This is a genomic window from Lyngbya sp. CCAP 1446/10 (assembly GCF_026130175.1).
In the GTDB taxonomy this organism is placed as follows: domain Bacteria; phylum Cyanobacteriota; class Cyanobacteriia; order Cyanobacteriales; family Microcoleaceae; genus Microcoleus.
The window spans coordinates 1-56,180 of record NZ_JAIGNI010000034.1; the positions used below are offsets into that span (position 1 = coordinate 1).

56 protein-coding genes and 2 pseudogenes (1 of these 58 running past the window's edge) are annotated in these 56,180 nt (G+C 46.1%); 32 read left to right on the top strand and 26 right to left on the bottom strand.

Features of this window, described 5'->3' with window-relative positions; translation table 11 throughout:
• Positions 1 to 121: 121 nt before the first annotated feature.
• Together K4039_RS15495 and K4039_RS15500 are read left to right on the top strand one after the other, a co-directional pair.
• A pseudogene (locus tag K4039_RS15495) lies at positions 122 to 514 on the top strand (ATP-dependent Clp protease ATP-binding subunit ClpX); the annotation flags it as partial.
• A 153-nt stretch (positions 515 to 667) separates the two neighbouring features.
• Entirely contained in the window at positions 668 to 1,426 is a 759-nt protein-coding gene (locus K4039_RS15500; protein WP_265236290.1) for a GNAT family N-acetyltransferase, read from the top strand.
• A gap of 4 nt (positions 1,427 to 1,430) precedes the next feature.
• Here the strand turns inward: K4039_RS15500 and K4039_RS15505 are convergent, their stop codons facing one another.
• Positions 1,431 to 3,482 (bottom strand): DNA polymerase III subunit gamma/tau, encoded by a 2,052-nt coding sequence (locus tag K4039_RS15505; RefSeq protein WP_265236293.1) that lies wholly within the window; start codon positions 3,480 to 3,482, stop codon positions 1,431 to 1,433.
• 12 nt (positions 3,483 to 3,494) lie between these two features.
• On the opposite strand from K4039_RS15505, the gene K4039_RS15510 reads away from it, so the two are divergent.
• Together K4039_RS15510 and K4039_RS15515 are read left to right on the top strand one after the other, a co-directional pair.
• Entirely contained in the window at positions 3,495 to 3,704 is a 210-nt protein-coding gene (locus K4039_RS15510) for a hypothetical protein (protein ID WP_265236295.1), read from the top strand.
• 320 nt (positions 3,705 to 4,024) lie between these two features.
• Positions 4,025 to 4,936: a hypothetical protein gene (locus K4039_RS15515; protein WP_265236297.1), complete on the top strand. Its 912-nt coding sequence runs from the start codon at positions 4,025 to 4,027 to the stop codon at positions 4,934 to 4,936.
• 17 nt (positions 4,937 to 4,953) lie between these two features.
• Here K4039_RS15515 and K4039_RS15520 read toward each other — a convergent pair whose 3' ends face one another.
• The 5 genes from K4039_RS15520 to K4039_RS15540 all read right to left on the bottom strand — a co-directional run bounded on the left by K4039_RS15520 (position 4,954) and on the right by K4039_RS15540 (position 10,463).
• A complete protein-coding gene (locus K4039_RS15520; protein WP_265236299.1) occupies positions 4,954 to 5,676 on the bottom strand; it encodes a DevA family ABC transporter ATP-binding protein in 723 nt (240 codons plus the stop codon).
• Between the two features lie 108 nt (positions 5,677 to 5,784).
• Entirely contained in the window at positions 5,785 to 6,645 is an 861-nt protein-coding gene (locus K4039_RS15525; protein ID WP_265236301.1) for a Uma2 family endonuclease, read from the bottom strand.
• A 106-nt stretch (positions 6,646 to 6,751) separates the two neighbouring features.
• Positions 6,752 to 7,912 carry an ABC transporter permease DevC gene (gene devC, locus K4039_RS15530; protein ID WP_265236303.1) on the bottom strand — a complete coding sequence of 387 codons (1,161 nt, stop codon included), beginning with the start codon at positions 7,910 to 7,912 and terminating at the stop codon, positions 6,752 to 6,754.
• A gap of 97 nt (positions 7,913 to 8,009) precedes the next feature.
• Complete coding sequence (locus K4039_RS15535) at positions 8,010 to 9,653, bottom strand: HlyD family efflux transporter periplasmic adaptor subunit (RefSeq protein WP_265236305.1); 1,644 nt, start codon at positions 9,651 to 9,653, stop codon at positions 8,010 to 8,012.
• Positions 9,654 to 9,725: 72 nt separating this feature from the next.
• Positions 9,726 to 10,463 carry a phycocyanobilin:ferredoxin oxidoreductase gene (locus tag K4039_RS15540; protein WP_265236307.1) on the bottom strand — a complete coding sequence of 246 codons (738 nt, stop codon included), beginning with the start codon at positions 10,461 to 10,463 and terminating at the stop codon, positions 9,726 to 9,728.
• 43 nt (positions 10,464 to 10,506) lie between these two features.
• Here K4039_RS15540 and K4039_RS15545 point away from each other — a divergent pair, with 43 nt between their 5' ends.
• Positions 10,507 to 10,650, top strand: coding sequence for a hypothetical protein (locus K4039_RS15545; RefSeq protein ID WP_265236309.1), 144 nt, complete (start codon positions 10,507 to 10,509; stop codon positions 10,648 to 10,650).
• Between the two features lie 114 nt (positions 10,651 to 10,764).
• On the top strand, positions 10,765 to 10,962 hold the full coding sequence (tatA, locus tag K4039_RS15550; protein ID WP_265236311.1) for a twin-arginine translocase TatA/TatE family subunit: 198 nt from the start codon (positions 10,765 to 10,767) through the stop codon (positions 10,960 to 10,962).
• Between the two features lie 469 nt (positions 10,963 to 11,431).
• Here tatA and K4039_RS15555 read toward each other — a convergent pair whose 3' ends face one another.
• A complete protein-coding gene (locus K4039_RS15555) occupies positions 11,432 to 11,563 on the bottom strand; it encodes a hypothetical protein (RefSeq protein WP_265236313.1) in 132 nt (43 codons plus the stop codon).
• 627 nt (positions 11,564 to 12,190) lie between these two features.
• Between K4039_RS15555 and K4039_RS15560 the strand changes: the two genes are divergently transcribed.
• Positions 12,191 to 12,502 (top strand): DUF6679 family protein, encoded by a 312-nt coding sequence (locus K4039_RS15560; protein WP_265236321.1) that lies wholly within the window; start codon positions 12,191 to 12,193, stop codon positions 12,500 to 12,502.
• Here the strand turns inward: K4039_RS15560 and K4039_RS15565 are convergent.
• From K4039_RS15565 to K4039_RS15575, 3 genes are all read right to left on the bottom strand, one after another.
• Positions 12,494 to 12,769, bottom strand: a complete 276-nt coding sequence (locus K4039_RS15565) for a hypothetical protein (RefSeq protein ID WP_265236323.1) — start codon at positions 12,767 to 12,769, stop codon at positions 12,494 to 12,496. The genes K4039_RS15560 and K4039_RS15565 overlap by 9 nt on opposite strands.
• Positions 12,759 to 14,393 (bottom strand): MBL fold metallo-hydrolase, encoded by a 1,635-nt coding sequence (locus tag K4039_RS15570; RefSeq protein ID WP_265236417.1) that lies wholly within the window; start codon positions 14,391 to 14,393, stop codon positions 12,759 to 12,761. The genes K4039_RS15565 and K4039_RS15570 overlap by 11 nt, the downstream gene beginning before the upstream one ends.
• Positions 14,394 to 15,148: 755 nt before the next feature.
• A complete protein-coding gene (locus K4039_RS15575) occupies positions 15,149 to 15,361 on the bottom strand; it encodes a helix-turn-helix transcriptional regulator (protein WP_236502947.1) in 213 nt (70 codons plus the stop codon).
• Between the two features lie 135 nt (positions 15,362 to 15,496).
• Here K4039_RS15575 and K4039_RS15580 point away from each other — a divergent pair, with 135 nt between their 5' ends.
• Complete coding sequence (locus K4039_RS15580) at positions 15,497 to 15,730, top strand: hypothetical protein (RefSeq protein ID WP_265236331.1); 234 nt, start codon at positions 15,497 to 15,499, stop codon at positions 15,728 to 15,730.
• A gap of 173 nt (positions 15,731 to 15,903) precedes the next feature.
• Here K4039_RS15580 and K4039_RS15585 read toward each other — a convergent pair whose 3' ends face one another.
• Positions 15,904 to 16,251, bottom strand: coding sequence for a DUF5615 family PIN-like protein (locus K4039_RS15585; protein ID WP_265236333.1), 348 nt, complete (start codon positions 16,249 to 16,251; stop codon positions 15,904 to 15,906).
• A complete protein-coding gene (locus K4039_RS15590) occupies positions 16,248 to 16,565 on the bottom strand; it encodes a DUF433 domain-containing protein (RefSeq protein ID WP_265236335.1) in 318 nt (105 codons plus the stop codon). Before K4039_RS15590 ends, K4039_RS15585 begins: the two co-directional genes overlap by 4 nt.
• A 289-nt stretch (positions 16,566 to 16,854) precedes the next feature.
• On the opposite strand from K4039_RS15590, the gene dxs reads away from it, so the two are divergent.
• From dxs to K4039_RS15610, 4 genes are all read left to right on the top strand, one after another.
• Positions 16,855 to 18,762 carry a 1-deoxy-D-xylulose-5-phosphate synthase gene (gene dxs, locus K4039_RS15595; RefSeq protein WP_265236337.1) on the top strand — a complete coding sequence of 636 codons (1,908 nt, stop codon included), beginning with the start codon at positions 16,855 to 16,857 and terminating at the stop codon, positions 18,760 to 18,762.
• 69 nt (positions 18,763 to 18,831) lie between these two features.
• Positions 18,832 to 19,149: a hypothetical protein gene (locus K4039_RS15600; RefSeq protein WP_265236340.1), complete on the top strand. Its 318-nt coding sequence runs from the start codon at positions 18,832 to 18,834 to the stop codon at positions 19,147 to 19,149.
• Entirely contained in the window at positions 19,146 to 19,514 is a 369-nt protein-coding gene (locus K4039_RS15605; RefSeq protein WP_265236342.1) for an aspartyl protease, read from the top strand. The genes K4039_RS15600 and K4039_RS15605 overlap by 4 nt, the downstream gene beginning before the upstream one ends.
• 7 nt (positions 19,515 to 19,521) lie before the next feature.
• Complete coding sequence (locus K4039_RS15610; RefSeq protein ID WP_265236343.1) at positions 19,522 to 20,751, top strand: NAD(P)/FAD-dependent oxidoreductase; 1,230 nt, start codon at positions 19,522 to 19,524, stop codon at positions 20,749 to 20,751.
• A gap of 90 nt (positions 20,752 to 20,841) precedes the next feature.
• Here the strand turns inward: K4039_RS15610 and K4039_RS15615 are convergent, their stop codons facing one another.
• The 7 genes from K4039_RS15615 to K4039_RS15645 all read right to left on the bottom strand — a co-directional run bounded on the left by K4039_RS15615 (position 20,842) and on the right by K4039_RS15645 (position 32,769).
• A complete protein-coding gene (locus K4039_RS15615; protein WP_265236345.1) occupies positions 20,842 to 23,223 on the bottom strand; it encodes a sulfotransferase in 2,382 nt (793 codons plus the stop codon).
• A gap of 173 nt (positions 23,224 to 23,396) precedes the next feature.
• Positions 23,397 to 25,469, bottom strand: a complete 2,073-nt coding sequence (locus K4039_RS15620) for a Wzt carbohydrate-binding domain-containing protein (protein WP_265236347.1) — start codon at positions 25,467 to 25,469, stop codon at positions 23,397 to 23,399.
• Positions 25,470 to 26,261 carry an ABC transporter permease gene (locus K4039_RS15625; RefSeq protein ID WP_265236349.1) on the bottom strand — a complete coding sequence of 264 codons (792 nt, stop codon included), beginning with the start codon at positions 26,259 to 26,261 and terminating at the stop codon, positions 25,470 to 25,472.
• Entirely contained in the window at positions 26,258 to 27,508 is a 1,251-nt protein-coding gene (locus K4039_RS15630) for a glycosyltransferase family 2 protein (protein WP_265236351.1), read from the bottom strand. The genes K4039_RS15625 and K4039_RS15630 overlap by 4 nt, the downstream gene beginning before the upstream one ends.
• A 158-nt stretch (positions 27,509 to 27,666) precedes the next feature.
• Positions 27,667 to 28,923 (bottom strand): glycosyltransferase family 2 protein, encoded by a 1,257-nt coding sequence (locus K4039_RS15635; protein WP_265236354.1) that lies wholly within the window; start codon positions 28,921 to 28,923, stop codon positions 27,667 to 27,669.
• 68 nt (positions 28,924 to 28,991) lie between these two features.
• Complete coding sequence (locus tag K4039_RS15640; protein ID WP_265236356.1) at positions 28,992 to 30,185, bottom strand: glycosyltransferase family 2 protein; 1,194 nt, start codon at positions 30,183 to 30,185, stop codon at positions 28,992 to 28,994.
• A gap of 496 nt (positions 30,186 to 30,681) precedes the next feature.
• Positions 30,682 to 32,769 (bottom strand): thioredoxin domain-containing protein, encoded by a 2,088-nt coding sequence (locus K4039_RS15645; protein WP_265236358.1) that lies wholly within the window; start codon positions 32,767 to 32,769, stop codon positions 30,682 to 30,684.
• Positions 32,770 to 32,896: 127 nt separating this feature from the next.
• Here K4039_RS15645 and K4039_RS15650 point away from each other — a divergent pair, with 127 nt between their 5' ends.
• The 3 genes from K4039_RS15650 to K4039_RS15660 all read left to right on the top strand — a co-directional run bounded on the left by K4039_RS15650 (position 32,897) and on the right by K4039_RS15660 (position 35,879).
• Positions 32,897 to 34,492 (top strand): PQQ-like beta-propeller repeat protein, encoded by a 1,596-nt coding sequence (locus tag K4039_RS15650; protein ID WP_265236360.1) that lies wholly within the window; start codon positions 32,897 to 32,899, stop codon positions 34,490 to 34,492.
• Between the two features lie 201 nt (positions 34,493 to 34,693).
• Positions 34,694 to 35,191 (top strand): 2TM domain-containing protein, encoded by a 498-nt coding sequence (locus tag K4039_RS15655; protein WP_265236362.1) that lies wholly within the window; start codon positions 34,694 to 34,696, stop codon positions 35,189 to 35,191.
• 313 nt (positions 35,192 to 35,504) lie between these two features.
• Positions 35,505 to 35,879 (top strand): hypothetical protein, encoded by a 375-nt coding sequence (locus K4039_RS15660; RefSeq protein ID WP_265236363.1) that lies wholly within the window; start codon positions 35,505 to 35,507, stop codon positions 35,877 to 35,879.
• Positions 35,880 to 35,952: 73 nt separating this feature from the next.
• Here K4039_RS15660 and K4039_RS15665 read toward each other — a convergent pair whose 3' ends face one another.
• On the bottom strand, positions 35,953 to 36,219 hold the full coding sequence (locus tag K4039_RS15665; protein ID WP_265236365.1) for a hypothetical protein: 267 nt from the start codon (positions 36,217 to 36,219) through the stop codon (positions 35,953 to 35,955).
• Positions 36,220 to 36,472: 253 nt separating this feature from the next.
• Between K4039_RS15665 and K4039_RS15670 the strand changes: the two genes are divergently transcribed.
• From K4039_RS15670 to K4039_RS29960, 3 genes and pseudogenes are all read left to right on the top strand, one after another.
• Positions 36,473 to 37,699, top strand: coding sequence for a hypothetical protein (locus K4039_RS15670; RefSeq protein WP_265236367.1), 1,227 nt, complete (start codon positions 36,473 to 36,475; stop codon positions 37,697 to 37,699).
• A 10-nt stretch (positions 37,700 to 37,709) separates the two neighbouring features.
• Positions 37,710 to 37,943 (top strand): hypothetical protein, encoded by a 234-nt coding sequence (locus tag K4039_RS15675; RefSeq protein ID WP_265236368.1) that lies wholly within the window; start codon positions 37,710 to 37,712, stop codon positions 37,941 to 37,943.
• Positions 37,944 to 38,061: 118 nt separating this feature from the next.
• Positions 38,062 to 38,865: pseudogene (locus K4039_RS29960) on the top strand (hypothetical protein); the annotation flags it as partial.
• A gap of 168 nt (positions 38,866 to 39,033) precedes the next feature.
• Here the strand turns inward: K4039_RS29960 and K4039_RS15690 are convergent.
• From K4039_RS15690 to K4039_RS15700, 3 genes are all read right to left on the bottom strand, one after another.
• On the bottom strand, positions 39,034 to 39,369 hold the full coding sequence (locus K4039_RS15690; protein WP_265236372.1) for a ribulose bisphosphate carboxylase small subunit: 336 nt from the start codon (positions 39,367 to 39,369) through the stop codon (positions 39,034 to 39,036).
• A gap of 45 nt (positions 39,370 to 39,414) precedes the next feature.
• Complete coding sequence (locus K4039_RS15695) at positions 39,415 to 39,825, bottom strand: chaperonin family protein RbcX (RefSeq protein WP_265236374.1); 411 nt, start codon at positions 39,823 to 39,825, stop codon at positions 39,415 to 39,417.
• 137 nt (positions 39,826 to 39,962) lie between these two features.
• Positions 39,963 to 41,393, bottom strand: coding sequence for a form I ribulose bisphosphate carboxylase large subunit (locus tag K4039_RS15700; RefSeq protein WP_265236376.1), 1,431 nt, complete (start codon positions 41,391 to 41,393; stop codon positions 39,963 to 39,965).
• 743 nt (positions 41,394 to 42,136) lie between these two features.
• Here K4039_RS15700 and K4039_RS15705 point away from each other — a divergent pair.
• Complete coding sequence (locus K4039_RS15705; RefSeq protein ID WP_265236378.1) at positions 42,137 to 43,894, top strand: serine/threonine-protein kinase; 1,758 nt, start codon at positions 42,137 to 42,139, stop codon at positions 43,892 to 43,894.
• Positions 43,895 to 44,148: 254 nt separating this feature from the next.
• Here the strand turns inward: K4039_RS15705 and K4039_RS29825 are convergent, their stop codons facing one another.
• Entirely contained in the window at positions 44,149 to 45,186 is a 1,038-nt protein-coding gene (locus K4039_RS29825) for a methylated-DNA--[protein]-cysteine S-methyltransferase (protein WP_321161616.1), read from the bottom strand.
• Positions 45,187 to 45,344: 158 nt separating this feature from the next.
• Complete coding sequence (locus K4039_RS15720) at positions 45,345 to 45,890, bottom strand: hypothetical protein (RefSeq protein WP_265236379.1); 546 nt, start codon at positions 45,888 to 45,890, stop codon at positions 45,345 to 45,347.
• A 437-nt stretch (positions 45,891 to 46,327) separates the two neighbouring features.
• On the opposite strand from K4039_RS15720, the gene K4039_RS15725 reads away from it, so the two are divergent.
• A complete protein-coding gene (locus K4039_RS15725; protein WP_265236381.1) occupies positions 46,328 to 46,744 on the top strand; it encodes an aspartyl protease family protein in 417 nt (138 codons plus the stop codon).
• A gap of 181 nt (positions 46,745 to 46,925) precedes the next feature.
• Entirely contained in the window at positions 46,926 to 47,435 is a 510-nt protein-coding gene (locus tag K4039_RS15730; RefSeq protein ID WP_265236383.1) for a GNAT family N-acetyltransferase, read from the top strand.
• A gap of 35 nt (positions 47,436 to 47,470) precedes the next feature.
• Here K4039_RS15730 and K4039_RS15735 read toward each other — a convergent pair whose 3' ends face one another.
• On the bottom strand, positions 47,471 to 49,045 hold the full coding sequence (locus K4039_RS15735) for an adenylate/guanylate cyclase domain-containing protein (RefSeq protein ID WP_265236384.1): 1,575 nt from the start codon (positions 49,043 to 49,045) through the stop codon (positions 47,471 to 47,473).
• 87 nt (positions 49,046 to 49,132) lie between these two features.
• Between K4039_RS15735 and K4039_RS15740 the strand changes: the two genes are divergently transcribed.
• From K4039_RS15740 to K4039_RS15790, 11 genes are all read left to right on the top strand, one after another.
• The gene (locus tag K4039_RS15740; RefSeq protein WP_265236388.1) at positions 49,133 to 49,393 is read left to right on the top strand and encodes a hypothetical protein; all 261 of its coding nucleotides are present in this window, start codon (positions 49,133 to 49,135) and stop codon (positions 49,391 to 49,393) included.
• 32 nt (positions 49,394 to 49,425) lie between these two features.
• Positions 49,426 to 49,614, top strand: coding sequence for a hypothetical protein (locus tag K4039_RS15745; protein ID WP_265236390.1), 189 nt, complete (start codon positions 49,426 to 49,428; stop codon positions 49,612 to 49,614).
• Between the two features lie 132 nt (positions 49,615 to 49,746).
• On the top strand, positions 49,747 to 50,577 hold the full coding sequence (locus tag K4039_RS15750) for an A24 family peptidase (protein WP_265236392.1): 831 nt from the start codon (positions 49,747 to 49,749) through the stop codon (positions 50,575 to 50,577).
• A gap of 63 nt (positions 50,578 to 50,640) precedes the next feature.
• Positions 50,641 to 50,859: a DUF2007 domain-containing protein gene (locus K4039_RS15755; protein WP_265236394.1), complete on the top strand. Its 219-nt coding sequence runs from the start codon at positions 50,641 to 50,643 to the stop codon at positions 50,857 to 50,859.
• A gap of 67 nt (positions 50,860 to 50,926) precedes the next feature.
• Positions 50,927 to 51,133: a hypothetical protein gene (locus K4039_RS15760; RefSeq protein ID WP_265236396.1), complete on the top strand. Its 207-nt coding sequence runs from the start codon at positions 50,927 to 50,929 to the stop codon at positions 51,131 to 51,133.
• 109 nt (positions 51,134 to 51,242) lie between these two features.
• Positions 51,243 to 52,196, top strand: coding sequence for an acetyl-CoA carboxylase, carboxyltransferase subunit beta (accD, locus tag K4039_RS15765; protein WP_265236398.1), 954 nt, complete (start codon positions 51,243 to 51,245; stop codon positions 52,194 to 52,196).
• Between the two features lie 630 nt (positions 52,197 to 52,826).
• Positions 52,827 to 53,018 carry a translation initiation factor IF-2 gene (locus tag K4039_RS15770; protein ID WP_265236399.1) on the top strand — a complete coding sequence of 64 codons (192 nt, stop codon included), beginning with the start codon at positions 52,827 to 52,829 and terminating at the stop codon, positions 53,016 to 53,018.
• Positions 53,019 to 53,170: 152 nt separating this feature from the next.
• On the top strand, positions 53,171 to 53,659 hold the full coding sequence (gene psbV, locus K4039_RS15775; protein WP_265236400.1) for a photosystem II cytochrome c-550: 489 nt from the start codon (positions 53,171 to 53,173) through the stop codon (positions 53,657 to 53,659).
• Between the two features lie 247 nt (positions 53,660 to 53,906).
• Complete coding sequence (psbV2, locus tag K4039_RS15780) at positions 53,907 to 54,407, top strand: photosystem II cytochrome PsbV2 (protein WP_265236401.1); 501 nt, start codon at positions 53,907 to 53,909, stop codon at positions 54,405 to 54,407.
• Positions 54,408 to 54,534: 127 nt separating this feature from the next.
• Positions 54,535 to 54,873, top strand: coding sequence for a cytochrome c6 PetJ (petJ, locus tag K4039_RS15785; RefSeq protein WP_265236402.1), 339 nt, complete (start codon positions 54,535 to 54,537; stop codon positions 54,871 to 54,873).
• 410 nt (positions 54,874 to 55,283) lie between these two features.
• On the top strand, positions 55,284 to 56,180 hold the 5' portion of the coding sequence (locus tag K4039_RS15790; protein WP_265236403.1) for a CHAD domain-containing protein. Its footprint extends 111 nt past the window's final position; the window shows 897 of its 1,008 coding nt (coding positions 1–897); its start codon is at positions 55,284 to 55,286; its stop codon lies off the right edge, out of view.

The following is a 56,180-nucleotide window of genomic DNA, read 5'->3' on the forward strand; positions in this document are numbered from 1 at the left end:
AGAGTTATCAAAAAACCCGTTTCAAAATTTAAATCTAAAAAAGTTAAACACAGAGGTACTGGCATAAAAATGAATCCTCCTGTTTTTGTAATTTTAAATCCTCCCAAGCCTTAAGTAAACCGTATTGAAATATGGGATGATTCCAGAGTTTATCGGGCGGGTGCCGGTGGCTGCGGTTTTAGATCCGCTGGATGAGGCGACGCTGATGGCGATTTTGACTGAGCCGCGCAATGCTTTGGTGAAGCAGTACCAAAAGCTGCTAAAGATGGATAGTGTGCAGTTGGATTTTGAGTCGGATGCAATTCGGGCGATCGCCCAGGAAGCCTACCGCCGCAAAACTGGAGCGCGGGCGCTGCGGGGAATTGTCGAAGAGTTGATGTTGGATGTGATGTACGAGTTGCCGTCGCGCAAGGATGTGACGCGGTGTACGATTACTAAGGAAATGGTCGAGAAGCGATCGACTGCCGAATTGTTAGTCCTTCCGTCTTCGCTACCAAAACCAGAATCTGCCTAAAAGCATCGGTTTTCAGGATAGCAATTTTACCATACAAAATTGTAAAAGTCCTGATCATCAAATTTTCGGACGGGCAAGATGCACATTCCACAAGAAAAAAAGTTTTTGTGCGATGGGAATCCTGCCCGTCTTAATTATTTTTGCCAGAAATCAATGGAATCTCGCATTCAAGCATACCTGCGCTTTGCCGCCAGCCAGCAGCGCGACACCGAGCGCATCGGGCCCTTCCTCGCTACCTTCAGCCCCCACAGCGCCAACCCTTATCTCAACTATGCGATTCCCGAAGACGGTGCCGCACCCTCCCTCGCCGATGTCAACGCGCTAATCGCTGCATACTCTGGGCGTGGGCGACAGCCACGTTTGGAATATTTCACGAAACTAGCGCCCGCTGTCGAAGAAGCCCTGATATCCGCCGGTTTCACCGTTGAGGGACGCTTACCGCTGATGATTTGCACTCCGGGCTCGGAGAAAATGCTTCCCATTCCGCCCGAAATCGAGCTAATTCTGCCAGTTTCCGATGACGAACTTTTGGGTACTGTGGCTGCACAAAATGAGGCTTACGGAGAGGCTGCACCCACCGCTGAAGATGTTGACAGTCTTCGGCAAAGTCTGGCGGCGGGTGGCATTGCGGTACTCGCCCGCGTCGCAGCAACGGGCGAACCTGCTGGCGCTGGAGTCTGCACGCCCCCGAAAAATCAAACGACGGAAATCGCGGGAATTGGTGTGCGCCCTTCTTTTCGGCGGCGGGGTGTCGCAGGGGCTTTGACGGCGCGGTTGTTGCGAGAGGCTTTTGATGCGGGTGTTGAGGTGGCTTTTTTGATGACGCTACAGGAGGAGGAATTTCGAGTTTACACTAGGGCGGGATTGTCGGCGATTGGCGAAATCTTGCACATTTCGCTGCCGCCCCAGTAGAAATTTACCAACCCATAAAATCATCCCCATCAACCTCAGCAGATAACTCAGGAAAATCCGGTTCAGATTCCAATCTAAAAGTTTCCGACTCCCAAATTTCTAAATCATCCGACAAATCGACTACTTGTCCCTCAAACATCTCAGCCCATTGTTTACTCGTATTCGCGACAGATTGAGCATCAGCCCGCACCGCTACAGCTTGAGTATTTAACTTATTCTGAGAGTCTGTAGAAATGTTTGTCTGCCGCAGCGGTTCAGAAACATTTGGTAGCTTGGTGGCGGTATTTTCAGGCGTCCAGGATGTTGTTTGCTCTGTTGCTCCGTTCCCCAAAAAATCATCGGAAATCTCAGAAGCCGCCGAGTTCTGCAAGTGTTGATTCGCATCAATAACAGAAGCAGAATTTCTAGGATTTTCGGCAACAAGTCCGTGAGAATTTGGTAAATCGCGGGAACTATTAATTTCAGCGGGATTTGTCACTCCCACTTTTACTGTGACTTGACGGTTGAAAACTTGCACAAAAGCTTCTTCAAGATTAGCTACTTTGTCTTTAACCATCTTGAGCAACGGCTGGGAACTAATCTTAACATAAGCACTATCATTGCTAAAAATTACTAGCTGTCCGTGTTGGCGGAGTAGCGATTGAGTCCCGTTGGGTCGCACGCGATCAAGTACCTGTTCCCACACTCTATCTAAATCAATTTCGCTACCTGAATTAGTTGGTGAATAATTTGTTGGATTCGTTTCAGCAGTTGGTATAGGTGCGGAAATCGGTGCGGCAGGTGTGCTTTCTGTGCGATCGGCAATAGGTTGCGAAGTTGGATGTTGATTTTGAGGTTTGGCTGCCGGAGGCTGTTCGATATCAGTTGTGGAACTCCCCCCCTTAGCAAGGGGGGGTTGGGGGGGGTGAATTTGGGATTGAGCAATATTTCTACCTGGTTCGGCTGTTGGTTGTGGCTGAGTTCTAATGGCTGAGGGCAATAATCCCAACAGGGTCACTTCCAGCCACAATCGCGGCTGAGTGGTGTTTTTAATTTGCACTTCGTGGGTTTGCAAGTGTTTTTGACCTGCTAAAATTAACTCGGCATCCCAATTGCGGGCAAAATTGCATAGTTTTTCCCAAGTCGCGGCTGTTAAAGCGACTAAATCTGAGCGTTTTGGTGCTGCTTTGGCTATGAGCAAATCTCGGTAAAAGCTGGCGAGACTTTGCAGCACGATTAGCGGTTCCCTGCCACGATCCATTAGGTGACGGGTCATGTCTATTAATGCTGTAGAGTCATCGTTTGCGATCGCTTGCAGCAGTTCCATTAAGTCGTTTTCGGGGACTGCGCCGACTAAATCCCAAACTTTTTCTACTGTTATTTGACCGGGAAATAAGCTGAGTTGGTCTAGCAAGCTTTCGGCGTCTCGCAGTCCTCCTTGAGCAATTTGACCAACCATTTGTATTGCATCGCTGGCAATGTTGATGTTTTCTAATTGGGCAATTTTGTGCAAGTGGGCGGTCATTGAGTCGAGGGGAATCCGGCGGAAGTCGAATTTTTGGCAGCGTGAGATGATGGTTGGTAAGACTCTTTGAGGGTCGGTTGTGGCGAGGACGAATACGACGCGATCTGGTGGTTCTTCTAAGGTTTTTAATAAGGCATTAAATGCCTGGTTGCTGAGCATATGAACTTCGTCGATTACATATACTTTATAGCGACACTGTACGGGGGCAAATTGCGCTCGTTCGATCAAGTCCCGGATGTTGTCTACTCCGGTGTTGCTGGCCGCGTCGATTTCGATGACATCTAGGGTGGAACCTCTGGCAATTTCTTGGCAAACGTTGCATTTGCCGCAGGGTGTTGGGGTGGGAACGCCGGTAGAAATACAGTTGAGGGATTTGGCGAAAATTCTGGCGCTGGAGGTTTTGCCGGTGCCTCTGGGGCCGGTAAATAGATATGCTGGTGCTATGCGCTGTTGCAGGATGGCGCTGGTTAGGGTTTGGGCGATCGCCTCTTGACCGACTAATTCGGCAAATGTCTGAGGGCGGTATTTGTGGTGGAGGGGTTCGTAGGTCACGATCGAATATTGGTGGTATTAGCTGTAATCTTAGCTAAGGACACGTTGTTCGATCGCAAAGAGAGTTCGACTCTCACAGCCAGCCGCCCGGTGGACTGGCAGGGCGGGAGCGATCGAACAGTAGCAATTAGCACCCCAGCGAGAGTCCGCCCCTCGATCGTCCGGGTGATGGGTTGTTCGGAGAGAAGTGTTTTTTGCGATCGATCGCAGAGTTACTATTAGTTTATGTGTATCTACTGTTCTTTTGCCTAGAAACGGAGCTCGCCGAACCAACATTTTTTTGACTTATATTGGTATAATCTATCACAGACAATTCACCATTTCTTTTTGCCAGTGCCAGCGCGGGATTTTCCGATATTTCGGGAACTTGCTTGCAGTTAAAGATCGAGTATTAATTAGAGGGTGCGTCTTCGAGTTGCAGAAATCCAGTTGTATCAAGATGGTGGTGGAATGATGTCAATGTTGGTCGATCGAGTTGCACTGCCAGCTCTACTCTGGAGTCCTGTATAAATATAGCGTCAAAATTTACCCTTTAAAAGCCCATGTCAACCCAAATCATCCTTGTAGAACCAAGGTTGGCAGTAGCCTCTCCCAAACCCAAACAGGCTAAACATTCCGGTTTAGCCTCAGATCAAATCTTGATGGGAGCGTCGGGATTACTGTTGTTATTGCTTGTCGGTTTAGCTGTGTTTAGCAAGCTAAAAATGGACAGTTTGAGCAAGAAACTAAACTTTGAGGAATTCAGAAATCGAGAACTCCAGAAAAAATACAAGATGGCTCTGGAAACTCTGTCAAAGATGGAGAAAAATCCCGACCTCATCCACTCGCGAGACTTTAATTTAGACTACCTGAGAATGCGGATGGCGGAAGAAGTTTTTCACTTTGCCATTGTGAACCAAATTAAAGTAAAAGTCAAAGATAAAATTAGTATTGCCCTGCGTCCGACTCAGAGTAGTGTAGGAGACAAAAGTGGGAATGCGGGCAGTGGCAGACAAGTGGATTCGATGTTTGATATCGAATACGAAACTGGCGATCCGGCAGTAAAAATAGAAAAGCGAGTGCTGTTTCGGATTCAAATTAAGCTGATGAAACTGCCGACTCAGGCAACATCGGCAACAATTAATCAAATTATTGACTGTTTGGAAACTTACCTTAGTCCTTCCGACGATCACGACAGTTGGCAGCCGACAATTCAAGGTCGCATCGTTCACATTGAGTGGGATCAAAAAGCAAAGCCAACGCCGATGTTGGTGCTGGAACAGTCAAATGAAGGGGTGAATGTCACCTTTAGGACTACTAGAGCGGCCGCGGGCAGACCAGGGAATGAAAATGATAGTGCGTTGGCCGCTGTTAAGGGTTCAAAAGTAACGAAAGGTACGACAAAGATGCCCGGTAAAAGTTCATCTAAGAGTTCTACAAAGACAGGGGTGAAGCGCCCTAGTTCCCGCAAATAAGTTGATGTTAATTAACGTTATTTGCCGGAAAGAACGCCGGTTGTGGCGGTTGTGGCTGTGTCTTGTGCGAGGTGGCCGTCTTCCATGTGAATAATGCGATCGGCTATATCTAAAATGCGGTTGTCGTGGGTGACAAGCAAAATGGTACAGTGCTGTAATGTGGCTAAACCTCGCATGATTTCTACCACATCTCGACCTGATTTGCTGTCTAGGGCTGCTGTGGGCTCGTCTGCTAATACCAATTTTGGCTGACTGACTAAAGCGCGGGCGATCGCAACTCTTTGTTTCTGTCCGCCAGAAAGACTGTCGGGGTAATAATCCATTCTGTCACCCAACCCTACAGCTTCCAACATTCCCTCTATTTTATCATTAGTTTCTTGCTCAGAAAGATGGTTGTGCAGTTCCAGAGACATTTGCACATTTTGCCGCGCTGTTAAACATTTCAGCAAATTATGAGCTTGGAAAATATAGCCGATGTCGCGGCGGACTTCTACTAATTTATTTTTCTTAGTTCCGCGCAATTCTTGGTCAAGAATTTTCAAGCTACCTTCTTGGATCGATCGCAAACCTCCAATCAAGGTTAACAATGTGGTTTTGCCAGACCCAGAAGGCCCAGTCATTAGCACAATTTCGCCCGGATCAATTTCGAGATTGATGTCAAATAATGTCTGCTTCTGAAGTTGTCCTTCGCCGAAGGAATGATTGAGATTTTTAATTGAAACAACTGGTTTAGCGTTCATAAATAATTGACGATCGCTCCTTGTTTTGGCATTATTTAGCGAGGAAGAGTCTCGAATGTTCGATCGCTCCCTATTCCTATCCTCAAAAAATGGAGCAACAGCCAAGGCTCAAATGAGATCCGGATCGATGCCCTGCGATCGCAAATAAGCCGCCAATCGCTCTTTTTGTTCTCGTTCGCGATCGGCGCGTTGAGTCTCAGCATCGGCGCGTTGAGTCTCAGCATCGGCGCGTTGAGTCTCGGCTTCAGCCCGCTCTCGTTCCTTTTCGGCGTGGAGGCTCTCCAGTCTAGCTCGCTCACTTCCCGTCAACAACAAATTTCCCTCGCGATCCCACCAGCGCAACCAATGTTGTGTCTGATTTTGATAGCTACCAGACCACACGCCCAACTCTATACCCATCAGGTCGATCGGGTAATGTCCGCGATCGTTCGGTTCCAAGCGGTGATATCTAGTATTTACGCAATTGTAGACTTCTAATTCATTGGTTTGGATCTTGTAAATAGCGTAGTAGGGAATTCTGATAATCCGCTCGTATACCCAAAACTTTCCCGGTTTCTGGTTTCCCCCGGATGGCAAAGCAGATAAAGGAGTATTGTCGAGTTCTTCTGAACCATCACCGCTAGCAAATTCGATCGCAATTAACGGCACCATATACTCGCGCCACAACACGTAGGAACGCCGATATTGCCCGTCTAAGCGGGGAGGCACGTTAGGGACGTAGAACCAGTCAGGTGCTTCGGCTCCGCGTTCGGGAGGCTCGGTTTCGCGCCAGTAGATGCCACAATCTTGCCCGATCGCATACTGTCCGTCGGGATGCAGGTTTTGCAGTGTAATTTCTAGGGAGTCGGTGAGCAGGATGCTCTGAGGATGTTCTTGAAAGTTCTTCACAAACGTGCCGTCAGATTCTGGGAGTTGCGTGTGATCGGGAAAGGCGGGAGGCAACGCTGTGGGGTTGAAGCTTTGGGTCATAGCGCAGAACCGAGGGAGAGTGCGATCGAGATGGATGCTCTCTTAATAGCATAGCGTTATAGCGTTAGAGCCATAATTACTTAGGCAGAACTTATTGATTAATTCCCTAAAAAATATCTGCTGGATCGGCCGCCTGCAACTTCCTAACTGCGATCGCCCCCGACACAGAACACATAACAACTGTCATTACAAACACAGTTACAGCCTTCCCTACAGTCATATACATCGGCAAACTCGTAGCACTTCTCCCTAAATTGTACAGCACTACAGAAATCCCAAATCCAGGCAAATAACCAAGAATTGCCAGAATCAAAGCTTCTTGAAACACCACGATCAAAAAGTAAAAATCCTTATATCCCATCGCCTTCAACGTCGCGTATTCCGGCAAATGATCGGTAACATCAGTATAAAGAATTTGATAAACAATCACTATCCCCACGATAAATCCCATTGCCGCGCCGAGAGTGAAAATAAATCCGATTGCTGTACCTTCTTCCCAATACTTTCTCTCAAAAGCTACAAACTCTTCCTTTGAAGCAATTCGCACATCTGACGGCAAAGTTGCCCTCATTTTTTCGACAACAGCCTTCACATCCGTTCCCGGCTGCAAGTGCACAATACCGATATCAATTAAACCTTTGGTTCTCCGCGTCGCAAAAATCCGCAGAAAGTTCAAATCGCTGGTGACAATATTTCCATCAGCACTGAAAGATGCCCCTAAAGTAAATAAACCATCTACCACAATGCGGCGGTTGTCAACTTCTGTTTCAACAGGTTTTCCCTGGTTGAAATATTCCACTACTGGCCCAAATTCCGGGCGGGAAGCTTGGTCAAATAAAACCACATCGGCAATTTTGATTTTGTCCAAATTATTTTGGATTTCCGGCATATCAAAAACCGGACGAGTCGGGTCAAAACCTATGACCATCAATTGGCGGGTTTTGCCCTCGTTTGGATCGGGATTTTTCCACAATCCAAAGCCTAGATATACCGGACTAATTTCTGTAACGCCGTTAAAACTCAAGGCTTGATACAAGCGACGCTGGGGAAAGCTTTTCATGGCTATTAAAGCCGTAGATTGGGTGCTGGTGAGGAAAATATCCCCTTTTAACTTCGCATGAAAGCTGACGGAACTTTCAAATAGTGCGTCTTTAAATCCAAACTGCATAAACATTAGTAAATCGGCAAAACCAATCCCGGCTAGCGCGATGACTAAGCGCATTTTTTCGCGGGTTAACTGTGCCCAAGCTAGCTGTATTTTTGCCATATCTAATTAAGGAAGAAGGAAGAAGGAAGAAGGAAGAAAAAAGGAGCAAGAAACAAACAAGCAAAAACAAGGGGGTTTGATTTAAAAATACTATTATTTAGATAGCTATTTTGACTTCAACCTGCAAGTTTGTCAGCTCAGAAACTTTTTTGCTCGATTCGGGGTCGAGGCGAATTCTTACTTCGATAACTCTAGCATCGGTGTCGGCGGCGGGATCTGTATTCAGGACATCTTTTTTGCCGATTAGTTTGCCGATTCTAGCGACTGTTCCTTCTAATGTGCCTACAAAAACTGAGCTGGTAACTGTGGCGCGCTGGCCGTTTCGCACTTTGGTGATGTCGGTTTCGTAAACTTCGGCTATGGCGTACATTTGATCGGTACGGCCTAGTTCTACGATGCCGTCTTGAGTATTGATGCGTTCTCCTTGTCGGGTGTTAACTTTGAGGATGGAACCGGATACGGGTGCTTTGACATAGCTTAAGTTTAAGTCTACTTGGGCTTTTTGTTTGGTGGCGATCGCACTTTCGACGGCGGCTTGGGCGGCTTGCACATCTTCGGGACGAATTTCGGCAATTTGGTCTAGATTTGCTTTGGCTTGATTGATTTGTTCTGCGCCGGTTTCTGCTTTTTGCTTGAGCATTGCTTCGGCTTGATTGATTTCTTCTCTGCCCGTTTCTATCTTTTGATTTAAAGTGGCTCTAGCTTGGTTAATTTCCTCCCTGCCTGTTTCTAATTTGCGTTTGAGATTGGCGCGGGATTGATTGATTTCCTGCTTGCCTGTTTCTACTTTTTGTTTGACTGTGGCTTGATTTTCAATTATTTCCTGTCGCAGTGTTTGTACGGTTTTTTCTAATATAGCTTCAGCTTCTTTAACTTTCTGGCGGCCTGTCTCTACTCCTAAGCGTTTGGTATCGTAGGCGGAAGCAGAGATTGCGCCTGTTTCGGAGAGTTCTTTATTACGTTGTTCTTCGGCTTGGGCGTTGGCTAATTCGGCTTTTAGTCGATCGACTGTAGCATTTTGAGAGGTAATTTCGCCACGCACTTGAGCTTCCAGCCTGGCAAGTTTAGCTTGCTGTACCTCTGTCTCTCGTTGCAGTTGTGCCTCAAATTTGGCAAGATTAGCTCGTTCGGCTTCGGTTTCTCGTTGTAGTTGAGCCTCAAATTTAGCGACGTTAGCTTGTGCAGCTTCGATGTCTCTTCGCATTTGAGCTTCTAAGCGGGCAACATTTGCTCCTTCGCCTTCGGTTTCTCTTTGACGTTGAACTTCAGACTTGGCAACTTCGGCTTTCCCGGCGCCGATTTGGCCTGTTTTTGCGCCTGCTTGAATTTTCGCTAATTCTGCTTGTTTGACTTTGACTTCTTTGTCAGCTTGTTGGAGGATTGCTTGGAGTCGATCGCGCGTATCGAGAACTGCTATGATTTGTCCTTGACTGACGCGATCGCCCTCTTCGACTTTCAACAGTTCAATTCTCGCGCCCTCCGACGCCGAAGGGGCAGACAATTTGATCACTTCCCCCTGCGGAGTCAACCTACCCAAAGCTGTGACGCTGTTGCGGGTGGAGGCAGTAGTTGCAGCAGCAGTTGCAGCCGCCGCCTTTAACTCTTCAGCTTTTCTGATTTGAGATACTTGCCAAAAACCGACTCCTGTGGTAAGGAGAGTAGCGGCGATCGCTAAACCGATGATTCCCGGCCCTGGGGGTTTAAAAAATGATTGATCCTTATCCCGTGATTCCTTGCCCATGACAGATGAGGTAGGTGATTTCCTGATTACATTTTTTCACACCCACTATGAAGTAGTGTAAACCGATTTCAGCTATTTAGGGAAATCAAACAGCACCTCAGTCATGTAATTTTCGGCCCAATCTTGACCGAAAGCTTTTTCGAGTACGCGGCGAGTTTTGTCGTTTTGCTGCTGCTGCGTACAGTAGTAAATTTGAGCGTCGAGAATTTTCGATGCTTCGGCGGCAGAAACTGGTTCGCAAGCCACTGCGAGTTTGCAGTGAATTTCCACGTAGGATTCAACTATGTCGATAAATCGGCTTTCTTCTTCCGGTGAATCTGGCCGCACAAACAGGCAAAATTCTGAGAAAATATCGCCCCATTCAGGAATTTGGCGGGGACAAGAAAATTGGTTAACCGGCAGAGTTTCCAGTTGGGTGCGATAGGTTTCCGACAAAGTTCGATCGGGATTAAGGGGAGAAAGGTCTGCGATCGCCGCGCTAACTTGACCTTTGCCTGCTACGATGTCTGTGCCGAACATCGGCAAAGCATAATTCGGTCTCGGAAACATCACGCAGTGCAGGATATCCAGCAGCGGCCCGACTTTAGCGAGTTCGAGGTGTATTTTGCGGAACTGGGGAGTTTGATAGCAGCGGTTTTCTATGATCAGTTTTTCTCCTTCCAAGCGCCCTTCTACGTATCCCAACTCAGCGGGGAGGTGGTAGGGTTCGAGGTCGAGGTACCGACGCCATACTGATTCTATCCGGTCTGCTAATTCGCGGATGAGAGGGTGCTGTTGCTCGCGCAGGGAAGACTGGGATATTTCTAACATTTCTATTTATCGGGCGATCGCTTAATAAAACTTGATTCTACGGTTGCAGGATGCAGTAAAAAAGGTAGATACTTTTAAGGATACCAGCAGAGCGACGTGCGATCGAGCAAGTTTTACAGAAAAATCTGCCCAAGATAGAAAGCCTTGCGACTTGAGTCTAGGTATTCCCAGCGGCACGGGGCAATAAATTGCCCTAAAAACCAGAGTAATAGGTAACATTTGCCGAAACTCTCCGCTAAAATGAATGCACTAGCGGTAATTCGCAGAGAAAAAGCCAAGTAGGTAAGCACGGAGATTTTGTATGTTTGGTCTGGGATTGCCCGAATTGGGCATTGTTGCGGTAGTCGCTATTCTAATTTTTGGGCCCAAAAAAATTCCTGAGTTGGGAAATGCTTTGGGCAAAACGCTGCGGAGTTTCAAGGAAGGGGTCGGTCAAGCTGATGATGAATCTACCCAAAAGGAGAAAGACAAAGAGGAAGAGCCAACTCTAGGAAAGTAATTTGCTGAACTTCCTGTAACAAGAAACAGCAATGCTTTAGTCATAGTATATGTAGAGAATGTTTCATTTGGCAGTGCCCATATTTTTAAATAATAGTGCGTTGGTAATCAGCCAGATAGCCTTCAAAAATACCCAGAGCGGTATCGTATTTCTGGCTAATTTTTGTTTTTGTTGTTTGCCGAAAGTCTCGTCGGTTGTTGGCAATATGCCATGCCCGTGTTTTTTGGCGAGGATTGGATAATTAATATTTTTTGGCGTTTTTTGAGGCTTTTCTTCCCGATTTTAGGTTGCCTAACTGTTTGTTTCGATGGATATACTGCAATTTCCCTAGCTTGATTTTCGCCTTTTTTAGGGAAACTGGCAGTTGTATTTTTTTACCGTCACTCCCGGCAGAGCAACGTGGATAATCCTAAGTCTATGCCCGTAGGTTCTGTAACGGGATGGTACAAAGGGGGGAGTTTTTAGGCTTTTACGGCAAAACTGACGTACCATTTATCTGCCGACCTACTGATTGTAAAGGTTTGAGAACAGCGGCAATCCCGATCGACAAAGCAGCACAGTCTGTTTTGAGGGTGGCTGTTTGAGCGATCGCGGCAGTCAAGTCCGGATGCTCCGATCTATTCTGGCAAATGCCTCCCGCGAGGGATGTCGCAGGCTGCAAAATCTGCAATTCGATAAATGGCGTACAGGAGAGATTTGATGGTAAAATAAAATTTGGTAACTCCCATCGGTGCCACAGTTTCGGAAAACGTCAGGAACCCCATAGCTAAAAGCTAGGGGCTTGAAAGAGCAATCTAACAAGCCATTCTGACCAGACCACCTAGCAATAGGTAGCCGTTATTTGAGTCACGACACCAGGCGAATGCGTAGCTAGTTCCCTGCTCTGTCATTTGCAGTTAAACAGTTCCAAGGTCACTGGAACAGTGCGGCAAGTCTAACAAGCTCTTATAACAGGTCGAAGCTAACATTACCCCAGAAATGGGAGTTCGGAGACAACCATATCTCCACAGAGGGGCAACCATACCCCTCTTTCCAGAAAGGGAATTTTCAAGGCGAGGGTCGTCGCAACCACGTTCCTCCCCATGTCTAAAGCCAGGGGCTTCCCGCTCGTTTTTTGGTGAAACTGGCCAGTCCATAGGGCTGTGCCTTCCGATGTAAAACCCAAAGTACGTTAACTGTAAACAGGCAATCTTTTTTGATTAAATACACTGCGCAGGAGAACTGACAAATGCTACAGCGCAAAATCTATCAACTCTGTTGTGATGGTCGTGAGGTTTCTATTTTTCTTCGAGATCAGCAACGTTGGATAGAGCGCGCTCGTATCCTAGATATTGAAGGGGATCTAGTCACGCTGCGCTACGAAACCGACGAAGAAGACGAAATTAGCTCCTGGGAAGAAATGGTGCGTCTAGAGAGTATTGGAGCTGTTTCCCAGAAGTTGGCTTCGGTGTCGAGAACTAACTGCGAACCCCTAGTTACTGACGATTGTCCCGAAGCCGAGCAAATTCGCAATCACTACCCGGACTCGAATTTAGAATAGTTTTGAGCTAGAGCTTGAGGCAAAAAGAATAGTTGGGGGAAAGGAAAACGACTTTTCTCCCTTTTTTGTGGATGAATTGGGCAAAAAACCCGGTTGAGGGGAAAAATCTACTGGATTGTCACCAATCAAGCTGGTTTTGTATTTAAATTTAAGCTCGATCGCAGGTTTTCCAGTCTGCGCCACCAGAACAGTCCCGGACGCAGAACCCAAATAGCGATGTTTGGGAATCAGGAGTGCGTTTACGCCGGGGAGGATCTCAATCGCCATCTATTTCCTCATCTAAGAAAAGTTCGGACTCCGGTATCGCTTCAAATACCGGACAGTAACCGTCGGGGGTAACTTTAAAGCCAAATAAAGCACTGGACTGGTTCCAACAGCGCTGGCCGCGGTAGTGCTGGCAATTGCCACAGCATTCCAGGTTAGCCTGAACGGCGCTGCCTTGAAACAGCAGTTCCCGCTGGGAGATGCCACGCAGTACGAGTTCTTCGCCTTGCCAGCGTGCTTCTACTAAACCTGTATCGGCAAAATTTGCCCACCGAGGATCGGCTGTAATCGGACTTGGCAAGCTAATTGCTACTTCTGTACCTAATTCGCTGAGTTCTCCTTCATAGTTAGTTTCGGGGATGGCGGGCTGCAAAAACATTTCCCCGATCGGCAATTCGACAACTGTTCCTACCGCCGGAGTGTGCAACTGGTAGCGGTTTCGCAGCTCGTCCAAGTTAGCCAAGTCAGCCAAATATGCAGGGGAACCGTGCACTAAAATTACGTGCTGGGGACGCAAATTGTGGATGAGCTGGGTAGTTCCCGGCCCGTCGCAGTGATCGGCTAGCAAATAAGTTTCAATGAGCCGAACTCCTGATTCGGCCCAATTGCCCAGCCATTCCCTGGTGGGATATCCAGGTTTGTGAGGTGCGAGTAAAATCCAAGGATTTGTGCGATCGGCAACGTACAAACCCAAATCAGCTATTTGGTCAGTAATCACAATACACGGCGTTTTGCCCAATTCGGCTCGCTGTTCGGCAGACAGCCGGCGCACGCGGGGTTTTACCCTTTCGTCCCAAAACAAAGGTTGGTGGAGAGCAAAATTTTGGACGGCGGTGGGAAAATGGGGCAGCAGTTCCAGATAAGCGTCGCAGCCGTCGGCGACAGTGCCGTCCACCCAAATATCCAAGTCGCGGCCGGTAAAGTAGTGGTGGCTGCGGAGTAGCATCAGCAATTCTTGACCTAAACCTAGGGCGGGCGCAGGTAGTAGTACCGAGTACCCGTCGGCGATCGCCCGGTGGATGCGATCGGCTAATTGATTTTCCAGTTGTCGGCGGTGAGGGTGGCGCGCCGTGCCGTAACTGCCTTCCAAAATTAACACGTCCGGCTTCATGCCCCGGAGTTCTCCCAGCGGCAAACCTTCCACCAAACGAGAATTCGACAGAAAAAAGTCGCCGGTGTAAACCAGGGTGTAGGTGCGGTGGGGGGCTTGATAAGTTAGGAGCACAGTCGCCGCTCCCGGCAAATGGCCCGACGGGAACAACTGCACGCTCAGTCCCCGGTGCAGTTCGATCCGCGACTGCCAGGGCAGTGCCTGACAGAAATGGGACTCCGGCTGCTGAGCCTGGGACGGCCAGTTGAGCGGTAGCAGTCGCGCTGTCACTTCGCTGGCGTAAATTGGCAACTGGGGGAAAGCTTGGTGGAGTGCTAGCAAACCTCTGGCGTGGTCGGAGTGGGCGTGGGTACACACCACGAAATCGGCTGGGGGCGATCGATCTAGTGTCGCTGACAGGGGTGCGACATCCTCTATACCGCAGTCGAGTAAAATGCGGTAGGGCCCCATTCGCACTAGCAGACAGACCCCTTCCTCTGCGTGGCCTGCGCCGTAAGGTAAACAATCGAGATCCATCACTGCGGTTAGCTCCCTGTGCAAGCGCGCAACTTGCAGTATCGCAACATCTAAATGTTGGCTGCGACTGCATTCATTCGATCGAGTTGAGTCTTGGACACAAAAACCAGGTTTGATGGACGACAAGACTTTGTTGCCGCCGTCGCTTCGGTAAAAAACCCGATCGCTCAAAATTCTGGTGCGTCTGCCCTGGACTTAAATTTTTCCTATCGGGCTCCGGTTCCCGTCGTGCAAGCAAAGTAACTGCACTTAAAATTTGATGCCCGGAGAGGAAAGCGATTTTCCGAAGGTATTGGCAGAAATGGGCATTCGGCCTTCGGCAAAGTTCATGCTAGTGGTTCTTGCATCAAAAGTTACATTTTATTGCACCTTGTAAGAGCAGCAAACTCGGTCTCATAAGCTGAGTTTTAAACCTTGTTCATAATTTGCGCCTACTAAAAGCTAGTCTTTTTTATGAGAAGATTTTAATTCAGTAGCCCAAAGATGTTGACAAAACCTTACAAATCTTTATCTATAGGGTGTTGAGCGCGGTTTATAGTCCAATAATCCAAACTTGGAGAACCAGACTCATGCTGACGAAGTGCTTTGATCACGAAGATAGCGGCTTTATGAGTTCGATCGGTTTCTTTGTAAAAGTTTGATACATTTTTCTAAGCAAACCTTGTGGCGATCCAGGAGACATATCTTGCAGTGTCGATCCCTTTTCTTGGGCTAACTCTCGAATTTTTAGCCTGACTCGCCCCATTGGTGCGCCCTCAATCTTCCAAAATCTCGACTAAATCTTCCATCGTCACGTCGAAAGCGCGGGCAATTTTGTAGACAGCAGACAAATCGACTGTGTTCAAAGTATCGCGCTGAACGTAGCTTCTGACAGTGTTGTAATTGACTCCGGATCGATCGGCAACTTGCTTTAGCGTCCAACCCTTTTGTTCAGCTAGTTCTCGAATCCGCAGTCTAACGTATCCCATGTTTTAACTTGACATTGATGCGTATGCAACATATAATATCTATGTACATTAAAAACGATCGCCCTCCTAGCCTCGAAAACTTAAGGGCGATCGCTTTTCTAGCCAACCCCGCTTTCGGCGGGGAAACATTACCCTATGATACCAACATCAAGGCCAAAATTAAACACTCATCCCTGGTGCATCGTGCGGCAACTGCCAAATATGCAGCGATTGGTAGTGGCGCGCTTCCATCGGCGTGGCGATGCTGACGGCTATATCCAGATTTTACGGCGGTTGTTGCCAAATACTAAACACGCGATCGTTTTTGATACGACAGGGGCCGAGAAATTGCCAGATGCTCGGACATCTGAGATAGAGCGAATACTTTAACGGATAAGTGCGATCGCCCTTTTGTGCTTGAATTGGTAAGCGATAAATCGTGAAGGGCGATCGGCTTTCTTGTCTTAATGCTAACCGAAAAGGCGATCGATCGACTTAGATTGGTAATTAGTAATAACGACAAAGTATTTAGTTGTGTCACCTGCTAATTTAGCAAAAACTAATTATAAAGGTAAGTATTGAACTTGATTAACTAAATCTTCGGGTTCGTTGGCTTTCCCAATTATTTCTAAGTCCCGGACGCATTCCCCAACGGTTACATATTGTTGATGCGCGTAAATAACTCCACTAAATTTTACTCCCTCTTGCTGGCGACGGTTGGCTATTACTAAAAAATCATCATCTTGGGTAAATATAACGCGATCGAGGTCAGTAGCGCGATCGAGTAAAATAGTGTCAGGCGTGCCAGTTCTGCCATCTTCTTGTACCGTGATAACGTCTATACCGCGCAACTTTAAACCATTTATAATTGCCCGGCGAACGTGTTCATCCATGTAAAGGGCTAGAGTCATTTAATTAGCCCCTGGGTGCGAAGTTTTTTAACCAAAGCAGATTCACCCGCTTCTTGACGTAATTTTTCAACATTCTCAAGTCGTCGCTGTATATCGGCGTCTAGTTCTGCTTTGTTATCCCAGTAGTAAGCTAAGGTAGAATAAATTTGACTCATGCTTAAATATGGGTGTTGAAATTTAATTTCTTCGGGACTCCAGCCAAAAGCAAGATGACCGGAAACTAATTCAATTACTTTCATGGTTGTTCCCGCAATGTAGGGAACGTTGTTTTCATTCAGTTCTATATACTTGTGTTGAGTAGCGGTCAAGTTCATATAGTTTGCCTCGTTACTGAATTCAGTAAAATTATAACAGATTATGGCTCATAATCCCCGTGCAGCTAACAGTTAGCCCTCAGCAGCTAACAAGATAAGCATTTTTTATATTGACGGCGCACAATTTGTTTATTATAATTACCAGGCCATAAATAGCAAAATTTTTACGCCTAACAATTTTCTCAAATAACAGGTAAACTATTCTAACGTTTGCGCGTACCGAACGCCGCAGGCATAACCTATATCTGTTAAGGATTCGTCCTAATTCTTAGGAGCGGGATTTTAAAATATGCATCTCAGCGAACTGACTCATCCAAACCAATTACACGGCCTCTCGATTCATCAACTTGAACAAATTGCCCGACAAATTCGAGAAAAGCATTTAGAAACAGTAGCTGCCAGTGGCGGACACCTAGGCCCCGGATTGGGTGTAGTCGAACTCACCTTAGCACTCTACCAAACACTCGACCTCGATCGCGACAAAGTTACCTGGGATGTCGGCCACCAAGCTTATCCGCACAAATTGATCACCGGCCGCTACAACAATTTTCACACTCTGCGCCAAAAAGACGGCGTTGCAGGCTATCTCAAGCGCTGCGAGAGCAAATTTGACCACTTCGGCGCCGGTCACGCCTCCACGAGCATTTCCGCAGCGCTGGGAATGGCTATGGCGCGCGACCTCAAGGGAGAAAACTTTAAAACTGTAGCAGTCATCGGCGACGGCGCATTGACAGGCGGCATGGCACTGGAAGCGATTAACCACGCGGGCCATATGCCGAAAACCAATTTGATGGTGGTGCTCAACGATAACGAGATGTCAATCTCGCCCAATGTCGGCGCAATTACCCGCTATTTGAACAAAATGCGACTCTCGCAGCCGGTGCAGTTTCTCAAAGATAACTTAGAGGAACAATTCAAACAGATTCCCTTTGTGGGCGAAACTTTTACCCCAGAAATGGAACGCCTCAAAGAAGGCATGAAACGGTTAGCAGTGTCCAAAGTTGGAGCCGTAATTGAAGAATTGGGCTTTACTTACATGGGCCCGGTTGATGGACACAATTTGGAAGAGTTAATTGCTACTTTCAAACAAGGTCATACTATCCAAGGCCCTGTGTTAGTTCACGTGGTGACAGTGAAGGGCAAAGGATATGCGATCGCCGAAAAAGACCAAGTAGGATATCACGCCCAAAATCCCTTTAACTTAGCCACCGGCAAAGGCATTCCATCCACCAAACCCAAGCCTCCAGCTTACTCGAAAGTCTTTGCCCACGCCCTAGTCAAACTAGCAGAAGATAATCCGAAAATTGTCGGCATTACCGCAGCAATGGCAACCGGAACTTGCCTAGATAAACTTCAGGAAAAACTGCCAAAACAGTACATTGATGTCGGGATTGCCGAACAGCACGCCGTCACTTTATCTGCTGGTTTAGCCTGCGAAGCAATGCGCCCGGTTGTAGTGATTTACTCGACATTTTTGCAGCGCGCCTACGACCAAATAATTCACGATGTCTGCATCCAAAACTTGCCAGTTTTCTTCTGTTTGGATCGAGCCGGAATTGTCGGTGCCGACGGCCCAACCCACCAAGGAATGTACGACATTTCCTTCTTGCGCTGTCTGCCAAACATGACAATTATGGCACCAAAAGACGAGGCTGAATTGCAGCGGATGGTAGTCACCGGAATCAACCACACCAGCGGCCCGATCGCGATGCGTTACCCGCGCGGTAACGGTTACGGCGTACCTCTGATGGAAGAAGGTTGGGAAGAATTGGCGATCGGCAAAGCTGAAATTCTCCGCAACGGCGACGATGTGCTGATATTAGGTTACGGTTCGATGGTTTATCCGGCAATGCAAACCGCCGAGATTTTGAGCGAACACGGCATCGAAGCAACAGTCATCAACGCGCGTTTTGTCAAGCCTTTGGACACTGAATTAATCTTGCCTTTAGCACAGAGAATCGGCAAAGTTGTCACAATGGAAGAAGGCTGTTTGATGGGCGGATTCGGTTCAGCAGTAGCCGAATCTTTGATGGATAATAATATCCTCGTACCACTGATGCGCTTGGGCGTACCTGATACATTGGTGGATCATGCAACGCCTGAACAATCATTTGCCAGTTTGGGATTAAATCCGTCGCAAATGTGCGATCGCATCTTAGCAACATTCAGCCGCAAACAATCACCCGTTAGCGTCTAATTAGCTATAATTGTAGGGTGGGCACTGCTCACCTTACTTCACCTTTACTGCACAAAAGGAGAATCAACCATGACTTATCTCAACCCAACTAGCAGAACTCCCCGGAGAAGATTGCACCCAAAACGCACACGTTCTTCAGAAGAAATAGCCCAATGGTATGCTGAAAGAGAAGCATTTTATCAGCGCTGCAAACCTATTTTCGATCGCCTAAAACCAGAATTGATTAAAACCCACTACAACTGGTACATGGCCGTTGAACCCGATAGCGGTGAATATTTTATCGACAAGGATGATATGCTAGTTGCAAACATAGCCCATGAAAAATACCCGAAAGTTAAATTGCACGTCTTTCGGATCAATGAAACTGGAGTTTGTGGCACGATATGATTGAAGGAAGATTTGGCGATCAGGACGAGCTATTTTTTGAAGTTGAATTGATTGCTGATAACGGCTTAGAATTACCTGTTGATGCCCTGCTAGATACAGGTTTTTCAGGCTGGTTAGCTATGAACGATCAAGATTTAGAGGGACTTGATTGGATATATGTGAAACAAGAAAAAATGCGAACAGCTAAAGGAGAATTTAATTTCGATCTTTATGCAGGAAAAGTGCGTCTTGAGGGTCAAGAGTTTGACATTCCCATTCACGTAGGTGCGGGAGTTCCCGAATTTTTAATCGGCCGCCAACTGTTGAAAAATCGGCGCTTGGTAGTTGATATTTCGGCGGGTGTTTTGACATTAGAAGTAAATTAATAGCAAGATGACTTTAAAAAGTTTTGATATAGTAATAGTAGGAGCAGGCCCCGCAGGCGGTCACTGCGCGAGAATATTAGCCAAATCCGGCCGCAAAGTCTTGCTTGCCGAACAAAACGACAATTTTAATAAAAACGACTTTTCCAGCGCCGCCACACCTTTAGAAACCCTCTCTCAATTCGATTTACCCGAATCAGTCATCGGCAGTTTTTGGCACAAACTTACTATTGAAACTAGCACAGTCAGTCAAACTTGGGAGTCTCCCGAAAACTTGGGAGTTGTGCTCAACTTTGCTAAATTTAGAGCATTTTTAGCCGAGGAAGTTGAGCGATTTGGCGGTGAAGTTTGGCTTGGTTGTCGCTACACCGAACATTCGCAAGTTAACGGCGAAACCGCAGTAGAGTTTAAACAGTTATCTGACGGTCAAATTATCAAAGTTAGCACGAAAGTCTTGGTTGATGCTACTGGCTTTGCTAGGGCGATTATGTATGCAAAAGAAAATGATAAGCCTGAGTTTTTGTCGGGAACCGGCATCGAATATTTAATTGAAGTAGAACCGGAAATTTACAATAAATATGCCAATGATTTAATCTTCTTTTTGGGCGATAAATGGATGCCTAAAGGTTATTCTTGGATATTTCCAATGGAACAAAATAGGCTGAAAGTTGGTGCGGGTCGCATTTTCTTGGATTCCAAAACAATTAAGCATTTGTCACCGCTGAAAAAATATATTGATTTGTTGATTGATGAATATTTGAAGTCTAAAAATTATACAATTATTGACAAACACGGTTCGACGCTTAAGTACAGTCGCGGTTTGCGGGATATTTATTATAAGGAGAATATAATTGCGATCGGCGATACTGTCTCAACAGTTAATTTTCTGGGCGGCGAGGGGATTAGACACGGGATGGATGGTGCCCAAATAGCCGGGAAATACATTGAAAAATATCTGGATGGGAAAATCTCAGATTTTGGAGATTATGAGACGGAAATGCACCGCAAGTTCGATAAGAAATGGCATATTTCGGAAAAGTTGGCGGTAAGAAAGTATATTGATGATGCTAATGATGAACTGACTGATAAAATGATTTCTTATTTGAAGTACATGAAAACTGAAGATGTGATGGATATTTTATTTGATTATAAATTTGAGAAGATTTCTAGGGGATTTGGCGGTTATTTGCGGCGGAAATTTCAGGTTTTGGTGCAGGGGCTGAGAAAGTCGCTGGGTTAGTGCGGGTTTTGTACCGAAATTGTCTGCTTTTGGTTGAGATTGCTAGCTTAACCCGCCCCTTGTATCTTGAATAAGGACAAATTAATCTGGCTAAAAACCTAATTGCCAGAAATTTTCTGCTGTGACTTGAATGCGCGGTAGCGACATTAAATTATCGTCAAAATTGCTAAAATTTGACTTATATGATACACCAAAAGTATACCCACTCGCTCCGATTAAATGCTCTACAATTTTATCGACATCCCCGTAGGGATAAGCAAAATATCTGACGGATTTCCCTAATCCTCGTTCCAAAATTGCGCGGGATTTCGCCGCCTCGCGCACAATTTCTGTGGGCGACAAGGTAGTCAGAGGTTGATGAGTAGCAGACATCGAACCGAATTCAATTCCTGCATCCCGCAGTTGTCTAATTTCTGGCCATCCCATTAACTTTACTTCTTCAGAATCTGCTTTTTCCCAACTATTTGTCTTTCCTATAGACTCGGCTACTAGAAAGACAGTTGCTGTAAAATCAAAGCGTTTTAGTAAAGGGAAAGCGTAGGTGAAAAAGTCGAGATAGCCACCGTCAAAAGTAAGTAATATGGCTTTACCTGGTAAAGGAGTTTTAGTTAGTTTCGCACTTTGCCAATCTTCCCAAGTCGTACTGTAATAACCATTCTCTTTGAGAGATTCTAACTGCTGTTCAAAAACCTGCGGAGTAACTGCATTTAAACCATCGGGAGAAATGCGACGGTAGGCGAGAATCGGCAGTTTTTTTGTAACGCTATTATTGTCAAATATTTGAGGTTTGACTGAGTGAGAAACTTCTCGGTAAGGCGATTTTTGCCAAATGATTTCTGGTGCGTAAAATACTTGATTTGGCAACTCGTTTTCTCGGGGAATTTGGATAATCGCTGCCCCTGCGATTGCTGCTGAGTTGGCTAATTCCCGCAGCGCCTGCGCTGGGAGTGCGGCGCGGCGGCTGATGCTGGTTCCTGTTGCACCACATCGCCTGCCGAACATCACGGCATTTGGCGGGTAAATGCCCCCAGAACCCTCTGCATTCAACCAGTTGGGCAGATTCGACCTTTGTTGAGCAGCAGAGGCTAAGCGCGATCGCAGCGACATCTCACCATCGAGCGGTTGTCCCAGCAAAGCTTCTCGCACGCAGGCGACGCACAACTCAAAACCGATATTTCGGGTAATTGTCGATCGCACTTTTTGAGCAGAAACAAAATTATTTTCCACCGCAACAGTTACAATACCGATAGCCACACCGCCTACTGTCACCAACACGTCAATTTCAGAAAGCTCAACTTTGATGTTAGGCAATTCTGCGCTAACTTCCACAGCAATCAAGTCTCCATCGAGGGTGATTGTGACTGTTTCATCGGCTGTTTCGGGATTGTAAAAATTAGTCTCAAGCCAATGCGGACGATTCCAGATTTCTTGTAAAAATAGTAGCCATTCAAGTTGCGGAGTTCCGGGATTACGTTGAAAAAATTGATCGAGAATTGGCCAAGCAAACTGAGCTGCGATCGCATCTACCAACACCGCACCCGTCACAATCCCGTCACAGATGGGCAATTCCACAGTTCCCAGTTCATTGCCTTCTAGGTTGATTTTACAGCACAGGCGATCGCACATTTGTGAAAAACCGCAAATATCCGAAATTTGTTCGGTAACTTCCACCGCAACTTTCCCAGCAATTTCCTTATTTACCCAGCTAATCTTATTTAAAATATACGCAATTTCATCTTGCTTAAAAAGAGCGTGATATTTGTGAAACTTAGTGCTGGCGATATCTCTATCTATTCCTTTATGCCAAGGTACATTTAAACTCAAATTTGCTGCTTGCTGCTTGTAATATTCCAGCATAGCACCGTCATATTCAATGTCAACAAACTTACATATTTTGCCTAAAAGTTTAATTTTGTCATCTAAAAGCTCTTCGTACTTAACTAAAACATGACTTGCTTTATTAACATATTTATGGCTATTTAACACCGCATATACCCAGCGCTCGATACAGTGATCTAAATCCCAACCAGCGCCCCACAATTCGTGATAAATCCTAGTGCTCTCATACATAGAAGCGATTGTATCCATACCATTTCGCAAAATATGTATAAATTTTGCATCCGGCAACAAACCCTCTATATCAGGAATAAAATATATGTGTTCTGGCGTTTTTTCCAACCAAATGCTTTTGTTTTGTTCCGCCGCCAAACCATCCAAAACTCCGACAAACCAACGAGTTTTAGTTTCCACACTTTGACTGTCATCAAAATCTTTCAAAAGTTCAGGACGCTTAATCTCATCATTAAAGAAAGCTTTCATCCTACTTCGCAACTGTCCCGCCAACTTATCGTAAAGCAAATAGTGAAAAAACTTAGATTCAGGAAAAGAAATAACTTCAGGATGAGCCGCTAATAAACTTTGAAGGATTGTTGTACCGCTGCGAGGGGTTCCCACTAAAAATATTCTTTTCATTTTTATACTTGATTAATGGTTGGTGAATGAGGTTTTTTTTAATAAACCGCAGAGAGCGCAGAGGACACAGAGAAGCGAGAAGGAAGAGGTATAATTATAAATCATTTATCAACATCTCTGTTTCTGCTTCCTCTCTGCGCTCTCTGCGCTCTCTGTGGTTAAAAACTATTTTCCTAACTCCAGCTAAAATCTTCCTTTAACAAATCAGAAAGTTCCTGATTATAAGGCTTGAAATAATTGGTTAATTTTTGTTGAATTTCCGTAGGCATTTTGCTGTAATCCTCGATACTATTAATCTCATATTCTTTGAGGGGGCTTCCACTAATATCCAAGAAATCTAAGACTTCAGAAAATACTTGGCTTGTATTTGCATAAAACTCTTCGCTCTTGAGGATTAGCAACTGTTCCCTCGGAAAATAATCGAGCCAGTTTTTGATTTGTTCAACATAGATTCCGCGCGACAAGTAGGAATAATGTTGGTGGTTGAAACTGTAATAACCTTGATCGGCTTTGATTTTTTCAATTTCACCTTTTAGCCTGTCAGGTTCAGATGCGATCGCCTTTTCAAAATCCAACTTTTCGCAACCTACTGCCACTTCTAAATGATAGTGCATCCACGCTCGTTTTACCGGGTTTCGCAGCATTAAAATCAGCTTGACATCCGGGAAACACTTGTATACTCGCTCGGCTACCAAAGGATGATAAATGTAGTAAGGAGTCATTTCCCACAGCAGCACCTTGTCACCCGCTACACTCCGCGTCAACTGTTTGCTATACCACTCTACACCGCGCTCGAAATTCAACTCAAAAAAGTGAATCTCCCGGGAACCTTCTTTGATAATTTGCAAGTGATTTGCCAGGTGTCCATGCAAAGCTTCTATGCCCGACTTTTGAGCACCAATTACTAAAAAGTCGGGTGACTGCTTATTTCTTAACTGAGTTGAAATTTTGACGTAGCCCGGATTGTTCTTATTTAAAGCGTGAACTTTTTCAGCTTTTTCTGGCAAATCTGCAAGCTGCATTTTGCCGTCAAACTCCCAATGGTAGGGCGGACAGAGAATCGTTTTTTGGTTTATAGTCGATCGCACATACAGCGGATATACGTGCCAGTGATAGTCGTAAGCATAGGCCCAACTCTTCTCGTAAACCCCAGCATTGATGTAATATTGACCGTTTCCTAAATCCAGCCTGTCTACGTGCAGCCGGATTTTGCCTTTACCTTCCGCCAGCGGAATGAACCGCCCCATTTGATTGGTATTAGTCTCAAAACAACTTTGACCGTCTTCCCGGCTGATTGTCATGCCAAAAATCGCAGCAGCAATCGGTTTCGGAACCATGTAATGAATTTCAATAGTAATAGCATCGCCGCTGTCTACCTCATCATCCGGCAACACTTTAACATCAGTTATTTCTACTTCCAAAGAACCGAATCTATTCTCATTAACTCGGAGTTCCGAACCCGTACTTGTAACTTCAGGAGGACGCATGGGAGTGCGCTTGTCAGTTTCGGATCGCATTTCCGACAAATACTGACCAGCTACCACTTCCGGCTCCCCGTAAGCCATGATTTCACCGGATTTTAGCCACAAAGCCCGATCGCAGGTTTTTTGAATTTGAGCTGCGCTGTGAGAAATCAAAACAATCGCACAACCTTGATTTTTAAACTCCTCTATCTTTTTCAAACATTTAGCTTGAAAAGCCACATCTCCAACCGACAAATATTCATCAATTAACAACACCTCTGGATTGGTATGAATTGCCACCGAAAAAGCCAACCGCATTCGCATCCCTGTGCTGTAAGTTCGCAGTGGGCTGTCAATAAACTGTTCTAATTCTGCAAATTCAACAATAGAATCAAATCGATGCGCTGCTTCCCTGCGAGTCAAACCGGCCACCACCGCACCCACAAACACATTTTCTCTCCCCGTCAAATCTGAGTGAAAACCCGCACCCAAATCCAACAAACCGCCAATTCTGCCGTTAATTTTAATAGTTCCTTCCTCAGCGCGGCCGATACCACCGATCAGTTGCAGCAGTGTCGATTTTCCGGCTCCATTTTTACCGAGAATTCCGAGCATTTCCCCTGGAGAAACACTAAAATTGATATCCCGCAGTGCCCAAAAATGTGCTTGTGGTTTCATCCGCCACCAGCCCCACAAAGCGGCCTCCATAATTGTCATAGGTCGATCGGCACTGTAGCGGTTGAAACGTTTACCCAAACCCTTGACAACAATAGCTTGACGCATTTACAATTCCTCCACAAATCGATCGCTTTGCCGTCTGAAAATCGCCAGTCCTATCGGCAAAAGAGCAGCCACAAGCAAGCTCACAATTAACAGCGCTTGCCAGTCCGGTTGAGTACCTTTGAGCAGTATTGCCCGGTAAGCTTCAATCAGCGGCACCATCGGATTTAACTGATATAAAGGCTGAAATTCTTTAGGCACGCTTTTCAGGTCGTAGAAAATCGGAGTTAGGTAAAAAAGCATCTGCAATACCACGCCCAAAGTGTGCTGGGTGTCGCGAAAAGTCACGTTAATCGCAGCAAGTGGATAAGCCAAACTCACCGTCAAAATGAATTGAATAATCATCAAAATCGGCAGAAAAAATAGCACAGGATTTGGCTGAATTCCGTCCATTGCCAAAAAGATAATTAGCACCGGCAGCGCCAGCAAAAAGTGAATCAATCCGGTTGTAGTTGTCACTACAGGCAAAATAGCTGTCGGAAAATTCGGCTGCCTGATTAAAGCCAGGTTGCCAGTAATTAGTGCTGTCGATTGAAACAGCACCGTCTGACTCCAGTTCCAGATTAACAAACCGCTGAATGCAAAGGAAGCAAACTGCGGAATATTTACCGGAATTACCGTTCGGAATACAAAACAGAAAACAGCCAACTGCAACAGCGGACTGATCAAAGTCCAAGCAATCCCCAAGGTCGATCGCTTGTAGAGTAATTTCATATCGCGATCGACCAATCCACGCAGCAAATCGAAGAAATGAGCGACTTTGCGCCTCTCAACCAGCGTTCCCAGAGTTTTCATCCCGCACCTCCAGTCACCGTCAGAGGTTCCGGCTGTGGCTGCTCATCCACATCCGTCATCGCCACCAATCGTTGAGCCTGTAACTGCGCTTCCCTGTAAGCAAAAGGACTCTGTAAAGCCCCTAGCAGCTCGCTAACTACCAACTTGCGGGGAAACCAGCCAGGCCGCATCAAGCGTCGCAACAGCGACCCTTTCAGCCATTGAGACAACGCAAATTGCCAAATTGCCCCGCTACTGACAGTACCATTGCGAGCACAAGTCAGCAAATAAGCCCCAAAAGCCTGCCCATTGTCCTGTAGCTGCCGACTCAAAGCATCGGCACTACGCCTGTGTACGTTCCACACAAGGGCTCTCGGCTCATAAAAAGTCGCGTATCTCTTAGCTAAAATCCGGTGAAACATCTCCATATCCCCAGCGCCCCGAGTCGCCGTCCCGACATCCAAAGCCGGGTCAAAATTGCCAACAGCCTCGAACACTTTGACGCGGAAAGCCATATTCGCCCCAACGCCGTAGGATCTCGCCCACAGCAACTCCTGCGCCGATAGCTGACTACCATCAACTTTAAAGCGGTGGAAGTATTGCAGCATTCCCCCGTAGCCGAATTCAAATTGAATTTGAGCCTCTGTTTCCAGTTCCGCCGGCACCACCAAACCACTCACTGCCATAATTTCCGGGTCAGCAAAGCCCGCAGCGATACCCCGCAGCCAACCCCGATCGGGCCGCATATCATCGTCAGTAAAAGCAATTATCTCGTGGCTGGCTTCAGCGATCGCCCGATTGCGAGCCCAGTTCAATCCTGGACGTTCTTCCCTAATGTAGCGTACAGGTAATCTCGCGACCAATTCAGCGGTGCTGCTGTTGGAAGGAGCATTATCTATCACAATAATTTCGTGCTTGGGATAGTCCAGGGCAAGAATTGCTTCCATAGTGCCTTTGAGTAAGTCCGTGTGATCGCGCGTGCAGATGACAACGCTAATTGGTGGCAGTTCTCGATCGAAATCTGCTGCTACTGGGACTAACTGATCTTCCAAACTCGATCGAATCAACTCCTTGCCCATCTGCTCCACAATCGTTTCTCGCACTCGATCGGCCGAGATTGTTTGCTGCCAGGGATTGTTATTAACATAGGCCCAGCCGAGCGGCCGTCCCCGGTAGCGAACCAAGAGGCGGACACGTTCATATTTTTCTAGTCCCCTAATTGGATTTATCTCTTCAGTAAACTCGATTTCAAGCACTTTTATTGCCATGAATTTCTCCTCAAAATACGATTGGGAATTGGGTTTTGGGCCTGGGAAATTAGGAATCGGGCATTGCGCATTGGCAACTAATGACAACAGTCATTAGTTACCAATTATTGAATTACCAAAACACGCTCCTCAAAAGCAACTAAAAGCTTTGCTTCGATCTACTCAGAACTGCACGGCATACCGTTAACCGCCATCGCTCTCGCCAGCGGTTCCGCTAAATTCTGTGCCAGTATCCTTCGCAGGTGAACCCCGCGTAGCGGTTCGGCGCCGACTTCGGGAGAGATGTGACCGATTGTCAGCTTGCCGTAGTACAGGTAAATCCCAGCCGGTCTTTCGGCATCGATCCTGTGTTCTGCTGCTTCCAAGCCTTGCTGCAAGTCAATTTCTATTTCGTATCCGCCCAAATCAGCGCGGATCGGGCCTTCTTCCATAAAAGTAGAAATGCCCGATCGAGTTTTCAATTCGTCCATCACACCGCGCAAGTACCAGTAACCGCGCAATTTAGCGGTCAGCCACCGCCAAGTACCGCGCATCCGCACAGCTTCTAGCCAATCTAGCGACCGCCTCAGTCCCACAGCCAGCAACTCTAGAGCGGCCGGCCAGTAAAAAACTAGAGCAACGAAAACCCGATCGACAAAAGAGTAAGGAGTTTCGTAATCCTTTATGTGCAGTGTCGGTTTAAGTTCCGGGTGTCGCTGACCGAGCAAGACATCGGAGCGTCCTTCCTCGCGCGCTCGGCGAAAAGAGCGCGAGAGGTTGTTAGTTTCGTGTTCGTAGTGATACCCGACTGCATCCGCTGCCACAGCAAAAGGTATATTTGCTTTGAGCAAGCGCAAGCCGAATTCATAATCTTCATGGGCAGTTCCCTGACCGAAACCTGCATCGAAGCCTCCAGTGCTAGCAAACATTTTTGTCTCCAGAGACAAGTTGCCAGTCAGCAAGTCTTCATAAGTATGACGGTGATCCGGTTGTCTCATTTGGTAAAATTTTTCTTCCCACCAAGCCCGCACTTCTACGTCAAAGAATCTATCCCCTCCCTGAAACTTCGGCGGATAAGGGCCGATCACCACGCAGCCCGGACGCTCTTGGTGAATGCGTACATGACTTTCGATTAGAGGCGGAGTTGGTTCGATATCGTCATCTATAAATAGCACCAGTTTTCCGGTAGCCGAGGCTGCTCCCGTATTTCTGGTGATCGAAGCTGCCCGACACTTTTCTTCAATAACCAGCAGTTTAAACGGAGCTTTGTAGTCTTTTAGCACAGCCAAAGTATCGTCTATGCAGCTATCTGCGACTACAATAACCTCGATGAGGTCGAGCGGATAAGTTTGGGATTGCAGTGCATCGAGAGCGCGCAGCAGCAATACACTTCGGTTGTGAGTCGGAATAATTACGCTAACTGTTAGATTTTCCATATTGACATTACACAAATCAACTTCATCTTCATTTCAAATGCGGTAAAAAACAATCTCAAAATCCCTATTTATTGCTCCCTCTTAATTTTTTGCAACTGCTGGCGAGACGTAAAATAAGCCATCGGCCCGCTAATGCAGCCCTGCAATTGAGCCATAAGCAAATCACTAGGGACAGAACCTGGTTGCTTTCGCCAAGAAGCAATTAGTTCAGGAATTTGTTTGTACCAAAGCCAGCCCCAAGCTAACAGAGGCACGCTAAATTCTCTGTTGAACACAAACATCCGCGTCCAGTAAGCATAGACTCCGATTCCGTAGCATTTGAGCAAGTTGCGCATTTCTTCCCAGGTGCGTCGGTGGCGGTGCCAACTCAAGGCCCTCGGTTCGTAGACGATGCGGTAGCCAGCGCGCAAAATGCGGACAAACTGTTCGCTGTCTGAACCGCACTTAGCAGGCGTGCCCACGCCCAAAGCTTCGTCAAACAGCCCGATGCAGTCGATCAAACTTTTCCGCAAAGCCATACTCCCGGAAACCCCCACAGGAGCTATAATCAGCGGATTGCAGTGCGCCCCGTCAAAAACTTGGCGATCGAAGCCCTTCCCGTAGGGGCTGTAAAGCTCAAACCATTCTTGGGCTTCCGTTTCCAGTTCTAGGGGCATCAGTAGCCCCGTGACACACATAACTCGCGGATCTCTGAAATTTCGCAACAGTGATCGCAACCAATCCCGATCGGGCACTGCATCGTCATCTGTAAACGCTACAAATTCGTGTTTCGCTTCCCGCAAAGCTCGGTTGCGGGCGGCGCTTTCCCCGGCTAAATCGTCTTCCCGCACGTACCGGACTTGCGGATAATTATTTTTGACCAATTCACGGGTAGCATCCGTAGCCGGACAATTGTCAATTACCAAGTATTCCTGACCGTCATCTGGGAGCAGCATCAGCGCGTCCAGACAGCGCTGCAAATCTTCCGGGCGATCGCGCGTACAAACCGCTACAGTGGCGATCGGGATTGTCTCTACCGCCCCGCGTTCGTCCCATTCCAGGGCATCGTAGAGCCAATTTTTCCAAAGGTTATCCCCTGCTGCATTCATCAGACTTTCGCGCAATTGAGCGCCCTCAATCCGACCTCCGACTACCGGAATTTGAGCTTGGGCGATCGGTTTTCCGTGCAGTCGAATTAAAACCAAGGCTTTGCTGTAACGCTCCTCAACCGTAATTTCTGGCGGGAGTTTGGATATTTCCAGGTCGAGAATAGCTGTTGCCATTTTAGATTTTAGATTGTGAAAAATTATTGCGAAAAACTCAGAAATACTCCGTATTTTCCCGGATGTATTTTAGCCAAAATTGTTGTAAGAGATAGCAACTTATAGCGATTCTCAAAAAAGTGAGGTATGCCATATCCCATATCCCATATCCCATATCCCGTTCGCGTACCTGATCTTTCTGAGAAAGGCTATATCAATGCCATACTTGCCGATCGCCGATCGCGAATCAAACATAAAGCCTCATTATTATTATTGCTTTTACTTATTTTTACTTTCGATTACCCGCTGATGTCAAGTTTTTTTCCTACATAATTTTTACCGCCGAAGACTCTCGTACATCGGGGCTTGTGTCAATTGCAGGCGTTAATCGCCCATGCTTTCCAGGTGACGATAGAAAATTTAGTCAAGATTTTGGCAAATTGAGGGCTAAACTTGAAAAGACTTGCATTCCTTACTAGGAAGCATTTTGATCGTTCGGACTTCACTCCTTCTCCTTCTATCCTCGCGTTTGACTGTGCCGAATTTCTGCTAATAGCATCTCTTGATTTTTTGCAGGTTCTTTGCAAGTCAAACACTCACAAACTAACCCGATCGCACCTTCAGGCAAATCAGCCTCAATCTGACATACAGCAGTCGGATAATACCGCGAAATCAACCCCGAAATCTGGTCTGGCGACGTGCGAATCAGGGTAGAATGCTGATACCAATCCAGAGCCGAAAGCAGACTCGGACAAGCTTGGGAAGTATCTCGGATAATACTGCTGAAAGCTTGCAAACCTTGTTCGGCGCGATCGAGATATTCTAAATTCTGGCCCAGCAATGCCAAGCGAACCAAAGAGGCGATCGCAATTCCATTCGCCGCCGGAGTTGCACTATCGATATAACTGCGTTCCCGCACCAACAAATCGTCGCTAGCATCCTTAGCAGTATTGTAATACCCTCCCAATTCCACGCTCCACAAAAACTCATCAAACTCATCTTGCACCTGCACAGCTTTCTCCAACCAAAACTGAGAATTCGGCAATTGCTGTACTGCTTCCCCGTTTCCTAACATCAAACTCGCTTGATGCAAATCCAACAAAGCTTTCACAAACAAAGCATAATCTTCCGACTGCGCCGCCACAGCAGATTGTCCATCATAATTTAGCCGCTGAAACCGCCCGTCAGTCCACTGATTATCTAAGATAAAATTAGCAGCATTCACAGCCAATTCCAGATATTCCAAATTCCCAAAAACAGCCGCCGCCCGCGCCAAACCAGAAATCATTAAGCTATTCCAAGCCGCAATCATTTTCGTGTCAGTAACTGCGGGAATTCTACCGGGCCAAGTGTCGTTTTTAGCTTCCTGATTATTGCGGGCGGGCGGAAAAGTTTTCACAGTATCGGGATTGTCGCCGTAGCGTACAGCAAAAAGTTTAGCTAAAGCAGTTTCTACCGTTGCACTGAGTTTTTCCTGCTGATAGCGCTGCAATACATTCTTGCCTTCAAAATTGCCACCACGAGTCACAGTAAACTGTGTTTGAATTTCCCCCAATTCATGAGTATTTAACAGCGTTTGTAGTTCGGTGTAAGTCCAAACATAAAAAGCTCCTTCTTCTGGTTCAACTTCCTCTGAAGTGTTAAAACTATCAGCATCTTGTGCAGCGTAAAAATAGCCAGTTGGTGCGATCATTTCTCGCTTCAACCATTCTACAGTTCCTGCGATCGCAGTTTCAAAAGCTGGTTCTTGGAAACCCGCGCTCCACAAATTCGCTAAATACTCAACAATTTGACCGTTGTCGTAGAGCATCTTTTCAAAGTGTGGCACAGTCCAAGTTGCATCAACCGTGTAGCGGTGAAATCCCCCCGCTACGTGGTCGTAAATGCCGCCCAATGCTAAGTCTAATCCGCGCTGAGTGCAGACTTGTTTGCTGTCATATTTTGAATCAAAATTAAAGCGCGTTCCCCTCAATGCTAGCTCAGCATAAGGCATCATTGGAAAACTGGGCCCTGGGTTGCTGCCGGCAATAATTCCGGTGTTGAGTTCTAAGCCTTTTTGGAATACTTCGCGATTCAATTCTGCGGTGGCTGCTGACAGCAGCGCCGACTGTTGGAGGTTGTCTAAAATTTCTCCTTTGAACGCTTGCAATTTTTGCTTTTCTGTGTCGTAAAATCGGCGAATTGATTGCAAAACTTCTAAAAATCCGGGGCGTCCGTAGCGCGGAGTTACGGGGAAATAAGTACCACCGTAGAAGGGAACTCGCTCGTCGGGAGTGAGAAAAACGTTGAGGGGCCAACCGCCTTGGCCTGTCATCATTTGCAGGGTTTGCATATAAATGCTGTCGATGTCCGGGCGTTCTTCGCGATCGACTTTTATCGGTATAAAGTGCGAATTCATGTATTGGGCGATCGCGCGATCGGAAAATGCTTCCCCTTCCATCACTGTACACCAGTGGCAGCTAGAGTAGCCAATGGACAGAAAAATCGGCTTATTTTGGCTGCGGGCCGTTTCTAGGGCTTCGTCGCACCAGGGCCACCAGTCGATCGGGTTTTCGCTGTGTTTCCGCAGGTAAAGGCTTTGGGATTGAGCAAGACGGTTGACCATAATCAAATCTACTTTAACTCTTACTGACTGCGCTTGTTAGTTCTATAGTAGTTTAGCGCGGACTGTTTAAGTTGAGTTGTTGGCGACAATCATGTTTTAATATAATCACTGATTATTTCCATATAAAATGAGTTTATCATCTCGCAGAACCTTCAATCTACGGCTTGGACAATTTTTGCTGAGTGTGGCAGTTCCTCCCGCTGTTTTCAAACAGTGCCAAGCCGAATCCTCCAACCAAGCCGAACCATCGAGTCCACCTGTATTAAAAATTAATAATAACAAAGTTTCGACCAAAAAAGTAGTTCCAGAAGTAGAATTATTCGTGCCGACTTTTTTAGGAAACGACCAGCGCACATTTTACGGTCGAGGTGTTCCCAAGGGCTTGAAGTTAATCAACAAATTTGAGCTAGGAAGCGGCCGGACTTTTCTGGGTAGGCAATCGCAAATTTGGAGTGGCGCCGGTTGGACTGGACAGCCAACAATTACCAGAGATAGAGACAAAATTTATTTAATTATAGGTTCTTTCGACCACTATTTGCACAAAATAGATATGGCGACCAATAAAGAAGTTTGGCGCTATAAATTTGATGATATAATTAAAGGAAGTTCAACAATTTATATTGACAAAACAGCCAAGGCCGAGAATAGAATTGTGATTTTGCAAGGCAGCCGCAGCGGCGGGGGTGGCAAAAATGTTGTACCGAGTTTTAGGGCAATATCTTTTAGAACAGGCAAGGAACTTTGGAAGCTGGACATCAGGAGAACGCCCAGCTACAGTCAGGATAATGACAGCAGCGCTTTGTATCTGGGCGATGGCGTGTTGTTTAATGCGGGGGAAAATGCGATCGGCTATTTTCTCAATAGTTCTGCCAGCAAAGCTAAAGTTAAACAAGGAATCAAGCAACCGCAGATCTTGTCGGAAGTGCAGCTTTATGCAGCGGGAGATATCCGCAAGCATGGCGGCAATTTGGTAGCAGAATCATCGCCGTCCAGGCTCAAAGATCAACTATTTATCGCTGCGGGTTCTGGTCATATTTACGGTATCAGCATTAAAACAAAAAAAATTGTTTGGGATTTCTATACTGGTTCAGATATAGATGGAAGTGCTGTAATTTCTAAATCTGGAAAGCTGTTTTGTGCGATTGAAAAACAATACATTGCGGGTAACGGCGGAGTCCTCAAACTAAATCCGAACAAAGCACCGAATGCCAGCGTTGAATGGTTTTTGCCAACCGGAAATCGCCGACTTTCTAGTTGGGAAGGTGGGATAATCGGCTCTGTGGCGCTGAATGACGAGTACAATCCTGGGGACTTTCCGCTGCTATTTGCCACAAATGCGATCGACGGCAATTTGTATATCGGTTCCCAAGATATGATGACAGGCAAAAAAAATGCTGTACCTTGGCGCAACCAGTCTTATGATACTCCTGTAATAGTCTTTAAAAAAGAGATTGGTTCTTCGATTTCGACTCCGATTTTTGCTGATGGCAATAAACTGATTAGTGCGGGATATAATGGTGTTTATTTGTTTGAGTTGAAGTGGGAACGAGCGAAATCTGGAGATAAGAATGCTTTGAAAAATGCTAAGGGCGAGTTTTACCGTTTGAAGGTAAAAGAATCGGGGAGATTTAAACCGGGTTTATCCTTTGAGGCGACGCCTGTTGTTTGGGATGGCATTGTGAGGATTTGTGCGCGGGATGGCTGGATGTATACTTTGGGTTAGTCAGTAGTCAGTAGTCAGTAGTCATTAGTCATTAGTTATGAGTTATTGGTTATTGGTTATTTACTACCAATTAGCAATGCCCTCAGCCCAATGCGTCAACTCAACTGTTCGGGTGTTGAAATCCGCCAATGTCCCTACCTACCGTTTAACTGCGCTTATCTCTATCATAGAAAGGATATCAGGAATTATAGGAAACTTGTTATGGCAACCAATGACAGTCAAATAAGTCAAATTTACGGTTCAGAGGATGCTCAAGGTATTTTACAGCTTGCGATCGCACGGCGACAAGATGAAGGCGAACTTTCCCGAGTGCAGCTTTTCGAGATTGCGGCGGAATTGGGCATTTCCGAACAGGATATTGTGGTGGCGGAACAGCAATGGTTAGCCACTAGAGGGGAATTTCAAGAAAAGCTGGTTTTTAACTCTTACCGTCGCGGCAAATTGCGGAAAAACTTGACAAAGTACGGCATTATCAATACTTTTTTAGTTTTGTTTAATCTAGCAGGATCGCACGAGCTTTCTTGGTCATTGTTCATTTTACTAACGTGGGGATTGGGATTGTCGCTAAATGCTTGGAATGTTTATCAAACTGAAGGGGAAGATTACGAACAAGCGTTTCAGCGATGGCGTTTGAAAAAACAGGTGGGAGAGTCTATCGGTACTGCGACGGATAAGCTGATGAAGTGGTTGCAGTCTTGATATTCAGTCACTTTTGTGTCAATGACAGATTTATCGCCTAATGTCTGCGATTGATTCACGAACTTCGCAATAACAGAGGAAATCAATCAATTTTAACATCAGTCTTCATCGCGCCGACTTCCGCTTTGAGATGAGGATTTAACCTCCAGGCTGGCTATTGCGAAGTGGCAAAAATCAGTTGAAAATGTAATTAAGTACGCGCGGTAGAGCTCTCCCCTAGGGAATCGCCCAATCCCAACCTCAAGCAAAAAATGCTATAATACCAACTTTAACTTCTAAACATATCCGCCAGCAGGAAACACAGGAAAATCTTATGGTGATTATTACCTCACAAGAAATTGCCCAATTTCGATCGCAATTAGCGGAATATCCCGAAGCCCTCAAAGCCCTAGACGAAATCGAAGATTGTGAAGGCAACATCGAAGATGCAGCGATTTCTCTAGCAATTCAAGCTGGACAAGAACCGAATATCTCTGAAAATTGGTTGGACGGATTGGCAAAAAGATGCCGCGTTGCTATTTGCAAATCTGAGGTAAAAGAAGAGTTGATAAACGGACAATTGAATGCTGCTTTTAGAGATTTAGTCGCAGCCAAAACTTGCCCGCAGATTTTGGTAACATCGGTGATTATTTATGTATTTAAAACTGGGGTGAATGATTTTTGTGAGCCTCTGGAATATAAACTGTAAAGCCATCGATGCAGTTAAATTCGCCGCAATTTATCAAAACATGATATAACGAGGCGATCGCACTTTTCCCCTACTACTGTGCACTGCTGTAGCCAGCAGGCACGATATCCGGTGACAAACCCAAAGATTTCCCCAGCAAACGAGCAAGTTGCACTAAAAATTTAGCAGTATCTGCGTCACCTTCGCCGGCCATTGAAGCTGATATCTGGATTAGCATCTGCACAAATCCCGCATCTATTAAATCTGAACAGGAACTTAAAACCTCTGGTTCTTGGCCGTTGGGACAGGTAAGCACTCGCTCGATTAAGTTCAAATAAGCCTCTTGGCGTTCTGGATTCATTTTGGGAGGATCTGTACAGTGAATAATTTATTATTACGCTTAACTCGGTTCTGTCAATCAGGCGATCGCATACACGATCCCCGTCTTTCCTCTAGAAACTCCATTCCGTCGGCAATAGACAGAAGCTTAAAGAAAATCTTAAGTTTTTCAATGCTAGTTTAGTCGAGGTAAGGTGCGCAATGCGCACCCTACGATTCAAGGGTAAGGTGCGCAATGCGCACCCTACGATTCAAGGGACTTAGGAATCTAAAAAATGAAAATAGGAATATTTTTAGGAAATCTAGGAAATCCCGCCATCTACTATCCCACTCTAGGCAAAATTACGGGCGGAGTCACGGCGAGTATTTTTCTTTGTCAATTATTGCAATGGCAAGCACAACAGTGCAACTCGGACGAATGGGTGAAAACTAACGGCAGTGAAATTGAAAAAGCTACTGGTTTAAATCGCGAAGAACAAGAAATTGCGATCAAACTGCTGAAAGTGCGATCGCTCCTGAAAGCAAAATCAACAAATCCCAACACCGAAATCCTCGAACTCTGGGCGGATATTGACGCTTTTGAGGAAAAAGTTAATAACTTGTGGACAACTAATTCCGATGATATTATAACACAAACAAACCGCGAACATAACAATCCTCCTGTAGAAATAATCGCCGAAACTTCACCCCCAGAGCGTGTAGTTAAAACCGACAAATTTTTCGGACAACCGCGCCAGCAAAGAGCGGTTGCTGTCTACCAAAATTACCAATTTAGCGGGCCTTGGAATTCTCAATCATCAGAACTGCATAACTTTCAGCGAGCTTTAGAAGAATATGCCAGGGATCGTAACTTATGGTTTGGCAATCCTTCGGGATGGGCTTTTAAAATTATTGACAGCATGACAAAGGGCTTAACCTCGACTTTTTGGGACGAATTTATCGCCGGAATTCCTTTAGGAGAAAGTCAGAAAGTTAAGCGAGAGTGGGAAATTGAGCCGGAAGTGCCTTATCCGGCGTTTGAAGAGGAGCGAATTCAGTATTATGTGCACAAGGGCGAACCGCTGGAAGCAGCAGTGTCTAAGGCTCGTGCTGACTTGAGAAACCCGGTTTTGGGGAAGGATTTGTGGGAGGGTTTTTTGCGAAAGTGCGATCGTATTGCCGATGATGCGCTCAAAGCTAAAAACCAGGGCGTGCAAAACGCATATTTACCGTCTTCCTTCAACGAAAGACCGCAAATTACCAAAGAAAGCGTGATGAATAAATTAGGGGCGATCGCGCCGCAATTTGCCCTGAATCAATCCACATCTGAAACAATCGCAGAACCCCCAAAACTCGAACAAAAAGAACCGCAAACCGCCGACGAAATCCCCAGTATTTCCTTTTTGCAAAAAGCTTACCAAACTTCTCTCGGTCGAAGTATAGTTGAGAAACAAATCGCTGCTAACCCAGAATGGGGATACGAAATAGTTGACGGTGAAATCGTAGAATATATCCCTTTTTAAGGATGCTAAAATGAAACGAGTTAGGGATATTAATCCGCTGGGAGTAGAGCGAGCAAATCCTTCAAATGCAGAAAGAGCCAAGCTGCGGCAGGAAAGATTGCAGCATGAGAAATATTTAGGTTTTCAGCAGTTAATAGAGCTTTGCAGTTTGGGCGAATATGGCATGGCGAAACAACTTGCAGCCAGACATTCTAGTTGGGGTTATGAAATAGTTGACGGAGTTGTAATGGATCGAGTAGATTAGATTCGTAGTCAGAACTTTAGTCCTTTCGGCCTCGGATTTAAGGACTGAAGTCCTTACTACGAACCTACTTTTGCCGATATGTTAGAATCACAATAGAGACTTAATGGGTTTTAAAGTTATGACCGTTATTAATCCTAAAAATATAACGCTCAATGAAGTTAGTGATTTTTTGAAGTTTCAACAAATCTTTAATAACGATACGTACCCAAGTTTCTTGTCATTAGAACCACTCACCGAGTTTGAACAGCTAGAACTCGTACAAATCCGCAACGATTTTCGCGAATACCTTTCTGTGGAAAAAGTCCCTGAAGGGCTGGTACAAGCTCTAGCTACTTTTCCTTTAATGCGATTGGCTGGCTTTTATCGATCGCCTTTAAAGATGAGTCTAGAAGAAAATATTGCTAATATTACTATAGAAGATGAAGACACAACGATTACAGGTCGATTTGACATCTTAGCAATCAATAAAGAAAAACAAATCGCCGCTGATATAGGATTTTGGGCGTTGCTGATTTACGGTATGAACGGCTAAATATGCAAATCATAAAAACCATTGTCCACAAAGCTTCTGGATTTTTGCCTAATTATTTTTCATACCCTGATTAAGCAACGCCGGATTTTGGATTTTAGTAATAGAATCTAAAAACAGTCTAATTGCTCCGCGTGCTGGTTTGCCCCAACTGCTAACTTATGCCTATAAAAGTTTAGAATATCAAGAGTCAGTCTGGGGACTTGCAACTAGCGGAGAGTTTTATCAGTTCGTTAATATCCGTCGCGGCAATCCGCCCACCTATCAGTTAATGCCCTTTCTAACTTTGATGGAACCCGAATCTTCAGTTGTGTTGCTGCAAGTTTTGAAAGCTATTTGTAAACTTCTAGCAATCCAATCTTCAACCCGCGCACCATCCGGGTTTTGTTTGTATAGACGCGGTTTCAACCGCCGTCTCTTCAACCCGCGCACCATCCGGGTTTTGTTTGTATAGACGCGGTTTCAACCGCCCAGTCTTCTGCATAAAAAAAATGAAGCAGGGAGAATTCCCTACCTCAATTTTTAGCTAACTTTTTCTCTAAAAAATAGAGCTGTTAAAACTTAGTAGCCTCTGGTGTTTGGCTTGTGCACGATGAAGCTCAGCACTTGGCATTGCTTCACGTTGTCAAAACCCATGACGCGGATGTAGCACTGAGGATTTTCTTGGCGGCAAGCTTGAACTTCAACCATGATTTCTTGGACGCTGCGAGCACCAAATAAAGGCAACTTCCACAATGTCCAGTAGCGCATTTCAGGGGCAGAGGTTTCGTTGAATTCTACGCCGGGAATGTAGCCTTGATCCAAGATGTATTGCAGTTGCTTGGCGATTTGGGCGTCTGTCAGCGGGGGCAAATAGGACAGAGTTTCGTAACGACGCTCTTTTGGTAAAGTTCTCATTTTTTGTATCTCTAAGGTGTGTGTTCGATCGCACTTGTCGATCGATTAACTCGACAAATTATCCAGATTCGGTTCTGAATCTATTGATGCTTCAGGATGACTGCTAGAAACAGACCAATTAAGTTGCGTAATTCGCTCTAAATGCTGGCGTCTGTGTTCCATATTCGACTGTTGAATGCCAGTAGAAACCATTTCTGGCAAAAACTCTGTCACATCGTGCGCCAGATATTCTCGCACCGTCATGATCCGAAATCCTAAATCTTGATTTTCCCTCAGCAACTCTTGAATGTAAGCTTCTCCATCTTGGATTTTGCCCTTGGTGGAAAAGTCATTCAACCAGATTGCCTGAGCAGGATTGGTTTCGCTCAACTGAGCGACTACAATCCGCACGGATTGATAGGTTAGGTAACTTGCCAGCACCTTAGCGGTGTCTTTCGCAACTTGTTTGAGATCCATTTTTGACCCCAGCCCTTAAGAGTTTTGGATTGTTAATTTTAGATTTTGGATGCAAACTTACTTGTAAATCTTCTTCCAAGATAAAGACTTAACAGTAAGTTTGCTACCTAAAACCTAAAATCTCTAACCAAAAATCATCAAACGGTATCCATTGCCTCGAATTCAAACTTGATTTCTTTCCAAAGTTCGCAAGCAACAGCCAATTCAGGGCTCCATTTGCAAGCTTCGCGAATGATGTCTCCGCCTTCGCGCATCAAGTTGCGACCTTCGTTACGAGCTTGGACGCAAGCTTCCAAAGCAACGCGGTTAGCAGTTGCACCAGGTGCGTTACCCCAAGGGTGGCCCAAGGTGCCGCCGCCGAACTGCAAGCAGGAGTCGTCGCCGAAGATTTCAACCAAAGCTGGCATATGCCAGATGTGGATACCACCAGAAGCAACTGGCATGACACCAGGCATGGAGGCCCAATCTTGGGTGAAGTAAATACCGCGGCTGCGGTCTTCTTCGATGTGGTCTTCGCGCATCAAGTCTACGAAGCCCATCGTGATGCCTTTTTCGCCTTCGAGTTTGCCCACAACTGTACCGGAGTGCAGGTGGTCGCCGCCGGACATCCGCAAGCACTTGGCAAGTACGCGGAAGTGGATACCGTGGTTTTTTTGACGATCGATCACAGCGTGCATGGCGCGGTGAATGTGCAGCAAAATACCGTTTTTGCGGCACCATTTAGCCAAGCTGGTGTTTGCAGTGAAACCACCGGTTAGGTAGTCGTGCATGATGATCGGGGTTTTGATTTCTTTGGCGAACTCAGCCCGTTCCATCATTTCTTCAAAGGTAGGGGCGGTTACGTTTAAGTAGTGACCCTTGACTTCGCCGGTTTCTGCTTGGGATTTTTCAATAGCTTCTTGAACGAACAGGAAGCGATCGCGCCAGCGCATGAACGGTTGCGAGTTGATGTTTTCGTCGTCTTTGGTAAAGTCCAAACCGCCGCGTAGAACTTCGTAAACGGCGCGGCCGTAGTTCTTAGCAGACAGACCCAATTTGGGCTTAATTGTACAACCCAGCAAAGGACGGCCGTACTTGTTCAATTTGTCCCGCTCAACGGTAATACCGTGAGGAGGGCCTTGGAAGGTTTTCAGGTAAGCAATGGGAATCCGCAAGTCTTCCAACCGCAGAGCACGCAGAGCTTTGAAACCGAACACGTTACCAACCAAAGAGGTCAGCAAGTTGGTGACGGAACCTTCTTCAAACAAATCCAAAGGATAAGCGATGAAGCAGATATATTGGTTGTCTTCGCCGGGGACTGGCTCGATATCGTAGCAACGACCTTTGTAGCGATCGAGGTCGGTCAGGAGGTCAGTCCAAACAGTCGTCCAGGTACCGGTGGAAGATTCAGCAGCTACAGCAGCGCCTGCTTCTTCTGGTGGTACTCCAGGCTGTGGAGTTACGCGGAAAGCCGCCAAAATATCTGTATCTTTCGGCGTGTAATCCGGTGTGTAATACGTTAGTTTATAGTCTTGAACTCCGGCTTTATACCCAGCCTTTGATTGAGTTTGGGTTTGCGCGTAAGCCATATCTCGCTTCCTAGTATTCGCTTAATTTTTTGGGCCCGATGGCCGGCTCCTAAAAATATACCAATAAACGGACACTCTCAAATTTTAATATTCTTTTAATCATCATAAGTATTCTTTATTTTCCTTTACATTAAGACAATATTTGTAACATATCTTATAAAATGCAAGCGGCGAAGGATGCAGGGGGAAAGGCTAGGGATCGCAGAGGGGGCGGGGAAGTTCGATCGCGCGAAAGATATTTTGCAGCAAGCCAAACAACCGATAAATAAGGTTTATGTAAAGAATTTGATCCTGGAAAATCAGAATTGGTAATTGGGAATGGGAAATTGGGAATTGGGAAATTGGGAATTAGTTATAAATACCTAAATTTGTGGTTGTAGTTGAAATCAATCTCAACTGCAATCCAAAATCTCAAATCCAAAATCTCAAATCCAAAATCTCAAATCTCGTGGGGGGGCGAGAAACCGGGTTTCTACGAAAAATTTAGGTTTATTAACGAGAAATCTACAAAGAAACCGGGTTTCTGAAGTCGCAAGTGCGATCGGCAACTAATAGAACTCCCAGACCACCAAGTCAAAAATCCGCACCATAGCACATAATATGGACAGGAGTTGTGCAGCAACCTGGTGTATAAACCAACGCAAATCCGTCGTTACAGCAATTAAACTTCGCTTAAAACCGGGTTTCTGCGTTAGCTGCGCGTAAGTCTAATATGGATATCTAGCCCCATTTCTACTCTGGTTGTGCCCCATCCCCCTTCAAAAGCCGTCCACTGCATCAATCCAGATTGCCCAAGGCCTTACCCTCAGACTTGGGGCAACAATTTTTGCCAGAGTTGCGGAACCCCGCTGCGGCTAAAAAATCGTTACATACCTCTACAAGGTCTCGGTACCGGGGGTTTTGCAGCCATCTACACAGTTTGGGACACAGAAACTCAAACCGAGCGCGTCTTGAAATTGTTGCTAGAGACTTCCCCGAAAGCGGTAAAACTGTTCGAGCAAGAAGCTTGGGTTTTGGCACTTTTGCGGCATCCTGGTGTGCCTAGAGTCGAGCCGGACGGTTATTTTCACGTCCAAACCCAAAATTTTGCAGGCGGGGATGGAAATACCGCAGCGAGACGCTTACCTTGTTTGGTAATGGAAAAGATTCATGGCAAAACTTTGGAAGAAGTTCTCGAAGAGCACCATCAGGGATGTCCGCAGGAATGGGTGTTTAGTTGGCTGAGTCAAGCTGTGGAAATTTTAGAGGAGTTGCATCGGTGTCAGATTATTCACCGCGACATTAAACCGAGCAATTTGATGCTGCGAGATCCAGAATCACCACAAGCTTTATTGAACAATGGTTTGGGCGGTTTGCAGTTGGTGACGATCGACTTTGGGGGTGTTAAGCAGATGGGCGGTGGGGAATCGGTGGGGAAAGATTCTCCGAGCTCGACGCGGTTGATTTCGCCTGGGTACAGCCCGCCGGAACAAATTGTGGGCGGTGGTGTGGTGCCGGCGACGGATTTTTATGCGCTGGGGCGGACTTGTATTCATTTACTGACGGGGAAGTATCCGGCGGAAATTGAAGATCCGATGACGGGGGAGTTGCGCTGGCGACATATTGTGTCTGTGAGTCCGGCTTTTGCGAATTTGTTGGATGATATGGTGCGATCGAATATACAGCAGCGTCCGGCTTCGGCTGCGGATGTTCGATCGCGCTTGCAGGAGATTTATGCTAGGAGTAAGGGCAAAATTGCCACCGCCCCAGTCAGTCAAGCTATTGTGGAATTCTGCCGGCAAATAGTGGTGGCGGGGGCGCAAAAAACAGCAAGTTTGACGGTTTTGGTGTTCGGCGCGATCGCCCAAATCGTGGTAGCTTCTCTAGATACGGGCTGGGAAATGGTGCTCGGCGGGGTTGGTGGATGTGCGGGGGCGATCGGCGGTTTGGTTTTGGGCTATGCTTCACCTATCGGCCCAGAAGTTGCCAATTTTTTGAATGAAGGTTTGCACCAATTAATCCATAACATGACTTTTTCTGTCGGCCCCGAAGTGCTGCTGTTTGCCTTTGCGGGTTGGGGCACTGCGATCGGTTTGACGGATGCGGGGAGTTTTCGCCAACAAAAACAGTATTGGCTATCGGGATTGATGGGAGCTCAGGGCTATTTGTTGGCGGGTTTGTGCTGGATGGAAGCCACAACTTCTAGCGGCGTGCAGGGGATTATTTTGGGGGCTTTTGCGATCGCCTCTTTGACTGTGGGAATGGGTTTGCGTAGCCATCAATTAGTTCATGCTTTGGTGGTGGCTGTTTGTTCTACGGGAGTGTTTCTGTTTTTGAATGCTTTGAACATTTTTCCTGGAAGTTTCTTTGCGATTTTGTCACAGTCGTCTAATGCTAACTTCTGGCTGCAAGTTTGGGGTTCAATTGTTTTCTTTGGTTTGTTGGGAAGTGCGATCGGGCTTTGTTTAGGAGTGAGTCATTATTTAGTTGTGCCCGTGTTGAGGTGGTTGGGATGGCGGTAAAAAATTCATAATTAATATTATTTCCCAACACGCTTGGGATAATATAAAACGGCGGTTTAAACCGCGTCTACACAAACAAATTCCGCCTCCGCGGAATGAATAAAATCAAGAATTCCAACCCGCTTAGAGTGCATTTTTTCTCCATAAATGTGATGTTAACCGCTCACTCTTCAACCTGCGGAGGCAGGTTTTGTTTTTATCGACGCGGTTTCAACCGCCCGGTCTGCTTGAATGGAAATAATATTAATTCACAATCAACGATTTTCTGCTTCATGATCGAGCAACCATTTCTTTCTCCACAAACCGCCCGCATAACCTGTTAATTTTCCATCATATCCAATTACTCGATGACAAGGAATAACAATACAAATTCTGTTCATTCCGTTAGCATTTGCCACAGCACGAACTGCTTTAGGATTTTTCAAGGCAGCAGCTTGTTGCTGATAAGAGCAAGTAGAACCGTAGGGAATATTTTGTAACTCTTGCCAAACCGCCTGCTGAAATTCCGTTCCAGGTGTGACTAGCGGCACCGAAAAATCTTGGCGATTGCCTGCAAAATACTCATTGAGTTGTTGTTGCAACACATCAAAATGTTTGTTTGTGCCTTGCAGTACAGTCGCATCTAAAAGTTTAGCCAATGACTCAAACTGCCTCTCAATCATTTTGCGATCGGTAAATTCTAAAAGGCAAATACCTTGGGCAACGGCACAGGCGAACATAGTTCCCAGAGGAGTTTCCAATCTGGTAAAGTCTATTAGTTGTTTGCTTTTGCTATTTGATGGTGACACGCCCAAAATAGATTTGAATGAATCGTTAAAACCGCTGAGCGATTCGTAACCGCTCTCGTAAGCTGTAGCAGTAACTGTTTCGCCGTTTTGTATTTTCTTAAAAGCTGAATTTATCCGCAATATTCTTTGATAGGAATGAAAAGTAATGCCGTGATTCTTCAAAAACCAGCGGCGGATTTGACTTGGCTCAATGCCTCTGGCCGTTAAATCCAAATCGGTTAATTTTGTGGCGGGATTGTGGCTGATTTCACGCAGAATAGCTTGAATGCGATCGGGTGTTTCATTCAGCATTTCCAAAGGCTTACAAACTTTACAAGGTCTGTAACCGTGAAGTATCGCTGCTTTGGCAGTTGGGAAAAATTCTACATTTTCTTTTTTCGGTTTCCTTGCGGTACAAGTTGGTCGGCAAAAAATACCTGTGGTTTTTACTGCTGCTATAAAAGTTCCTTCGCAGGCAACATCTTTGTCAACCAGTGCTTGATACATTAAATCATCTGTTAGCATAGTTTTTTTTGATTGCACTATTACTAATATCGCTGAGGTGAAGAAAGTTTGACAACCGAAAAATTAACAACTATTTTTTTTCTACATATATCCCAACAAAAGATTAGAGTTGTCAGCTAGAGAAAAAACCACCGAATCGCCTTTTTGGAGAGCTAAAACTAGATCCAATCCCTTGGTTCCTGACCTGCACCTGACTGCTTGCGGATGACCTGAGCGCTCAGCCATTGGCGCAGGGGTGGAGATTGCCCAATTTCAATGAGATAAACCTTAGAAGACTCTCGATCGATTCCTCCTGTGAGCAATTTGATTCGTCTGATAATTTTCCCTGCGTACCACCCATCGACCAAAAATACTTCGCAGGGGATATCTGCTAATTTATCCTCAATAATTATTAGTTCATCTGGGCTGCTGATTGTGTCCTTGTTGGTTTCCCGGACTGGGAGCTTGAGAAAAGTCTCCATTTCTATATCATAGTATTCGGCTTCTGAATTATTGTAATTGTCTATCGCAGTGAACAGATAGTAATAGCACCACAACGCAGTAATTATGGAAATTGCTAATAAAAATGCTGACCCCATAAAATACCCTACTTTATCAGACCATGAAGGGGGTACGTGTTCCAAAGTCATGCTCACTATAGAGTGAACGCAAAAAACAGCCAGCGATCCCAGCCCCAGGTAAAACAATCTACTACTAATACTCATCACAAATTTCTGCTTGTTTTCTGAGATGTGTTCTTAATATAGCCTACGGCTGCGGCTGAATTTACTGACGATCGATTTTTGGAGTCGCTATTGACACGCGCAGGTGTTAGAGTTTGAGGCAATTTGGGCGGATATTTCAATTCCCCGCAGCCACTATGTTCGGGATTGTGCGATTTTGGGCGATCGCGAATTATCGATGCAATCTTTAAGAAATCTTTAGCTTTTAGTTGGCGAGAGTCTAACAAAACTCAACTCGATCGAGTTTATAGATTTGTTAACTGTTAATTGTTGTTAAGAGCGAGCGGTGGCGCATTTTCTGCCAGGAAAGCTAGCTATACAAAACTTGTAAAAATTAGATATAATAGGTAAGGGCTGCTGTATATAATGTTATTAGAAGTTGCTCGATATCATTCGGTAACAGAGCAAAAAAATAAAACATGGGCAGAGTTACTGCAACAATCGCCGTCACCAACGAAGTAGACAAAATGTTGGCAGACAGAGGGTTTATACCAACAGAGCAAATTCGCTCTCTCACTCTCGATAATGTCTTAGTCGATACAGGTGCAACTCGACTCTGTTTGCCTGAAGAAATTATCGCTCAGCTAGGTTTAACCCTAGTTGGAGAAATTGACGGACATACTGTAATAGGATCTAGAAAATTTCGCCTATTTAAAAATGTCAGTCTTGCTATAGCGGGACGAGAAGGAAGGTATGATTGCGTTGAACTACCCGCAGGAAAAGAACCTTTAATAGGCTTAATTCCACTCGAAGATTTAGGCTTGGAACCAGATTTGAAAAATCAACGGTTGATTGTTTTACCGGCAGAGGGCAACCAAAGCTATATTCGAGTGTAGTTTTTATAGGACTTATACCAATTTAAAATATCCTTGCTACAATAATTGAGGTTGAGTTTGTTTTCTCAAATATTATCGATGGTGCGTCGCTCGATAGATTTTTCGCCTCTTTTTGGATACTATCGATGGCGACACACCCTACCAATATCGTTGGATTGATTTGTCACTCTTGGTATTAGCTATGAATATCCGTACTGAAAAGCCAGAAGATGTAGCAACTGTTCGCAATGTCAATATTGTGGCATTCGGGCGAGAAAATGAGGCAAACTTAGTCGATCGCCTCCGGGGAATTGCATCTACATTTTCCTGGGTTGCCGTACAATCGGATCAAGTGGTCGGACACATTTTCTTCAGTCCGGTTGTCATCGCAGGAAAATGTTCTAGCACTTTGTCAATTCTGGGGTTGGCGCCAGTCGCAGTTCTACCCAACTATCAGCGGCAAGGTATCGGATCGCTGCTGATCCGCGAGGGCTTACAAGAGTGCGCGCGATCGCATTTTCAGGCAGTGGTTGTGCTGGGATCTCCCGATTTCTATTCGCGTTTCGGGTTCGGGACTGCTAGTAGCAAGATGTTGAGATGCGAATATGATGTACCTGATGAAGCTTTTATGGTGTTGGAATTAGAAAGAGGAGCTTTGCAGGATTGCAGCGGAATGGTCAAATATCGATCGGAGTTTAGTCTGTGCGAGTAGCTAATAATACCACTTGCCTAGCTCTTAAAAGTTATTTAAACGCTGCCTTTTCCCCTCTCCACCTTGGAAGCGTGCAAAGCAAAAACCGGAGTCAGTGCAGATTTCCCCTTCAAAGAAACAGCTCCCAAAGCCTCGCAATCGAAGTTTAGCCCGATCGACTCAAACACCCTTTCACCAATCAAAATTTCGTTTTCCCCCGCCTTGCTCATCAGCCTAGCAGCCGTATTCACCGTATCGCCGAGGATATTAAACTCCCTGCGCCCTCGCGGTTCCCCAACCTCAGCAGCAAACACAGGCCCCCGATACAACCCAATTTGACAGCTTATTTTCACATTTTCACCGCCGATGACGATCGGAGGTAAACTGGCAATTAGATCCCGGATCGCGATCGCCGCACTCGCAGCGCGACTTGGATCGTCGGTATGAACGTCCGGTACGCCAAAATAAATCAGTATATCTGAACCATCCAAGTGGGCCGTTACTTTTTGCAGCACGCCCCCTTTCGCTGACACCACAGCATCAATTAGCGCAAACACCCGAGAACAGCCCAGTACCAGGTTAGCTTCCTCGGCTGGCGTAGCTTTGTCCACCAACTCCGGTAAACCGATCAAGTTGACAAACATCACCGTCGGTTCGGGAAAATCCGGCGGGATTTTCCGCCTGTCGGCATTTTCAACCAGCAGTTTCAGGATGGTTTTGGGTATATAACTAGCAAGGGGTTCCACCCGCTTCACGGCTTCCCCGATTTCCCTCACCAAACCCGACACGGTGCGATCGAGCAATACTGAACTTGGCATCCGCCGCCCAGTCAAAGTAATATCGTACTCTCCAAGTAGATCGTCGGTAAAATCATCTACCACCAACAAATAACCCGGTTTCCCGGGTTCAAAACGAAATTGCTCTCCCAAAGACTCTCTAGCAGTTTCAGTCAAACACACCCGCCCCACATTTCCAGAACCCTCAGCCTGCTTGGCTTGCTGGACAGAATGCCCCAGCAGTACGTGGGCCATCCGCAGCGGCGTACCGATATCTGCACTAATGTAGCGGCCGCAGTGGATACCCACCCGCATCCTCAAAGACAAAACACCCCGCGCCGTTTCAATATTCGCAAATTGACCCATCGCCCGCTGCATCCGCAAACCCGCCCGCACCGCCCTGGCTGTATCCTGTTCGTGCTTCCCAGCCAAAAACTGCACCAGCAGCGCATCTCCTGTAAACTCCAGCAAATCTCCCCCCGATTTGCTGACGATTTCAATCATCGAGGCAAAGTAGTCGTTAATCACCCCCAGCAGCGTTTCAGCGCCCTTGCGCCCCTGGGCTGCGTTTGCTTCCAACAGCGACGTAAACCCTGCCAAATCTGTGAATAGCAAAGTGCCTGTTTGCCACTGGTAGCGCACCTCCCCCGGGTTGGGCGGAGATTGGGAAACGGGCCTGGGTACGTAGTCGTTGAGGATGTAGCGGAGAGTGCGCAGGTGTTCGAAAACCCCCATTAGTGTTGCGGGGGACGGATCTACCCACGCACCAGCGTAGAGTTCAGACGAAAGGAGCGATCGCAGCCGCAGTTCGATCGCAGCCAAGGGAGGATTGAAAGTTAATCTATTAATTTCCACCTAGTCTATTCTTAAAAAATAAGGTAAGTTCGATCGATCTCAAGCCAACACCAATTGCTAGCCCTATACCATTATCATAAGTTTCCCGTGACCCGATACCAGCCCAACTCAGAACACCGGATAGAAATTTCCCAAAGTCACAGCTTGATCGCTCCCGATTTGATCCGAGTGGCTCGATCGGCCTATGGTATGTATTTGAAAGTGCATTCCGAGCAGATGCTGCGTCCAGCCGGTGTAGTTGTCAGTCAAGGAAGCGATCGAGGTCAGCTAATTTTTACTGCGCATCCCGTTTTATTACCGGGCGAACGTTTTGTTACTTTTAACGAAATTGAATCTCAAATGTATTAGGCCGTTGACAGTTGATAGTTGACAGTTGTCAGTTGTCAGTTGTCAGTTGTCAGTTGATGGTTGTCAGTTGTCAGTTGTCAGTTGGCAGTTGGCAGTTGATGGTTGATAGTTGTCAGTTGGCAGTTGGCAGTTGTCAGTTGGCAGTTGACAATTGGGAATTGGTGATTGGTAACAGCTTAAAATCAAAACCACATCGCACAATTGCTGAAAAAGGTTCGTAGTTAGGACTTTAGTCCGCATTAAAATCAGAGAAATCGCATTTATTACTACAAATATAATTGGTAATTGACACGACAAAATCTAACAACTAACAACTAATCAATCGCGACATTCAATAGTCAAAAAACAACTTAATGGAAACTATCTTTAATACCCTGGTCGCCACGATCGTTTTTGTGATCGGCTCGGCGATCGGCAGCTTTCTCAATGTGGTAATCTATCGTTTGCCTGCGGGTTTGTCGGTAATACATCCTCCTTCTCGCTGTCCCAAATGTTTAAATCAACTCAGAACTTACGAAAATATACCCGTGTTTGGTTGGCTGTGGCTGCGGGGACGCTGCAATCACTGCCACAGTCGGATTTCTGCCCGCTATCCGCTGGTGGAAGTATCTATGGGTTTGCTATTTTTGCTAATCTTCTCGCAGTTTGGGATCGCAGTGCAAACTCTGGGTTTGTGGGTTTTGTTTAGCTGGCTGTTGGCTTTGTCTTTGATTGACTGCGATACAATGACTTTGCCTAATTCTTTGACTCGATCGGGTTTGGTGCTCGGATTGGTTTTCCAAATCGCCAAAGGTTGGTGGCCGACATTTAGCCCGATCGACTCCGTACACTATCTTGTACTAGACGGAATTTTGGGTGCAGTTGTCGGGTTGTGGCTGTTTGATGCGATCGGACTTGCAGGATCGATCGGCTTCGGGCAGACTGCTATGGGTGGCGGGGATACCAAATTAGCCGCCTTGATGGGAGCTTGGTTGGGCTGGAAACTCTTGCTGCTAGCGGGATTTATCGCCTGTGTAATCGGGGCTTTTGTTGGTGGTGGGGCGATCGCCCTTAGATTGCTCGATCGCCGTCAACCCATGCCCTTCGGCCCTTGTCTAGCACTCGGTGCAGCAATTACGGCTCTCTGGGGCGAACCGATCTTATCTACTTACTTGCAGTTGTTTTTCCCGAATTTGGGTTTGTGATCTGCGGTTACAAAGCGCGATCGAACTTTATAATATCGGTTCATAAATTGGTAAAATTATCCCGTGTCTTGGATTACACTTAAAACCACTAGCTTTCGTTGGGAAGCGGAATTAATGCAGCAGCTCCTGGCTGCTCATCAAATCCCCGCTCGGATTGTAGACTTGGGTATAGCATCTTATTTAGGCGCAGGAAGTGCTACAGCCCTCCAAGTTCTTCCAGAACACCAGCAAACTGCATCGCTGCTGATCAGTCCAGTTGAAGATGAGCCAGAACAAGAGTGATTAGTTATTAGTCAATAGTCATTAGTCAACAGTAATTAGTCAATAGTAGATAATTGATATCTTTGACATGAGCATCGGAATAATAACGTTCAGAGTGCAGCGCGAGTATCCCACGCAGCCGAGCGAGACCTTCGCCCTGTCAGCGCGGGCAGTTTATATAGCGGTTCTCAAGCGTGGTGAGGTATGCCCGATGCCGGATGCCCGATGCCCGATGCCCGATGCCCGAAGCGTACCTAATCTTTCTGAGAAAGGCTATAGTATAATTCCTCTGTAGTGCGGACTTGATATAACAACTGGCAATTGACAACTAACAACTAACAATTACCAATTACCAATTCCCAATTACCAATTACCAACTACCAATTACCAATTCCTAAGTTTTAATGTCTCTATTTGATTGGTTTGCAAATCGACGAAAATCAGTACCGAACTCCCAAGAACGGCCGGAACGAGAAATTGCCGACGGACTTTGGCATAAATGCCCAGCTTGCGATGCCCTGAGTTATACCAAAGACCTGCGAGCAAATCAAATGGTTTGCTTGGAATGCGGGCATCATATCAGAGTTTACAGTGACGATCGCATCGAGCAGTTGATCGACCCCAATACCTGGATGCCCATTAACGAAGGTCTCCACGCCACCGATCCCCTAAAATTTCGCGATCGCAAAAAATATAGCGATCGACTCCGCGAATTTCAAGAAAAAACAGGCCACCTAGACGCCGTAGAAACAGGCATCGGTAAACTCGAAAATTTGCCCGTCGCCCTCGGAGTCATGGAATTTCAGTTCATCGGCGGGAGCATGGGCTCAGTTGTCGGAGAAAAACTGACTCGCCTCATCGAACACGCCACGCGGGAACGCTTACCAGCGATCATTGTCTGCGCTTCCGGCGGCGCGAGAATGCAGGAAGGAATGCTCAGCTTGATGCAAATGGCCAAGATTTCCGGGGCCCTGGAGCGCCACCGGGAAGCGAGACTGCTTTACATCCCAATTTTGACGCACCCGACCACCGGCGGCGTCACAGCCAGTTTTGCCATGCTGGGAGACATTATAATTGCAGAGCCAAAAGCTACAGTAGCCTTTACGGGCGGCCGGGTAATCGAGCAAACTCTGCGCGAAAAGCTGCCGGAAAATTATCAAACTTCCGAATACTCCTTCGCCCACGGTTTTGTAGACTTGATCGTACCCCGGACTCAATTAAAGAAAACTCTCGCTGGGCTGATCAGCCTCCACCAGCCCCAGCCTTTCTTGGCAAACTCGGAATTCCCCGCCCACGAGGCCAGCGACAGCTACCACCCTGTGCCCGCGCCGACTCACGCTTTCAAGCTTTCTCCCTAAGCTATTGCGCCTCCTGACTCCTGTCGTGGAGTCTGTAGGAGAGACTAGACTTGAATTGCCAGCCCTAGCTAGGACGATGCTCTGAGCATCGTCCCACAAAAATCATTTTTTCTTGTGGGGTGGGCACGCGAGCCCGCCCAAAAGTCTGATTAAAAGAACTTTTGCAATCTTGTCTACCAAAATTTCAGAGGAATTGCCAAAAAAACCCGGTTTCTTAGAAAAATATTAAGTTTAGTAGCGAGAAATGCACGCAGATACCGGGTGTTTAGCCCCGCGCGCCCAAGTCCTATTGATAATAAAGACGCGGCAATGGGATGATATTGGTTGGAAGTTGATGGGCTGTGAAGTTTAGGTAAGCAAAAATGCTTAGTGGCAGTTAGCGGTTAGTTAGCTGGCGATCGAACAAAATCTCAGACGAAACTAACAAATGGCAGCTAACAGCGCTTGTTAACAGTTGACAGTTGACAGTTGACAGTTGACAGCGAAGTTTTTAGGCAGGGGATTTAAGCCCCAGCCTAAAAACAATCCACCTAAAGGTGGGGGCTTAAATCCCCTGTGCTTTAGTTAAATTGTCCAGCTTTCAGTCAATAGCCGTTAACTCAATTTTGACCAGTCAGCGACCTAAAAATTATGGGTTTTGCAGACCTGTCCATCGCAGAAATAGCAGAGGACTTCAACGTCCCTGTTGAAGACGTGCTCCGCTTGTGTGACGAGTTGGAAATTGCCTACAAACACCCTCAAACCCGTTTGGCTTTGGAGGATGTTAAGGCAATTATGTCAACTCTCGAAAAAAGGCGCGACTCAAAACGAATTACAGATTAGATCGATCGCAAAATTCCTTTACCTTTATAAGGTACGGCTGCACAAACTTTCGCCAGTTGTCGCAGCAGGAAGGAATTTTGAACAGAAATCTGTTTGCCAGCGAGGCGCTCTCTTAGCGTTCAATAATTTGCCCGATTTTTTTAAGGAGAACCATGCTTAAAAGATATTTCATTGCTCTGACCGCTGTATTCTTGACATTTCAGTTATTTGTCAGCAGTGCGATGGCTGTCGAACTGAGTCCTGAGCTTCGCACTGTGACTTTGAATGACAAAGGCGCTCCAGTGGTGCTGAGCCTCAAACAAGTTCAGCAAGGGAAACGCTTGTTTAACTCGGCTTGCGCTCAATGTCACGCTGCGGGCATGACAAAAACTGACCCGAATTTGAACTTGAGTCCCGAAACTCTGGCTTTGGCAAACCCGCCCCGCAATAATATTGACTCGCTGGTGGACTATATGAAAAATCCCACGACTTATGACGGGTTTCAGGAAATTTCCGAAGTGCATCCGAGCATGAAGAGTGCAGATATTTTCGCTGAGATGAGAAATCTCTCGGATGATGATTTGTATGCGATTGCCGGTCATATTCTGTTGCAGCCGAAAATTGTCGGCAAGCAGTGGGCTGGCGGTAAAGGCGCTCGCTAATCAATTTGAAATTTGAGATTTGGGATTTTGGATTGAGAGGGGCTGGGATTGGGCAAGGATTGCTGGCTGGCCGTTTTTCTATCGAAAATCTGAAATCTCAAATTTACCTCTTGCTGATTGATTCTCCCCAGTCGAACCCGCTGACTTAAGCTTGTGGACTGGTTGATGCTGACGAAAGCCAGAGTGCAACAAGAAAATTCGATTTTGTGAGCAAATGTTAGTGAATTATTGACTTTTCTACGCCCTTATGCTGCATCGTGGTGTTTTTCTCTGCTTTCTATTGGGGATGTTAATTATTTTGCCGCTCGTGCTGCTGGCTCCTCAACCTGTTTTGGCTGCTACCGATTCTTACGTGAATAGATATTTACAAGCCAGGGAACCTGTAGCAATGGAATTGGACGCTGAGGGAAACACTCGGTTGTTTTCGCCTCAGGATTTTTCTGTCGGCAAGGTGTTGTTCCAGAATAATTGCCTGAATTGTCACGTCGGAGGAGCAACTTTGCCTGATCCGATGATATCTCTGTCTTTGGCAGATCTCAAGGGGGCAACGCCTCCCCGCAGCAACATCAATAGTTTGGTGTCGTATTTGAGAGAGCCGATGACTTATGACGGCAGTGAGGACACTTTTTGGTGCCGCCAAGTACCCGAAAGCTGGATGCCGCAGACTGAGATTGAAAATTTGGCGGCTTTTGTGCTCCGGGCGGCTCAGAAAGCTCCAGGCTGGGGCGTGGATAATTTTGAGAGTTGAACTGCCGCTGCGACCAAGTGGTAGATTACTCGAAAAATCCCGATCGCGACTACGTGTTTGCGCCTGATTAAACAGGTAAAATAACTAAAGAACCACCGTGAACGGTGTCCATTAGAGGAGAACTACGTTGAAAAGACTCTTATCGATCGCCCTGTTAGCGTTCGCAATTTTGACTGTCGGCTTCGGCCGCCCTGCATTGGCTGGAGATGCTGCTAACGGAGCTAAACTCTTTAGCGCCAACTGTGCTGCTTGTCACATCGGTGGCGGCAACGTCGTTATGGGAATGAAAACCTTGAAAAAGGAAGCTCTTGAGAAGTACGGCATGAATTCCATCGAAGCTATTACTACTCAGATAACTAAGGGCAAAAGTGCTATGCCTGCTTTTCTCGGTCGTTTGAAGCCCGAACAAATCGATGATATCGCTGCCTACGTGCTCGAACAATCTGGCAAAGACTGGAAAGGCTAAACTGCCTCTTTGAAGTCGGACAAGCTGGACTTGATTTAATTTAAAACTTGTCCTCCCGATCGCACCCTCTCTCTCTCTTTGGCGAATAAATGTCGGTTTGCAGCGATCTTAACCTATTTGGGAAAGCGCGCCAGAAATCGGATTTTTATTTGCCCAAGCGCGAGGGAGGGCAATTCGATTTTAGATTTTAGATTTTAGATGGGAGATTGAAGATTTTAGAATTGAAGATTTTAGAATTGAAGATTTTAGAATGAAAATTGGTGATTTTGTATAAATTGTCAAGCACATTACATTAAGAATTATTATTGCTGGTGTATAAATTAAAAGTCGGTGCTAGGATATAACCCCTGATTAGCAAAGCATTGAAATCAAAAATAAAGTTGATCGCAAAAGTGGACTCTACATCTACCATGAACGTAAAAAAATCAGCAAAAGTTAAAACTCTCGGAGATGCAGCCTCTGGTGCAATTGACAAGTATTTCCGCAAAACAATAGCCCACGAGGCTGAAGTTATCCAAGACAAAAATGCAGAAGAACTTCACCAAATGCGCGTAGGATTGCGGCGTTTGCGATCGGCTATAACGGGTTTTGCCCCGGTTTTAGACTTGCCAAAAGAAGCTTCTGAACGCAAAATTGGTAAGGTGGGGCGGATTCTGGGAACGCTCAGGGACTTGGACGTGATGCTCGAAAGTCTCCAAAACCGCTATTATCCGAATTTGCCGCCCCAGGAGCAGGAAGTTTTGGATGAGGCTGTATTCGATTTACTCAAACAGCGGCGCCGGGCTTTGAAAGGGGTGAGGGCTGTTTTGGAGCGCAAAAGTTACCAATCGCTGAAAAAGTCGATCGAGGATTGGCTGGAAAAACCGCAGTTTCGGGCGATCGAACATTTGCCAATTGCTGAGGTTTTGCCGGATTTACTGTTACCTCAAGTCAGCGAGTTTTTCCTGCATCCGGCTTGGCTGCTGGGCACAGAATATGAGGATGGCAAAGTTAAAGTTTGTGAGGATTTGAATGAGTCGGCTGTGGAAGAGAAGTTAGCAGCGGAGGGAACTATTCTGCATGATTTGCGGAAACAAGCTAAGCGGGTTCGCTATTTGATGAATCTGTTTGGCGATTTTTACGGCCCGGCTTATGAAGGTTATGTCGAAGATGTGAAAGCTGTTCAGGAATGTTTGGGTGATATTCAAGACAGTCAAGTTTTAGGGGAATTTTTGACGGATTTTGTCGATCGCGATTTGCAAAAAAAGTTGCCTAAACTGGCTGGTTTGTTGGCAGAAAAACGCTACGCAGCTTGGCAAAAATGGCAG

Bases quoted from the DNA above. Each gene is read 5' to 3' on its own strand.
- K4039_RS15525 (WP_265236301.1), bottom strand. From the start codon at position 6,645: ATGACCCAAAGCTTCAACCCCACAGCGTTGCCTCCCGCCTTTCCCGAT.
- K4039_RS15675 (WP_265236368.1), top strand. From the start codon at position 37,710: ATGAAACGAGTTAGGGATATTAATCCGCTGGGAGTAGAGCGAGCAAAT.
- K4039_RS15665 (WP_265236365.1), bottom strand. From the start codon at position 36,219: ATGAATCCAGAACGCCAAGAGGCTTATTTGAACTTAATCGAGCGAGTG.
- K4039_RS15635 (WP_265236354.1), bottom strand. From the start codon at position 28,923: ATGGAAAATCTAACAGTTAGCGTAATTATTCCGACTCACAACCGAAGT.
- K4039_RS15615 (WP_265236345.1), bottom strand. From the start codon at position 23,223: ATGAAAAGAATATTTTTAGTGGGAACCCCTCGCAGCGGTACAACAATC.
- K4039_RS15520 (WP_265236299.1), bottom strand. From the start codon at position 5,676: ATGAACGCTAAACCAGTTGTTTCAATTAAAAATCTCAATCATTCCTTC.
- K4039_RS15565 (WP_265236323.1), bottom strand. From the start codon at position 12,769: ATGGCGATTGAGATCCTCCCCGGCGTAAACGCACTCCTGATTCCCAAA.
- psbV2 (WP_265236401.1), top strand. From the start codon at position 53,907: ATGCTGCATCGTGGTGTTTTTCTCTGCTTTCTATTGGGGATGTTAATT.
- K4039_RS15590 (WP_265236335.1), bottom strand. From the start codon at position 16,565: ATGAACTTGACCGCTACTCAACACAAGTATATAGAACTGAATGAAAAC.
- dxs (WP_265236337.1), top strand. From the start codon at position 16,855: ATGCATCTCAGCGAACTGACTCATCCAAACCAATTACACGGCCTCTCG.
- K4039_RS15570 (WP_265236417.1), bottom strand. From the start codon at position 14,393: ATGGATCTCGATTGTTTACCTTACGGCGCAGGCCACGCAGAGGAAGGG.
- K4039_RS15690 (WP_265236372.1), bottom strand. From the start codon at position 39,369: ATGAGAACTTTACCAAAAGAGCGTCGTTACGAAACTCTGTCCTATTTG.
- K4039_RS15670 (WP_265236367.1), top strand. From the start codon at position 36,473: ATGAAAATAGGAATATTTTTAGGAAATCTAGGAAATCCCGCCATCTAC.
- devC (WP_265236303.1), bottom strand. From the start codon at position 7,912: ATGGCAAAAATACAGCTAGCTTGGGCACAGTTAACCCGCGAAAAAATG.
- K4039_RS15695 (WP_265236374.1), bottom strand. From the start codon at position 39,825: ATGGATCTCAAACAAGTTGCGAAAGACACCGCTAAGGTGCTGGCAAGT.
- K4039_RS15610 (WP_265236343.1), top strand. From the start codon at position 19,522: ATGACTTTAAAAAGTTTTGATATAGTAATAGTAGGAGCAGGCCCCGCA.
- K4039_RS15535 (WP_265236305.1), bottom strand. From the start codon at position 9,653: ATGGGCAAGGAATCACGGGATAAGGATCAATCATTTTTTAAACCCCCA.
- K4039_RS15660 (WP_265236363.1), top strand. From the start codon at position 35,505: ATGGTGATTATTACCTCACAAGAAATTGCCCAATTTCGATCGCAATTA.
- K4039_RS15625 (WP_265236349.1), bottom strand. From the start codon at position 26,261: ATGAAAACTCTGGGAACGCTGGTTGAGAGGCGCAAAGTCGCTCATTTC.
- K4039_RS15760 (WP_265236396.1), top strand. From the start codon at position 50,927: ATGAGCATCGGAATAATAACGTTCAGAGTGCAGCGCGAGTATCCCACG.
- K4039_RS15650 (WP_265236360.1), top strand. From the start codon at position 32,897: ATGAGTTTATCATCTCGCAGAACCTTCAATCTACGGCTTGGACAATTT.
- K4039_RS15560 (WP_265236321.1), top strand. From the start codon at position 12,191: ATGCTACAGCGCAAAATCTATCAACTCTGTTGTGATGGTCGTGAGGTT.
- K4039_RS15580 (WP_265236331.1), top strand. From the start codon at position 15,497: ATGATACCAACATCAAGGCCAAAATTAAACACTCATCCCTGGTGCATC.
- K4039_RS15515 (WP_265236297.1), top strand. From the start codon at position 4,025: ATGTCAACCCAAATCATCCTTGTAGAACCAAGGTTGGCAGTAGCCTCT.
- K4039_RS15640 (WP_265236356.1), bottom strand. From the start codon at position 30,185: ATGGCAACAGCTATTCTCGACCTGGAAATATCCAAACTCCCGCCAGAA.
- K4039_RS15720 (WP_265236379.1), bottom strand. From the start codon at position 45,890: ATGAGTATTAGTAGTAGATTGTTTTACCTGGGGCTGGGATCGCTGGCT.
- K4039_RS15655 (WP_265236362.1), top strand. From the start codon at position 34,694: ATGGCAACCAATGACAGTCAAATAAGTCAAATTTACGGTTCAGAGGAT.
- K4039_RS15620 (WP_265236347.1), bottom strand. From the start codon at position 25,469: ATGCGTCAAGCTATTGTTGTCAAGGGTTTGGGTAAACGTTTCAACCGC.
- K4039_RS15645 (WP_265236358.1), bottom strand. From the start codon at position 32,769: ATGGTCAACCGTCTTGCTCAATCCCAAAGCCTTTACCTGCGGAAACAC.
- accD (WP_265236398.1), top strand. From the start codon at position 51,243: ATGTCTCTATTTGATTGGTTTGCAAATCGACGAAAATCAGTACCGAAC.
- K4039_RS15600 (WP_265236340.1), top strand. From the start codon at position 18,832: ATGACTTATCTCAACCCAACTAGCAGAACTCCCCGGAGAAGATTGCAC.
- K4039_RS15540 (WP_265236307.1), bottom strand. From the start codon at position 10,463: ATGTTAGAAATATCCCAGTCTTCCCTGCGCGAGCAACAGCACCCTCTC.
- K4039_RS15585 (WP_265236333.1), bottom strand. From the start codon at position 16,251: ATGACTCTAGCCCTTTACATGGATGAACACGTTCGCCGGGCAATTATA.
- K4039_RS29825 (WP_321161616.1), bottom strand. From the start codon at position 45,186: ATGCTAACAGATGATTTAATGTATCAAGCACTGGTTGACAAAGATGTT.
- K4039_RS15630 (WP_265236351.1), bottom strand. From the start codon at position 27,508: ATGGCAATAAAAGTGCTTGAAATCGAGTTTACTGAAGAGATAAATCCA.
- K4039_RS15750 (WP_265236392.1), top strand. From the start codon at position 49,747: ATGGAAACTATCTTTAATACCCTGGTCGCCACGATCGTTTTTGTGATC.
- K4039_RS15730 (WP_265236383.1), top strand. From the start codon at position 46,926: ATGAATATCCGTACTGAAAAGCCAGAAGATGTAGCAACTGTTCGCAAT.
- K4039_RS15605 (WP_265236342.1), top strand. From the start codon at position 19,146: ATGATTGAAGGAAGATTTGGCGATCAGGACGAGCTATTTTTTGAAGTT.
- K4039_RS15500 (WP_265236290.1), top strand. From the start codon at position 668: ATGGAATCTCGCATTCAAGCATACCTGCGCTTTGCCGCCAGCCAGCAG.
- K4039_RS15770 (WP_265236399.1), top strand. From the start codon at position 52,827: ATGGGTTTTGCAGACCTGTCCATCGCAGAAATAGCAGAGGACTTCAAC.
- tatA (WP_265236311.1), top strand. From the start codon at position 10,765: ATGTTTGGTCTGGGATTGCCCGAATTGGGCATTGTTGCGGTAGTCGCT.
- psbV (WP_265236400.1), top strand. From the start codon at position 53,171: ATGCTTAAAAGATATTTCATTGCTCTGACCGCTGTATTCTTGACATTT.
- K4039_RS15725 (WP_265236381.1), top strand. From the start codon at position 46,328: ATGGGCAGAGTTACTGCAACAATCGCCGTCACCAACGAAGTAGACAAA.
- K4039_RS15575 (WP_236502947.1), bottom strand. From the start codon at position 15,361: ATGGGATACGTTAGACTGCGGATTCGAGAACTAGCTGAACAAAAGGGT.
- K4039_RS15700 (WP_265236376.1), bottom strand. From the start codon at position 41,393: ATGGCTTACGCGCAAACCCAAACTCAATCAAAGGCTGGGTATAAAGCC.